This window comes from Streptomyces sp. NPDC006197 (assembly GCF_040613865.1).
Lineage (GTDB): Bacteria > Actinomycetota > Actinomycetes > Streptomycetales > Streptomycetaceae > Streptomyces.
The window spans coordinates 1-44,149 of the sequence record NZ_JBEXSZ010000063.1; the positions used below are offsets into that span (position 1 = coordinate 1).

Sequence of the window (44,149 nt, forward strand, 5' to 3'; positions counted from 1 at the left end):
CACCGCCCTCGGCGCGCTCGGCGTCCAGATCGCGGCCGCGACGTACACCACCTCAGGGCAGGACGTCTTCGTCAGCACCGTCGTGGCCCTCGCGCGCGCGTCCCGGCCCGGTTCCGCCGTCTCCCTCACGTGAGGCGGAGCCGGGAGCCGGCGGCACAGGAGGCAGCCGTGGCAGGGGAGGACGACGACGGTGGCCCCGCGCTCGCGCAGCAGCGTCGCGAGCCGGCGCACCAGCGAGGAGGTGCCCGCGGTGTCGGGTCCCGACACCGCGACGAGCAGGGGCGCTCGGGAGGCGGTCATGACGTCCGCCTCCGTCGCTTTCCGGCCGCCGCCGAGGGAGGCCGGTGAAGAAGCCGGGGGGCCCGTGGGGCCGCCTCGCGGGCCGCGCGCCGGGCCCCGCGGGGCCCGGGCACGCGGTGAGGGGCGCTCGGGGCGTGGACGGGTCCGCGGTCATGCTCGGCGATCGGGGCGTGGGTGGGTCCGAGGTCACGCGGGGGAGGGGCCGCGGGGGTGCGGGGCCGGGGCCTCGCGGTCGGCTCGGGCGGGCAGGCCGATGGACCTGAGCCGCTGCCGCGGCGAGCGGTGCGCGTGTGGGCCGTACGGGCGCGCCGCCGGCGCCCGGCGCCCCGCGGCCGGCACACCCGGTTCCGGGGCGGAGGGGCGACGGGGCCGATCCGGTCGGAGGCACGGCGGGCCGGGTGCGCGGTGGCGGTGCGAGGGGAGCGGCAGAGCGGGCGGCGCCGGGCATCGGCGAGGGGCCAGTCGGTCACACGTCGCAGCGGGTGCGGAACGGGTGCCACCGGCGTTCGGCTGAGGGGGCTGGAGGTCACGACGAGCCTCTTCCGTCAACCGACCCTGCCGAGGGTGTGCGCTCAAGGCCTGGTCTGTCCTGAAATGTTGCTTTCTTCAGCGATAGCACTGTTCGATATGGTTCGTCAACCGGAGTCGTCGGGGGAGCCGTGGGAACCGCGGAAAGGCCCGTGCGCCAAGCGCGACAGGGCGTTGTGCGGCCGCTCGGCGAGGAGGGCGCCGAGGATGCGGGCGCCGTCGCGGACCGTGCGGGGGTGCGACGGATCGTGACGGCGCTCGTGACGGCGCGGCAGTTCGAGGCTGGGCACCTCGGCGACGCGCAGCCCGTAGTGCAGCGCGTGCGTGACGAGTTCGGCCCCGAGCTCCACGCCGTCCTCGCGCAGGTCGAGGAGGTCGACGAAAGGGCGCCGGAACGCGCAGAATCCGTACCAGAGATCCGTGAGGTGCTGGCCGTACAGCCGACGGGCGATCCGCAGCAGCGCGCGGTGCCCGAGGCGCCGCGACAGCGGATAGTCGGCGTAGTCGCCGCCCGCGATGAAACGCGAGCCCTTCACGAAGTCGTAACCGCTTTCCAGATAGTGCAGGTAATGCGGGATCTCGTGCGGCGACATGGTGCCGTCGGCGTTCATCAGGACGACCAGGTCCCCGGTCGCCGCGAGCAGGGCCGCGTGCGGGATGTCGCCCCGGGCGAAGTCCCAGTCGCCGAGCCGGAGCACGCTGAGCCCCTCGCGCGGGGCGCCCTCCCTGGCGGGCCCGCCGACCAGGACGACCTCCCGCACGCTCGACGGCACCTGGTCGAGGAGCCGGTCGAGCGCCGCTCCCGAGCGCCCGCAGCCGGGGCGGACCGTGAGGACGAGGCTCACCGTCCGGGTGTCGGAACGGGGTGCCCGGTCGGTCGACCGGCGCAGGGGATGCGAATCGCTGCTCATCGGGAACCGCTACTCATCGGTATGCCCTGGCTCGTCGGTTCGGCCTTCCGGTGACCGGACCGCGTTTCTCAGAATCCTGCGCCCGGGGCGACGCCGTCAAGGAAAACGGAAGGATATACGGACCACCGCGAAGGAATGACCCGCCCTCTTGCGCGGTTTTCCCGTCCTGTCGCGCGGTCGTTTCTGCGCGCGTTTTCCGAGAGGAATACAATTCCGTCATGGCAGGGCGAATTGAGGACTACGCCCTCGTCGGTGACCTGGAGACCGCCGCGCTCATCGGGACCGACGGGTCCGTCGACTGGTGGTGCGCGCCCCGCTTCGACTCGCCCGCCTGCCTCGCCGGCCTCCTCGGCGATCCGGACCACGGCAGCTGGATCCTCGCCCCGGTCGGCAACAGCCGCTGCACGCGCAGGAGTTACCGGGGCGACACCCTGGTCCTCGACACCTTCTGGGAGACCCTCTCCGGCACCGTCCGGGTCACCGACTTCATGCCGCCGCGCGCGCAGGGCTTCCCGGCCGGCGGAGGGCCGAGGATCATCCGCGTCGTGGAGGGGATCGCCGGACGGGTCGCGATGCGGGGCGAGTTGAGGGTCCGGTTCCACCACGGCAGCATCGTGCCCTGGACCCGCTCGACGGGCCGGTACACCGTCGTCTCCGTCGCCGGACCCGACTCCGCCCACCTCTCCTGCGGGCCCGGCGTCGAATTCGACGTCGCCCGGGAGCGTACGAGCTGCGAATTCACCGTCACGGCCGGCCGGCGGGTCGCCTTCGTCCTCGGCTGGAGCCCCTCGCACGCCCCGGCGCCGCCGCCCGCCTCGCCCGCCGACGTGGCCGCCGCGCTCACCCGCACCCTCGACTTCTGGAACGACTGGGCCGCCGCCCTCCGCTACGAGGGCCCCGCGCGCGAGGCCGTGCTCCGCTCCCTGCTCACCCTCAAGGCCCTCACCTACGCCCCCACCGGCGGCATCGTCGCCGCCGCCACCGCCTCCCTCCCGGAGTCCATCGGCGACGGCCGGAACTGGGACTACCGCTTCTGCTGGCTGCGGGACTCCACCTTCACCCTCTCCTGTCTGCTCCGCAGCGGCTACCGCAGGGAGGCGCTGGCCTGGACCGAGTGGCTGCTGCGCGCCGTCGCGGGCGACCCCGCCGACATCCAGCCGCTGTACGGGGTCGAGGGCCAGCGACGGCTCCCCGAGACGCACGCCGACTGGCTGCCCGGTTACGAGAACTCACGACCCGTCAGATTCGGCAACGCGGCCGTCGGCCAGTTCCAGCTCGACATCTACGGCGAGGTGCTCAGCACCGTCTACTCGGCCGTCCGCGCGGGCGTCGTCCTCGAACCCGCGGCCTGGGCCCTCATAGCCTCGCTCCTGGAGTACCTCGGCCAACGCTGGCGGGAGCCCGACGAGGGCATCTGGGAAGTCCGGGGCCCGCGCCGCCACTTCGTCCACTCCAAGGTCATGGCCTGGGTCGCCGCCGACCGGGCCGTCCGCCTCGCCCGCGTCGCCGGACTGCGCGGCTCCCTCGCGCGCTGGCAGGCGCTCCGCGCCGAACTGCACGCGGAGATCTGCGCCCGTGGCTGGAGCGAGGAACAGCGCTCCTTCACCCAGTACTACGGGAGCCGGCAGGTCGACGCCACCGCCCTGCTGATCCCCCGGCTCGGCTTCCTGCCCGCCGGCGACCCCCGCGTCCTCGGCACCGTCCGGGCGATGGAGCGGCTCGACGACCACGGGTTCCTGCACCGGTACGGTGACGTCCGGGACGGCGGCACGCACGACCTCGACGGCCTCGGCTGCACCGAGGGGACCTTCGTGGCCTGCACGTTCTGGTACGCCGACGCGCTCGCCGTGACGGGCCGCGCCGACGAGGCCCGGGCCGTCTTCGAGCGGCTCCTCGACGTCCGCAACGACGTCGGACTCCTCGCCGAGGAATGGGACCCCGCGGCCGGCCGCCAGCTCGGCAACACACCCCAGGCGCTCAGTCACGTCGCCCTGGTGAACACGGCGTTCACCCTCTACGGCACCCGCCGCCACGACCGCGACCGTTCCGGGCGGCTCGCTGTGGCATGATGCGCCGACGCTCCGGGGCCGGACCGGGGGACCAGAGGGGGAGGCCATGGACTGGTACGTCGTGGTTCCGGGCGCGCTGGCGCTCCTGCTCGCGCTCTCCGGAGCGGCCGCGCTCCGCACCGGCTGGATGCCGACCTGGCAGCGACGGCGCGTCTCCCGGACGGCGCCGCACGGCTGGGGCCAACTGGCGATGGCCGCGGCGTTCGCGCTCCAGGCATGGGGGCAGCTCGCGGACGACTCCGCCCTGCGCTCCGGCCTGGGAGTGGCGACGCTTCTCGGTCTGCTCGGCGGCCTCGTCCTCCTGGTCCTGGCACAGGCCCCGCGCCGGGACCGCTGACGCCGCTCCCGGCTCCGGGACCGGACGCCGTCGCTCCGGACGGGCCCCGGGGCCGCGGCCCGGGGCCTCGTTCGGCGGGATCCCCCGAGGCTGCGGGCTCTCCCGGGCGACCGCGGGCCCCGCCCGGTGCCCGCGCGTCGGCGTGTCGTTCGGGTGCGTCCAGCGGGCGCCACGGGCGCGCGTGGGTTCGAATCGGGGCATGGCTTCCTACGACAGGCCCCGCGCCGGCGGCTCCCCGAGGCCGCTGAAGTCCGGCGACACCTGGTGGTACGCCGCCGTGGCCGGCGAGGCCGCCGGCTCGTTCCGCACACGGGCCCGCACCCGGACCCGGCGTGCCTGCCTCGGGGCCGTCCTCGTCCTCACGGTCGTCTACGCGGGACTCGTGCTCACCGCCACCGGCCGCCGCTGGGGCGACGCCGCCGTGACCGGCCGGCGCGCCGACTCCGCGGCCGTCACGGTGATCCGCGATCACCCCTCCCTCGCCGGGCTCACCACCGTCTCCCTCGTCCTCGGCTGCGTCCTCCTCCTCGCCGTCGGCCTCATACGCAAGCGGTACGCCCTCACCGGCGCCGCCGCCGGTGCGGTCGTCACCGCCCTCGCCGTCACCGGACTCCTCCAGCGGTACGCGCCCCGGCCCCGGCTCGTCGACACCGCCGGCGCCCTCGTCCCCAGCGGCTTCCCCAGCGCCCAGACCACGCTCGCCCTCGGTGTCGCCCTCGGCCTGGTCCTCGTCGTCCCCCACCGGCAGCGCGCCCTCGCCGTCGGCGTCGCCACGCTCTGGGCCGCCGCCGTCGGCACGTACACCATCGCGTCGGGGCAGCACCGGCCCGGCGACGTCATCGCCGCCGCCCTCGTCGTCCTCGCCGTGATCTCCGGCCTCCTCGCCGTCATCGCCCGCAAGGGCAAGGTCCGCCCCGCTCCGCGACACGGGACCGCCCTGCCCGGCCTCCTCGCCACCGTCCCGCTCGTCCTCCTCGCCGTGGCAGGCCTGGGCGCCGGAGCGTGGCTGCTCGGCGACACCCTCGCGCTGCCCGCCACCGCCCCGTACGACCCGGCGGAGCTCCGGCTCGCGCACCGCTGCGGCCAGGCCCTCGCCGCGGGTGTGGTCGCCGCCGCCGGCCTGATCCCGCTCCTCCTGCTCCGCCGCGTCGACGTGGACGGCGCCCCCGCCCCGTACCGGCTCGGCGGCCCCTTCGTCGAGGCCGCGGGCGTCCCGCACGACGGAGAGCTCGTGGGGCCCTTTACCGAGGACGGCGATCACGAGATATCTTGATGTCGAGCAATCTCGCATACGCAGACGTGGAGCGGAGCACCTGGTGACTGACTCGACCATCATCTACACCCACACTGACGAGGCGCCTGCCCTGGCGACGTACTCGTTCCTGCCCGTGATCCAGGCGTATGCCTCGCAGGCCGGCGTCACGGTCGAGACGCGTGACATCTCCCTCGCGGGCCGCATCATCGCCGTCTTCCCCGAGTTCCTGGAGGAGGGCCAGCGCATCCCCGACGCCCTCTCCGAGCTCGGCGACCTGGCCAAGACGCCCGGCGCCAACATCATCAAGCTGCCGAACGTCTCGGCGTCCATCCCGCAGCTCAAGGCCGCGATCGCCGAGCTCCAGGCGCAGGGCTACGCCCTCCCGGACTACCCGGACGACCCGCGGACGGACCAGGACAAGGACGTCCGCGCCCGTTACGACAAGATCAAGGGCTCGGCCGTCAACCCGGTCCTGCGCGAGGGCAATTCCGACCGCCGCGCGCCCGGCTCGGTCAAGAACTACGCCAAGACCCACCCGCACCGCATGGGCGCCTGGACCCCCGAGTCCAAGACGAACGTCGCCACGATGAGCGAGAACGACTTCGCCTCCACGGAGAAGTCCGTCGTCATCGCGAAGGACGACACCCTCCGCTTCGAGTTCACCGCCGCCGACGGCACCGTCAGCGAGCTCCGCGAGCCGCTGAAGGTCATCGCCGGCGAGGTCGTCGACGCCGCCGTCATGCGCGCCGCCGCCCTGCGCACCTTCCTCGGCGAGCAGGTCGCCCGCGCCAAGGCCGAGGGCGTGCTCTTCTCCGTGCACCTCAAGGCCACGATGATGAAGGTCTCCGACCCGATCGTCTTCGGCCACGTCGTGCGCGCCTTCTTCCCGAACACCTTCGCCAAGTACGGCGAGGTGCTCACCGCCGCCGGCCTGTCCCCGAACGACGGCCTCGGCACCGTCCTGGGCGGCCTGGACGCCATCCCGCACGGCCTCGGTGCCGAGATCAAGGCCTCCTTCGAGGCCGAGCTCGCCGAGGGCCCCGCCCTGGCGATGGTCGACTCCGACAAGGGCATCACCAACCTGCACGTGCCGTCCGACGTCATCGTCGACGCCTCGATGCCGGCCATGATCCGCACCTCCGGCCACATGTGGGGCCCGGACGGCCAGGAGGCCGACACCCTCGCGGTCCTCCCGGACCACAGCTACTCCGGTGTCTACCAGGCCGTCATCGAGGACTGCCGCGCCCACGGCGCCTTCGACCCGTCGACCATGGGCTCCGTCCCGAACGTCGGTCTCATGGCGCAGAAGGCCGAGGAGTACGGCTCCCACGACAAGACCTTCGAGATGGACCGGGCCGGCACCGTCCGCCTCGTCGACTCCGAGGGCAACGTCGTCCTGGAGCAGGAGGTCGCCGAGGGCGACATCTTCCGCGCCTGCCAGACCAAGGACCTGCCCATCCAGGACTGGGTCAAGCTGGCCGTCACCCGCGCCCGCGCCACCGGCGCCCCGGCCGTCTTCTGGCTGGACGAGAACCGCGCCCACGACGCGCAGCTCATCGCCAAGGTGAAGCAGTACCTGCCGGAGCACGACACCGAGGGCCTGGACATCAAGATCCTGTCCCCGGTCGAGGCCACGAAGTTCTCCCTGGAGCGCATCCGCCGCGGCGAGGACACCATCTCGGTCACCGGCAACGTCCTGCGCGACTACCTGACCGACCTCTTCCCGATCCTGGAGCTGGGCACCAGCGCCAAGATGCTGTCGGTCGTCCCGCTGATGGCGGGCGGCGGCCTCTTCGAGACCGGCGCCGGCGGCTCCGCCCCGAAGCACGTCCAGCAGCTCGTCAAGGAGAACTACCTCCGCTGGGACAGCCTCGGCGAGTTCTTCGCCCTGGCCGCCTCCTTCGAGCACCTCGCGACCACCACGGGCAACACCCGCGCCCAGGTCCTCGCCGACACCCTCGACCGCGCCACCGGCACCTTCCTCAACGAGGACAAGTCGCCGACCCGTCGCCTCGGTGGTATCGACAACCGCGGCAGCCACTTCTACCTGGCCCTCTACTGGGCCCAGGAGCTGGCCGCCCAGACCGAGGACGCGGAGCTGGCCAAGGTCTTCGCCCCGCTCGCCGAGACCCTCTCCTCGAACGAGCGGAAGATCGTCGACGAGCTGGTCGCCGTCCAGGGCTCCCCGGCCGAGATCGGCGGCTACTACCAGCCCGACCCGGCCAAGGCCGCGGCCGTGATGCGCCCGTCCGCCACGTTCAACGAGGCCGTCGCGTCCCTCGCCTGATCCGGCGCGGACCCGTCGCCCGCCCCGGCGCGCGACCCGCACCGCCCCGACCGGAACTCCTCCGGCCGGGGCGGTCCCGTCGGTGGCGCATCTCACCCCCCGGTGTGACCCTGGAGGGCATGAGCTGGGCATCTTGGACGACCGCCGGTGTCTACACCGGGCGAGGTGGGGTGCTGACCGAGGAGGTGGGCGTCGTCACGGGCGATCTGACCGTGCACACGACGTTCGCCGACCGCGAGGCACGCGTGGCCGTGCAGTACAGCGGCGCGTCCGACTGGTTCACCATGTCGGGCAGTCCCGTTCCGTGCGGATCGGAGGAGGAGAGCCGCGAGCTCCACGACGCCGTCGTGGCAGCCGTCCGGGAGGGGAACGGGGCCACGGTCCCGAGCCTGCCCGTACCCCCGAGATAGCCGCCGTCCCCACAGAAGTGTTATCCCTCCCGTACCCGCGGGTCTCCCAATGGCGGGGGACTCGGACCAGGGATGAGGGAGCACACCCATGCACAGCGACGAGCGACGCACCACCGCCCTCGTGGAGGCGGCCAGGGCGGGTGACGCGGACGCCAGGGACGCGCTGGTCCGCGCCCATCTGCCGCTCGTCCACGACATCGTCGGCCGGGCCCTCGACGGCCATGCCGACACGGACGACATCGTCCAGGAGACGATGGTCCGCGCCCTCGACGGCCTGTCCGGCCTCCGGGACCCGTCCCGCTTCCGGTCCTGGCTCGTCGCCATCGCCATGAACGGGATACGGCGCCGCTGGCACGAGCGCCGGCGGGCGCCCGTGCCCGGCCTCGACCGGGCCACGGACCTCGCCGACCCGGCCGGCGACTTCACCGAGCTCACCATCCTGCGCCTCGGCCTCTCCGGGCAGCGCCGCGACGTGGCCCGCGCGACCCGCTGGCTCGACGAGGACGACGCCGAGCTCCTCGCCCTGTGGTGGCTGGAAGCCGCCGGCGAACTCACCCGCGCCGAGCTCGCCGAAGGCCTCGGCATCACCCCGCAGCACGCCGCCGTCCGCGTCCAGCGGATGAAGGAACGCCTGGACACCGGCCGCGCCGTGGTCCGCGCCCTGGACGCGCTGCCGCCGTGCCCGGAGCTCACGGAGACCCTCACGGCCTGGGACGGCCGCCCCTCCCCGCTCTGGCGCAAGCGGATAGCCCGCCATCTGCGCACCTGCGCCGCCTGCACCTCCCGCGTGGCGGGCCGCAGCGGCCTCGCCCCCGTCGAGGGCCTCCTCGTCGGCATCGGCCTCGTCCCGCCCCTGACGGTCGCGGCCGCGCTCACGGACGGACCGGCGACGGAGCACACCGCCCACGCGACCGAGCTGCCCGACGCCACCGGCACCACCGGACGGTGGACCCCGCTGCGGCGCGCCTCCGCCGCCGGCGTCGCGGCCGTCGCCGTCCTCGGGGCGGTCGCCCTCCTCGTACCGCCGCGGCCGGAGGCACACGTCCGGCCCGACCGGCCCGTCGCCGCGCCCACGGCCACGGCCGCCCCGGTCACGGCCACCCCGAGCCCGCCGGTCACCGTCGCCGCCCCCGCACCCACGACCACCGCTCCCGCACCCCGCCGCACTCCGCGCCCGACGCCGGCTGCCGACCCGGGGGAGCGGGTCACCGCGCTCGTCAACCGGCTCCGGGCCTCGGCCGGTTGCGCCCCGCTGCGGACCGATCCCCGGTTGGTCGAGGCGGCCCGCGCCTCCGCCCGCGACATGGTGGCGCGCGGCTACTACGGGCACAGCAGCCCCGAGGGCGAGTTCGCGGACGCCCGGATCACCGCCGCCGGATACGACTGGAGCGCCTGGGCGGAGAACCTGGCCCGTGGCGCAGCCGATCCGGAGAGCGTCGTCGAGGACTGGCGGGACGGGGCCATGCACGAGGAGAACATGCTCGACTGCCGGTACCGGGACACCGGTGTGGCGACGGTACCCGGGCCCGGCGGCAGGATCTGGGTGCAGCAACTGGCCACGCCCCTGAAGTGAGCTCTTCAGCGTCTGGCGCCGAAGTCCTGCACCCACCAGGGGCCGTTGGCCGCGAGGGCCACCCCGACGCCGATGTCCTTGAAGGAGCAGTTGAGGATGTTCGCCCGGTGCCCGGGGCTGTCCATCCAGTCGTCCATGGCCCGGGCCGGGGTCTTCGGCCCGCGGTGGATGTTCTCCGCCCAGGTCGACCACTCGTATCCGGCGCGGCTCATCCGGTCGCCCGCGTCCCGGCCCTCCGGGCTGTGGTGCTCGTAGTAGCCGCGGGCGGCCATGTCGTCGGCGTGCCCCTGGGCCGCGCTGCGCAGATGCCCCTCCGAACGCAGCGGACCGCAACCGGCCTTCTCGCGCTCGGCGTTGACGAGGGCGACGACGTCCCGCACGAACCGCGCGGCCTTCCCGCCGGCGGCCTGGTCCGGGGCCGCCGCCTCGCGCGGAGCCGCGGCGGCCGGCGTGCCGGTGGCCGGGGCGGCCACGTACATCCCGGCCGCCACCGTGAGGGCCACCGCCGCGGAACCGGCGAGGGCGACGGCGGTACGGAACGACGGACGGCGCGGGCCGCGCCGCCGCGCCCTGCCGGCCCTGCGGTGCCGGCCCCCGGCGCGCCCCACCGGGACGGACGCCCGAGAGCCGACGGAGCCGCTGGAGTGTCCTCGGTCCCGGGAGCCTTCGGAGCCGTCGGGGTGTCCTGGGTCCCAGGGGTCTTCGGAGCCGTCGGGGTGGACCAGGTCCTGGAGATCATCGGAGCCGTCGGGGCGGGCCGGGGCCTGGGGGTCTTCGGAGTGGCCGGGACGGTCGTGGTGCCGCATGGAGCTCCGTTCTCTCGCCGAGGTCGCCGGACGGCCGGTGCCGGGAGGGCCACCGGGGCGACGGCGGTAAGACTTTCCGGCCCCCACGGCCCCGACACTCCTCGTCAACACGGCGCGTCAACCCGTGTCCGAGCCTCTCAGCCCTGCGGGATGACCGCCACCGGGCAGGGCGCGAGATGGAGCGCCGCGTGCGCGACGGAGCCGATCCGCGGCCCGACCGCCCCGCGCCGGGCCCGCCGGCCGACCACGAGCAGCTGGGCGCCGCCCGAGACGGAGAGCAGCACCTGCCCCGCGCTGCCCAGCTCGACGTGCTCGGAGACCTGCACGTCGGGGTACCGCTCGCGCCAGGGGGCGAGCGCCTCGCGCAGCGCCTTCTCCTCGTACGGGACGAGCCCGCCGGCCTCGTCCGCGAGCCGCATCGAGGCCGGGCTGTACGCGTACAGCGGCGGCAGGCTCCACGCGCGCACGGCCCGCACGGCCGCCCCGCGCGCGGCGGCGGTCTCGAAGGCGAAGCCGAGCGCGGCCGCGCTGTCCTCCGGGCTGCCGAGCTGACCGACGAGCACGTGTCCCGACGGCGGTTCGGCCTGTTCGCCGTCGCGGGACCGGACGGCGACGACCGGGCGGGCGGAGGCGGCGATGATCTGCTGCCCGTACGAGCCGAGCAGGAAGCCGGCGACGGCGCCGTGGCCGCGCGAGCCGATGACGAGCATCTCGGCCCGGTCCTCGGTGCCGAGCAGCGCGGGGACCGTGGCGTCGGGGAGCAGTTCGGCCGTGAGGGCGAGCCCCGGGTGGCGGGCGGCGATCGCGGCCTCGGCCTCGCGCAGGACGGCGTAGGCCGTGCGCTGCTGGGCGTCGGGGTCCTGGACGAGGGGCAGGTCGAGCGGTTCCCAGCGCCACGCGTGCGCGAGCCGTAGCGGGAGGCCCCGGTGCAGGGCCTCCCGGGCGGCCCAGTCGGCCGCGGTGAGGCTCTCGGGGGAGCCGTCCACTCCTGCGACGATCTCACGACTCATCAGGCTGCCTCCGTCGGTGCGGTGACGGGCCCGCCGGCCGGCCGGCCCTCCTCCCTCCAGCTTGGGCCCATCGGCGGCTCGACGAGAGGGGCGGACGTCCCGACATGCCGGTCCGTCCGCCCCTCCGTCCGTTCGCCCCCGTGCCTTTCCGTTCAGGCCAGCAGTGTGAGCCGGGCGTGGGTGCCGTGGAGGTAGTGGTCCCCGATGTCGCGCAGCCGGTGGGCCGCCTGGGTGGGGGCGGTGAGCGCGCGGGCGTTGCGCCAGAAGCGGTCGAAGCCCGGCCCGCCGCCGTGGGCGTCGGCTCCCGCCGTGCCGTCGACGAGTTCGAGGATGCGCGTGGTGATGTGGACGGCCGCCCGGCCGGTGACCGTCTCGGCCGCCGCCACGAGGACGGCGATGTCGGCGCGTTCCTCCGGGCCGAGCGCCCACCCGGTGAGCAGTCCTCCGGCGAGGGCGTCCGTCGCCCGCTCCACCACCGCGGCGGCGGCGTGCGCGGCCGTCGCCAGTTCCCCGTAGGCGAGCAGGAGGTACGGGTCGTCCCCGGCGCCGGCGGCGCCGTCCGTGCCCGTCGGGCCTCCCGCCCGGTCGGCGGGGACGGGGGCCGCCTGTCCGGCGCGGCTGATGTCCCGGGCCTCGGCGAGCGCCCCCTCGGCGATGCCGAGCCCGACCTGGACGAGGAGCAGCCGCAGGGCGAGCGGTGCGAGGGTGGTGAAGGGCGCGACGGCGTGCTCGTCGTGCGGGAGGGTCCCGAGGACGTGCCGGGCCTCCACCGGGACGCGGTCGAACGTGACGGTGCCGGCCCCGGCCAGGCGCTGGCCGACCCGGTCCGTGGCGGCCTCCGTGCGCACCCCCGCCCGGGCCGGGTCCACGAGGACGACGAGGAGGTCGCCGGTGCCGCCGGGCCGCGCGCCGACGACGAGCCGGTCGGCGACCGCGACGCCCGAGGCGAAGGCGCGGCGCCCGTCGAGGATCCAGCCGCCGCCGGGGCCGTCGGCGGGCGTGAGCGTGAGGCCGGGGGCGGGTTCGACGTGCGGCGGTTCGACGCCGCCGGCGAGCAGCCAGCGCTCCTCGGCCGTGCACACGTCGAGGGCGAGCGCGGGGGAGGGCGTGCCGCCGGAGTCGTGCGCGGGGCCGAAGAAGCGGCTGCTCCAGGACAGCGCGTAGTGGTGGGCGAGGAGTTCGCCCACCGAGCTGTCGGCGGCGGAGATCTCCCGTACGACCGCGCAGGCGGCCCGCCAGTCCGCGCCCCGCCGGGTCGGTCCCGGCGCGGTGAGGAGGCCGGGCAGTCCCGCCTCCTGGAGGCGGGCGACCTCGTCGAAGGGGGCCTTGCCGGCCCGGTCCCGGGCGAGGGCGTCGACGGCGAGGTCGTCGGCGAGCTCGCGGGTGACGCGGGGCCAGATCTCGTCGTCGCCCGGCCGGTCGACGGGCCGGCCGGGCGGTGCGGAGGCGGTCCGTATCGCTGGTCTCTTCGGCGATCTCCTCGGCGTACTCACGTCACCTCACCTGATCCCTAGTATCCCCACTGGAATAGTAGGGATACTGACAGAGGCGACCGCGCGGCCCCAAGGGGCGTCCACAAGCTGGACAAGGTCGTATCGAAACGTGAGACGCCGTCAGGTCGACGCAGGTGGGAGAGGTCGACCCCGGCCGCTCAGGGGTTGGTCCAGGCCTCCGGGTCGTCCGCGAGCGCCACGATCCCGGCCGGCAGCTTCGCCGCCGCGAGCTCCGCGAGGGACACCCCCAACACGCCCCGGACACTGGCCCGCAGCGCGATCCACAGCGTCAGCAGCGACTCGGCAGGTCCCGAGTACGACAGGTCCGGCGGCCGCTCTCCCCGTACGGAGACCAGCGGGCCGTCCACGCAGCGGATGACGTCCGCGACCGAGATCGTCTCGGCCGGACGGGCCAGCCAGTACCCGCCGTTGCCGCCGCGCTGGCTCTGCACCAGACCGCCCTTGCGCATGTCGCCGAGGATGCCCTCCAGGAACTTGTGCGAGATGTCCTGGTCCACCGCGATGGCCTCCGCCTTCAGCGGCCCCGCGTCCTGGGCTGCGGCGAGTTGGAGGGCGGCCCGCACCGCGTAGTCGGCCCTGGCTGAAATGCGCATGCGCGCATTATCCCGCACGGGTGCGGCCGGAGCCGTGCGCCCGCGCGGCGACTCGTACCGGCACATGAGACGGCCGTACCGCACCCTTGACGGCACCCGGGGCCCGCCGGACACTCATGGACGGGAAACCGAGCGAACAGGTAGGAAATCATGGGACGCGCCGGCCGGAGACACACCTCGCCCGCCTCGTCCCTCCCGCGCCCGCTGCCCCTGACCTCCCGCCGGCACATCGATCTGCTGCGGGTCTGCAGCGCGGCGAGTCGCCGTCCCCGCGCAGGCGTCCACCCCGTCCGCTGAGACGCCCGCCGCGGTCCGCCCGTCTCCTCTTCCCGTACCTCCGCCGCCCCGGGCCCCGCGCGACCGCTGCCGCGTCGCGCCGTCGCGCGCCGCCCGACCCGGCACCGAGCACCCCCGAGGGAGAACCATGTCCGTCGTCGTCCCGTCCCGGCTCCTGCCCGCCTCCGCCGCCGTGCCCGTCTTCCGGGGCCGGATCGGCCGCGACGCGAACAGCGGCCACTACGCCGTCCCGCACCGCTACCGCCTCCACGTCGACCCGTCCGACCCCCGATGTCTGAGCATCGCCCTCACCCACGGCCTGCTCGGACTCGACGCCACGCTCCCGCTCACCGTGCTCCCCGGCACCCCCGACACGCCCGACGGCGGGTACGCCGCGCTCCGCCCGCTGTACGAGGCGAGCGCCCACCTCTACACCGGCCCGGCCACCGCACCCGTCCTCAGCGACGGCTGGACCGGACGGATCGTCAGCACCCACGTCCCCGACATCCTCCGGGACCTCGCCCTGCGCTTCCGCGGCGACGGCCCCGACCTGCTGCCCGAAGCACACCGCGACGCCGTCGACGCGATCGCCGACCTGTGCGAGCGGAGCGTCAACCGGGCCGCCCAGCACGCCGGCGAACTCGGACTCGACGGCGAATCCGCCCACCACGACCCGCTCACCGTCCTCTTCGCCGCGCTCGGCTCCCTGGAACGCCGCCTCACCCGTCGGCCGTACCTCCTCGGCGACGCCCCGACCGCCGCCGACGTGCACGCCTGGGTCACCCTCGTCCAGCTCGACACCGTGCACCGCTGGCACCTCGACGCCGCCGCCATGGACCGCGTCGCCGCGCACCCCGCCCTGTGGGCCTACGCCCAGCGCCTCGCCGCCCGACCCGAGTTCGCCCGCCACCTCGACATCGACGCCCTCCTGCGCCGCCACCGCGCCCACTGCCGCGGCCGCGAGGCCGCCGGCGCGGCCATACGCCTCGTCGACTGGTCCGCCGGACGCTGACGGGGGCCGACGCGCCCGCCCCGGCCTCCGGCGTACGCCCCTGAGAGCGGCCGTCCCGGCCTCCGGCGGGTGCCCCTGGGAGCGAGCCGTCCCGGCCCTCGCCGGAAGCGACCCGGCCCGTCAGCCGATGCGGCGCCCCGCCAGCGGAGCCGTGTCGTCGCCCGTGCCCCCGCGGACCCCGCGCAGGAACGCCTCCAGGGCCTCCAGCGAGCTCGCCGCCGGCTCCCAGCCCAGCTCCCGCCGGGCCCGCTCGGTGGCGAGCAGCGGCAGGTGCCGCAGCGCGTCGAAGAGGCCCGGGGAGGCGGGGACCAGCCGCAACCGCCAGGCCGCCGACAGGGCGCCCCGTACCGCGCCGGCAGGCACCTTCACCGGCCGGGCGTGCAGCAGCTCGCCCAGCGTCGCCCCGTCGATCACCGGCTCCGCGGCGAGGTTGAACGGGCCCCGGACGTCCCGCAGCAACGCCCTGCGATAGGCGTCCGCCGCGTCCTCGGTGTGCAGGACCTGGAAACGGAGCCCTTCGAACTCCGGGAGCAGCGGCAGCAGTTCGGGCCGCATCAGCTGCCCGGGGAAGAACCGCCCCGCGAAGATCCGCCGCTGCTCGCTCGCCGACTCCTCCTTGAAGAGGAACGCCGGACGCATCCGGACCACCCGGGTCAGCGGATGGTCCCGCTCGAAGGTGTCGAGGACCCGCTCCAGATAGGCCTTCTCCCGGGTGTACGCGGCGCCCGGCCAACCGTGCGTCGGCCACGCCTCGGACACCGGGGAGCCGCCCTCGGGGCCGGGGGAGTACGCGCCCACCGAGGAGGCGTACACCAGGACCGGCACCCGGGCCGCCGCCACCGCGTCGAAGACGCGGACCGAGCCCAGGACGTTGGTCCGCCACGTCTCCACCGGGTCATGGGTCGGCCCGAACCGCCAGGCCAGGTGCACCACCGCGTCCGCGTCCGCCACGTACTGCGCGAGCCGGGGCTCGTCCCCGTCCCGGGAGAGGTCCAGCTCGGCCCACTCCACCCCGGGGAGGTCGAAGCCGGGCCGGCGGCGGGCGAGACCGAGGACGGAGCCGACGCCCGGTTCACGTGCCAGGATCCGGATGAGGCTCGTGCCGACGTTGCCGGTGGCGCCCGTGACGACGACGCGCGAAATCGTGCTCGGATTCATGTCTCCGACCCTCCGCCATGGGCGGCGGAAGCGCATTCCGGCAGCCTCCCCTGGCCCTCACCGTCACCCAGCGTGTCCGTATGGGTCGCGAACCCGGCCGACGGCCGGGAATATGAAGCGACTCAGGAGACAGGAGAACGGCCATGCTGCTGCCCGACAGGAACACCGTCGACCGGCTGCTCCGGCACTTCCGCGCCCAGGAGCGGACCGTGCAGGACAGGCCGTGCGACCTGTCGGCCCGCCGGCGCTTCGAGGACACGGCGTACACCCTGTGCGTCCTGATGGGAGTGCGCACCGCCCGCGAGGCCGTCCTCGCCGCGGAGCGCTACGTGACGACGTCGGAGATCAGGAATCGAGAAGCACGACCCCCGTGCCGCCACTAGCGTGGCCGCCATGAACACGATGAACAGAGCCCCGGGGGCGGACGGGCAGGCGTCCGCACTCCACGCCGCCGACCGGCACGACCTGATCCGCGTGCACGGCGCGCGGGAGAACAACCTCAAGGACGTGAGCATCGAGATACCGAAGCGCCGGCTCACGGTCTTCACCGGCGTCTCCGGCTCGGGCAAGAGCTCCCTCGTGTTCGACACGATCGCCGCCGAGTCGCAGCGGCTGATCAACGAGACGTACAGCGCCTTCGTCCAGGGCTTCATGCCGACGCTCGCCCGGCCCGAGGTCGACGTCCTCGAAGGCCTGACGACCGCGATCATCGTCGACCAGCAGCGCCTCGGCGCGGACCCCCGCTCCACCGTCGGCACCGCCACCGACGCCAACGCGATGCTGCGGATCCTCTTCAGCCGCCTCGGCGAGCCGCACATCGGCCCGCCCAGCGCCTACGCCTTCAACGTCCCCTCGGTCCGGGCCAGCGGCGCGATCACCGTCGAGCGCGGCAACAAGAAGACCGAACGGGCGACCTTCGAGCGCACCGGCGGCATGTGCCCGGGCTGCGAGGGCCGCGGCACGGTCTCCGACATCGACGTCACCCGGCTCTACGACGACTCCAAGTCGCTCGCCGAGGGCGCGCTCACCGTCCCCGGCTACACACCGGGCGGCTGGAACCACCGGCTCTACAGCGAGTCCGGACTCGTCGACCAGGACAAGCCGATCCGCGACTACACCGAGAAGGAACTGGCGGACTTCCTCCACCACGAGCCGGTCCGGATGAAGATCGCCGGGATCAACATGACCTACGAGGGTCTGATCCCGCGCATCCAGAAGTCCTTCCTGGCCAAGGACAAGGAGGGCATGCAGCCCCACATCCGGGCGTTCGTCGAGCGGGCCGTCACCTTCACCACCTGCCCCGACTGCGACGGCACCCGGCTCAGCGAGGGCGCCAGGGCGTCGAGGATCGGCCGGATCAGCATCGCCGACGCCTGCGCGATGCAGATCAGCGACCTCGCCGCCTGGGTCCGCGGCCTCGACGAGCCCTCGGTGGCGCCGCTGCTCACCGCGCTCCAGCTGACCCTGGACTCGTTCGTGGAGATCGGCCTCGGCTACCTCTCCCTCGACCGGCCGGCGGGCACACTGTCGGGCGGCGAGGCACAGCGCGTCAAGATGATCCGCCACCTCGGCTCCTCGCTCACCGACGTCACGTACGTCTTCGACGAGCCCACCATCGGCCTGCACCCGCACGACATCCGGCGGATGAACGACCTGCTGCTCCAACTGCGCGACAAGGGCAACACGGTGCTCGTCGTGGAGCACAAGCCGGAGGCCATCGCCATCGCCGACCACGTCGTCGACCTCGGCCCCGGCGCCGGCACGGCCGGCGGCACCGTCTGCTTCGAGGGCACCGTGGACGGGCTGCGGGCCTCCGGCACCGTCACCGGCCGCCACCTCGACGACCGGGCCGCCGTCAAGGAATCGGTCCGCAGGCCCACCGGGACCCTGGAGATCCGGGGCGCGTCGACGCACAACCTGCGCGACGTCGACGTCGACATCCCGCTCGGCGTGCTCACCGTCGTGACCGGCGTCGCCGGCTCCGGGAAGAGCTCGCTCGTGCACGGCTCGATCCCCGCCGGCGAGGAGGTGATCTCCGTCGACCAGAGCGCGATCCGCGGATCGCGGCGCAGCAACCCCGCCACGTACACCGGACTGCTCGACCCGATCCGCAAGGCCTTCGCCAAGGCCAACGGCGTGAAGCCGGCGCTGTTCAGCGCCAACTCCGAGGGCGCCTGCCCCACCTGCAACGGCGCGGGCGTCGTCTACACCGACCTGGGGATGATGGCCGGCACCTCCTCCACCTGCGAGGACTGCGAGGGCAAGCGGTTCCAGCCCTCGGTGCTCGAACACCTCCTCGGCGGCCGGGACATCAGCGAGGTGCTCGCGATGTCCGTGACCGAGGCCGAGGAGTTCTTCGGCTCCGGCGAGGCGCGCACCCCGGCCGCACAGCGGATCCTGGCCCGGCTCGCCGACGTCGGGCTCGGCTACCTGAGCCTCGGCCAGCCGCTCACCACGCTCTCCGGCGGCGAGCGGCAGCGCCTCAAGCTGGCCACGCACATGGGCGACAAGGGCGGCGTCTACGTCCTCGACGAGCCGACCACCGGCCTCCACCTCGCCGACGTCGAGCAGCTCCTCGGCCTGCTCGACCGGCTCGTGGACTCCGGCAAGTCGGTCATCGTCGTCGAGCACCACCAGGCCGTCATGGCGCACGCCGACTGGATCATCGACCTGGGCCCCGGCGCGGGCCACGACGGCGGGAGGATCGTCTTCGAGGGCACGCCCGCCGACCTCGTCGCGGCCCGCTCGACTCTCACCGGCGAGCACCTCGCGGAGTACGTCGGCGCCTGATCCGCCCGACGGCGGCGACCCGGGGGCTCCGGCCCCGCCGGGTCGCCGCTCAGCCGGACGCGCGGGGGAAGAGCGCCCGGGGCGTGTCCACGCAGGTGTCCCGCGAGACCGGTCCGCCGAACCGCAGCCGGTCGTACGCCGTGAACGCCGGCTCCAGGGCGTCCAGCTCGTCCACGCGCGCGTGGAGGGCGGCGCGCCACTCCGGCGAGGGGTCGTCCCCGGCCGCCGCGAGGCGCGCGGTGATCTCCGCCGTCAGCTCGTCCTTCCGGTGGATGTTCGCCGGGGTGACCGCGTGCAGGCAGACGTACCGGCCGCTCAGGTACGCCGCCCACTCCTCCTCGCCCCGGTCCGGGTCCTCCCAGTGCCCGGTGAACCACGCGCGCAGGCGGTCGGCGCCGCCCGCCGCGTCGGCGAGCGCGAACAGATCGCGCGGCACCATCTCGGCGCCGTCCGACCGCAGATAGCCGGGCAGCGGCAGCAGCCCCGCGAGCATCAGCGACCGGACCTCGTCGGGGTGCCGGCCGAGGGCGGCGCACAGCGTGTCCAGCGGGACGAACTGGGCGGTGACGTACGCGTCGTCGGCGGCGGTCATCGGATGGTCGCCGTTCACCTCACGGAACCGCTCGGCGATCCGCGCGGACGGCGACCGTTCCTCCGCCGGAGCCCTGTCCGTCGGAGTCCGGTCCTCCGCCGCCCCGTCCTCCAGTGCCCCGTCCTCCGCTGCCCCGCCCTCCAGCGTCCGGTCCTCCAGCGCCCGGCCCGTCGGCGTCCGGTCCGTCATCGCGTCACTCCTCGGGAAGGCCGTCCGGGCCGGTCCCGGACGGTGTTCCCGCAGGCTAGAAGCCGGACCGTGCGGCGCCCACCGAACCGTCGCCGGCACGACCCGGGTCCGGTGTCTCCAGCGGCGCCGCACGACCGGCGGTCCATGAGGGGGCGTCAGGCCCGGCGGGCCGTCCTGCGCCGCCACCCCCACAGGGCGAGCGCGGCGGCGCAGGCCGAGCCCACCAGGGTCAGCGGAAGGCTGGCCGACGGGCCCGAGGGCTCCGCCTCCCGAGCCTCCCTCACGGGCGCGGCCGCCGTCTCGGCCCCGGGCCGGGGCGCCGCCGCCTCCGCGCCGCGCCCCTTCCGGGCCACCGACACGGCCCGCGTGCCCGGGTCGGCCGCGGCCTTCGCCCGTACCGGCGCGAGCGAACCCACCGGCCGCACCCGGCCCGCGGCCTCGAAGCCCCAGTCGAGCAGCGCCCGGGCCTCCTCGTACACGGCGAACCCGCCGCCCCTCTGAGGGTTCATCACCGAGACCACGAGCGTCCGGTCACCGCGCCGGGCCGCCGAGATCAGGGTGTTGCCCGCGTTGCTCGTGTAGCCGTTCTTGATCCCGAGGAGCCCGGGATAGCGGTCCACCCCGTCCGCACCCGTCAGAAGCCGGTTGGTGTTGGCGATGCCGTACGACCAGGAGCCGGCCGGGAAGTCCGCGTACGCCGTCGAGCAGTACCGGGCGAAGTCGGGGTTCTGGAGCCCGGCCCGGCCGAACACCGCCAGGTCGTACGCGGAGGACACCTGCCCGGGGGCGTCGTACCCGTCGGGGGAGACCACGTGGGTGTCCTCGGCGCCCAGGGAGCGGGCCTTCTCCTGCATCTGCCGGGTCGTCGACTCCCAGCCGCCGTTCATCGCCGCCAGCACGTGCACGGCGTCGTTCCCCGAGCTGAGGAAGACGCCCTTCCACAGGTCCGAGACCTTGTACGTGTACCCCTCCTTCACCCCGACCAGGCTGCTGCCGGCCCCGATCCCGGTCAGCTCGGAATCGGCCACGGTGTGCCGCTCGGACGGCGCGTGGCGGGGGAGCGCGGTGAGCGCGAACAGCGCCTTGAGGGTGCTGGCCGGGGGCAGCTTCCGGTGCGCGTTCCGCGCGGCGAGCACCTCGCCCGAGGAGGCGTCCGCCACGACCCACGACAGCGCGGAGACCGACGGCACGGAAGGCGCTCCCGGCAGCCGCTGCACCTGCGTGCCCCGCCGGTCGAGGCGCGCCGGATCGACGTATTGGCGCGCGGGCGGCGTGGGCTCCCCGACGGAGGACGTGACGGAGGGGACGAGTGCGGCGGGAGAGGCGGCGGCCGCCGGAACGGGCAGCACGAACAGCAGCGCCGCGGAACCGGCGGCGGCATGACGGACAGCTGACGTGACGATCATTCAGCCACCGTAGGAAGGAGGTGCGGACCGCGCAGATCGGAGTGCGCCGACCGGCGTAGCGGGTGTGGCGTACGGCGGCGCGTCGTGCGTCTGCCCGGGTGGCGGCCGACCGCCCGGCCCGCTGTCGGTGGCGCAGGGCATCCTGGTGACGTGTCCTCACACCTGCACCAGAACAACCCCGTTCCGGGCCCCGCCGCCGGAGCGGTCCCCGCCGAACCGGCGGCCCGGTCCGTCCCCGGCCCCGCCCGGGCGCCCGGGACCCCCGCCGCCGGCCCCTTCGGCGCGCCCGCCCTCCGGGCCGAGTGGCAGGCCCGCACCGCCCCCGTCGGGCACATGATCGTGTGCGGCGACGACGCCCTCGCCCACCGCCTCGCGCGCGAACTCCACGAGGTGTACGGAGAACAGGTCACGCTCCTGGTGCCGGCGCTGCCCGACACGCCCCGGGCCCCCGCCGGCCGCACCGGCCGGGCGCTCGCCCTCTTCGGGCGGGTGACCGCCGCCGTCACCCGCACCACCGCGGCCGGAGCGACGGCCGCGACCCCCGCGGACGGCGCCGACCCCACCGGCGCCCTGCGGGTCGTCGAGGCGCCGGAGGCGGACGACCGGGCCCTGACGGACGCCGGGGCGGAGCGCGCCGCCGCACTCGCCCTCGTCCACGAGGACGACGAGACCAACATCCGGGCCGCGCTCACCGCCCGCCGTCTCAACCCCCGGCTGCGCCTGGTGATCCGGCTCTACAACCGCAAACTGGGTCAGCACCTCGAAACCCTCCTCGACCAGGCCGCCGCCGTCGCCGAACCAGGGCTCGACCCCGAGAAGCTCGACGCCGCCACCACGGTCCTCTCCGACGTCGACACCGCCGCCCCCGGCCTCGCCGCGGCCGCCGTCGCGGGCACCAGCAAGGTGGTCCAGGCCGGAGGGCTGCTGCTGCACGCCGTCGACCGGCCGCCCGTCGCCGGCCAGGCGCCCGACCCGGGGCTCTGCACGCTCGCCCTGCTCTCGGCCACCGCCGGCGACCCGGCCGGCTGCGAGGGCTCCGAGCGCAGCGGCGACGCCGGCCCCCGGCTCCTGCCCGACGACCGGACGGTCGCCGCGGCCACCGGACGGGCCGCCGTCACCCTCGAAGCGGTCACCCCGGCGGGCCCGGCCCTCCCGGCGGCCCGCCTCGCCGCCTCCGCGCTGCCCGTCGCCTCGCTCTTCTCCCGCCGCCTGCGCTGGTCCCTCGCCGGTGCCGTCGCCGCCGTCCTCGCGCTCGCCCTCGCCTCCACCTTCACCACCGGCGACCACCCCCTGCACGCCGCCTATCTGACGCTGCTCGACGTCTTCGCCATCGGCGACCCGGCGGTCGGCGAGCCGACCGGCCGCCAGGTCCTGCAGATCCTCGCCGGGTTCGTCGGTCTGCTCCTGCTGCCGGTGATCGTCGCGGCCCTCCTCGAAGGCCTCGGCACCTTCCGTACCGCGACCACCCTGCGCCGCCCGCCGCGCGGGCTCTCCGACCACGTCGTCCTCCTCGGGCTCGGCAAGGTCGGCACCCGCGTCCTCGCCCGGCTCCGAGGACTGAACATCCCGGTGGTGTGCGTCGAATCCGACCCCGAGGCCCGGGGCATCGCCGTCGCCCGCAGACTGCGCGTCCCCACCGTCATCGGCGACGTCACCGAGGAAGGCGTCCTGGAGGCGGCCCGCATCCACCGCGCGCACGCCCTCCTCGCCCTGACCAGCGTCGACATCACCAACCTGGAGGCCGCGCTGTCGGCCCGCGCCGTCACCCCCGACCTGCGGGTCGTGCTGAGGCTCTACGACGACGACTTCGCCACCGCCGTCTTCCGCACCCTGCGCACCGCCCACCCCGGGGCCCTCACCCGCAGCCGCAGCGTCTCCCACCTCGCCGCGCCCGCCTTCGCGGGCGCCATGATGGGCCGCCAGGTCCTCGGAGCCGTACCCGTCGAGCGCCGCGTCCTCCTCTTCGCCGCCGTGGACGTCGTGGACCACCCGCTCCTGGACGGCCGGACGGTCGCCCAGGCCTTCCACCCCGGCGCCTGGCGGGTCATCGCGCTCGACAGCGGCGGCCACGGCCCCTCCGGTCAGGGCTGGCGCCTCGCGCCCGAGCGGCTCCTCGGCCCGGGGGACCGGGTCATCGTGGCCGCCACCCGCCGAGGCCTGGCCGAACTCCTCGGCCGAGGCGCTCGGGGTGACCGGGGTGACCGGGGCGACCGGGGCGACCGGGGTGAGCGTGGCGGACGGACCGACGGAGACGAGCGGCGTGACCGGACCCGCCCCGGTGCCGCGGCCGGAGGGGAGAGCGCGCCGGACAACTCCGTACGAACAGAGCGGGGTTGACCGTAGGATCTGACCGCCCACGTGCCGAGACGGCCCGCATCCGCAGTCAGGAGTCCCTTCCTTGAACACACCGCACCCCGCCCCGGCCGCCGCCCGTCCGCCGTACCGCATGGACCCGGCGGGCGCCTGCCCCCACGCGGCGAACGCCCGGCTGCTCGCCGAGGGCGCCGTGACCCCCGTGGTGCTGCCCGGCGAGATCGAGGGCATGGCGGTGCTCGGCCACGACGCGCTGCGGGAGTTCCTCACCCATCCCGATGTCGCCAAGTCCCCCGGCCACTTCACCGCCCTCGCCGAGGGCCGCATACCCGAGGGCTGGCCGCTGCTGACCTTCGCGACCGTGCCCGGCATGACCACCGCCGACGGGGCCGACCACCGCCGTCTGCGCACCCTGGTCAGCAGTGCCTTCACCGCCCGCCGGGTCGAGGAACTCCGTCCGCGCGTCGAGGCGGTCGCCGCCGGACTCCTCGACGGCCTCGCCGAGGCCGCCCGCACCGGTGACGGCGTCGCCGACCTGCGCCGCCACTACGCCCTGCCGCTCCCGCTCGGCGTCATCTGCGAGCTCCTCGGCGTCGACCCGGCCCACCAGGACCGGCTGCACCACCTCTCCAGCCAGGTCGTCGCCACCGACACCGAGCCCGCGCAGGCGGTCGCCATCAACCGCGAACTCGTCGACCTCCTGGCCTCCGTCGCCGCCGCCAAGGCGACCGCCCCCGGCGACGACCTCATCAGCGCCCTGATCGCCACCCGCGACGAGGGCGGCGACCGGCTCAGCCAGCCCGAACTCCTCGGCACCCTGGTCCTGATGATCATCGCGGGCCACGAGACCACCCTGAACCTCGTCACCAACGCGGTCCGGGCGCTCTGCGCCCACCGCGAGCAGCTCGCCCTCGTCCTGGAGGGCCGCGCCGACTGGGCCGACGTGGTGGAGGAGACCCTCCGCTGGGACAGCCCGGTCAGCTACTTCCCGTTCCGCTACCCCACCCGTGACCTCACCGTGGACGGCACCCTCATCCCTCGGGGCACCCCCGTCCTCGCGGGATACTCGGCGGCGGGCCGCGACACGAAGGCGCACGGCCCGGACGCCGACCGCTTCGACATCACCCGCGCCGCGACGGTGAAGCACCTCTCGCTCGGCCACGGCCCCCACTACTGCCTGGGCGCCCCACTGGCCCGGATGGAGGCCGAGATCGCCCTGGAGGCGCTCTTCACCCGCTTCCCCGACCTGGACCTCGCGGTCCCGGAGGCCGAGCTGACCCGCCACTCCGGCTTCGTCGGCAACAGCGTCCGGGCCCTCCCCGTCCGCCCGGGCGCCTGACCGCGCGCCGCCCTCAGCCGGTCCGTCCCCAGGCGCCCGCGGGGGAAGCCCGCAGGGAGGAGACGAGGCGCAGCAACCGGTCCTCGTTCCCGGCGAGGCCCGCGGCACGGAGCGCCTCGTCGGCCTCGGCCATCGGGTGGGTGAGCATCACTCCCGCGTACGGGGCGAGCTGCGGGTCGGTCAGCACGGCCTGCGTGGACTCGAGCAGCCGCAGGTACGCCTGGGCGGCCGCGCGCTCGCTGGCGGTGATCGTGGTCATGTCGGGCTCCCTCTCGACAGTTCGGCGCCTACCACCTTCTCGTACGGGTCTGACATTGATACTCGTAGCGGGTTCCGGTGGTCGTGGCTCAGGGTCTGACTGACGTCCTGCTGGGCTGTCCTGCGGTTGTTCTGTCCGGCCGCCGGGACCCGTTCTCCACGGCTCCGGCCAGGTGGAACATGACCTGATAGGAGCTTGGCCACAGGCCCCCTCAATGTCCTGTCTGCCCCACCCGGCCGGCGTCACCTCCGGCCCGGAAGGCAGCTGACAGGATGACCGTGACGACCACACCCGCCGCCGAACCGGATGTGGTGTTCGGCGGAGGGGACTCCCACGCGGACACGATCCACGTCGCGGTCATCACCGACCGGGGCGGCCACGTCGCCGACGCCGAGTTCCCGACCACGGCGGCCGGATACGCCGCGGCGATCGCCTTCCTGAGCGCCCACGGCACGGTGACCGCCGTCGGCGTCGAGGGAACCTCCTCCTACGGTCTCGGGTTCACCCGTGCCGCCCGCCAAGCGGGCCTCACCGCGGTCGAGGTCAACCGGCCCGACAGGGCCGAGCGGCGCCGGATCGGCAAGTCCGATCCCATCGACGCCTACGCAGCCGCCCGCGCCGCGCTGTCCGGCCGGGCATCGGTCATGCCCAAGGACGACACCGTCAGCGGCTTACGCGCCCTCCACAACGCCGCCCGGTCTGCCGTCAAGGCCCGCACCGCCACGTTGAACCAGATCGCGCACATCCTCATCACCGCCCCGGACGACATTCGCGGCAAGTACGCCGCCCTGCGCGGCAAGGCACAGGTCGACGCGATCTCCCGGCTCCGTCCCACCGGCGACGGGCCGCGCGTCGCCCTCCTGACCGCGCTGAAGGCCCTCGCCCGCCGGGTCCAGGCTCTGACCGCGGAACACGACGCCCTCACCACCGTCGCCGAGCACTTCGGCGTCTGGCCGGCGGTGATCTCCTGCATCGAACGCGGCACACGCCGCGACGACGACCTCGCCGGCGCCTACCGCGACTGGCTCACCGCGGCCTGACCGTTCCGGACCCGGCGGACGTCGGTCGGGACCGCAGGACCCGTGACAGACCTCGTCAATGAGTCCCGCAGGCTGGGCCGGCCCCAGGTCAGCGGTGCCGGCCGCCCCTCTTGAAGGACCGGGGGCGGGAGCGACCTTGCGGCGGCAGCCTGCTGCGGCGATGAAAGTGGATCACCAGGTGCATGGCGACGGCGACCGGGACAAGGAAACCTGCGATCCATGACGAGCGCAGTGTGATGTCGGCCAAGGACGTTGCCGTCTTCCAGCCATGAGGAAGGCCGATGAGAACGGCCGAGACCAGGAGCGAGAGCACGGCCGACACCAGCACGGCGACAGCCACCCGGCCAGCGAGCCCTTCCCACCACGCCCTCGTGGCATCCCGATCCACGCTGCCTCCCCCGCCCGTCATGCGGGCATTGTCGCTCACGACCTACGGCACGCAACAGAACAGCGACACGCAACCAGCAGCACAGAAGGCAACCCTGCGCAGGAACCCCTTGACGATCGATAGGAGCATCAATCGGGCTCAGGACCGTCCGCCGAGGTGCGCCGTCAGCCGCTCCAGGAACACCCGCTGCCCGGAGACGAGCAGCGGAGCGGCGGCCTCCGGCGCGAACCAGCCGACCCGGTCGATCTCCGGGAACGCCTCCCGGACGCCCGATCGGGGCGGCCACTCCATGACGAAGGTCCCCGGCACCACCTCGGCCGGGTCGAGGTCGCCCTCGACGGCCCACACGGTGACGAGCTTCCCGTTCCGCTGGCGGGCCTCGCCGAGGGCGAACCACTCGCCGTCGGGGGCCGGGAGGCCCAGCTCCTCCAGGAACTCCCGGCGGGCCGCGGCCTCGGGAGCCTCGTCGGGCTCGTACTCCCCCTTGGGGATCGACCAGGCCGACTCCTCGCGGGCCGCCCAGAAGGGCCCGCCCATGTGACCGATGAGGACCTCGACGCCCCCGCCCGCCGTACGGCGGAAGACCAGAAGACCCGCGCTGCGCTTGTCCGGCATGCGCCCCAGTGTGGCCGAAGGGCCCGGCCGCCGCAGCCCCCCCGCGCGGCTTTCGTCCCTACTCCTCCGCGTCGACCGTCACGGGGCCGCCCGCGAGGTCCACACCGCTCGTCCACCGGGCCCCGAGCCGCACCGAACGCCACGGGACGAGCGTCCCGTCCAGCCGCTCCCGCCGCAGCGCGACACCGTCCTGGGCGACGGTCAGGACCGGGCGCGCGAGCCGCCGCTCCGGCCGCACGAGCAGGGGGGCGGCCTCCGGCCCCAGCAGGCCGGGCGTCACCCATCGCAGCGGGCCCGTTGCCGTCACGGGCACCCCGGCGGCGGGCCAGGGGCGGCCGCCGAGCCGTTCGAGCACCGCCCCGGCCACCGCGCGTCCCTCGGCGGCGGCCACGAGCGCCGGCTCCACCCCGCGCAGGAGGTTGCCGACGGCGAAGACACCGGGCTCGGCGGTGCGGAAGCCCCGGTCCGTCACGGGGCCCCGGGTGCCGGGCGCGAGCGGCAGCCCGCGGGCGCGGACGAGCTCGTGGTCCGGGATCCAGTCGCCGGTGAAGACCACCGTGTCGCACCGCAGCACGGCCGTCCGTCCGTCCCCGCCCCGCACCGCGACCCCCGTCAGCCGGCCGCGTCCGAGGAGCTCCGTCACGACCGCGCCGGCGAGGACCGGCGCTCTGGCGAACGCGACGGCGGGGGAGGGGAGTTCGGTGACGACGGCCGCCACGTCGACCCCGGCCGCGCGCAGCGTGCGCACCGCGCCCCGGGCCACCGGATCGCCGCCGACGACCACCGCCCTGCGCCCGATGTGCTCCCGTCGCGGCCCGAAGCGCAGGACCGTCCGCTGGAGTTCGCCCGTGGTCAGCACCCCCGCCGGCCGCGTGCCCGGGACGAGCCGGGCGCTGCGGGGCCGCTCACGGGCCCCGGTGGCGAGGACCACCGCGCCCGCCCGGACGCGTTCGAGTCCGGTCGGGGCGGTGACGTCCAGGGTGAGGGGCCCGGCCCAGCCGGTGGCCGAGACCCCGGTACGGACCGTCGCCCCCGCCCGCAACGCCTCCCGCACCGCGCGTCGCGCGTACGCCGGGCCGTCCAGGGCGCGCCCCCGGGCGTCCGCGCCGAACCCCGGCCGGGAGCAGTGGCGGGGCGCCCCGCCGGCCGCGGCCTCCCGCTCCAGGACCTCGACGCGGCCCGCGCCCGCCGCCGCGAGCCGCGCGGCCGCGGCGAGCCCGGCGGGTCCCGCGCCCACGACGAGGACGTCGACCGCACGGGTCACGACGCCCCCTCCCCGTACCGCATTGCCCGGCTCATCGTGCCCGTCCCCGTACGACACCGCTTGGTTCACCGTGCCCGTCCCCGTACTCCGCCGCTCGGCTCACCGCGCCCCCTCCCCATACCGCACCGCGCCGCCCTCTTCCTGCTGCGGCCGCTCCTCGAACAGTGCCCGCACCTCCGCGCCGCAGTGGTGGCCCTGGCAGCGGCCGCCCCGGGCGCGGGTCCTGCGCCGCAGCCCGTCGAGGCCGCCGGGCGGGATCGTCGAGGCGAGCGCGGCACGGATCTCGCCCCGGGTGACCCGCTCGCAGTGGCAGACGATCGTCCCGAACTCCGGGTCGCGGGCGATGAGTCCGGCGTCCCGGTACGGGCGGGGGAAGGCCTCGCCGAGGTTCGGCATCCGGACCGGGGCGAGCGGGCGGGCCGGCCCCGGGTCGAGGCCGCAGTCCGCGAGGAGGCCGAGCACGTGCTCGGCGATGGCCAGGGAGGCGGTGAGCCCGGTGGAACGGATCCCGCCCACCGTCACGTACCGCAGCCCGGGGTGGGCGGCGATCCGGTAGTCCTCCTGTCCGGTGGCGGCCCGCAGCCCCGCGTAGACGGCGGTGACCTCCTCGTCGAGGAGCGCGGGGAGGATCCGGCCGCCCTGCTCGCGCAGCCCGGCGAGGCCCTCCGCCGTCGTGCCCGTGGCGGTCTTGTCGTCCAGGTCCTCGGCGGTGGGCCCGAGCATGACGTTCCCGTACACCGTCGGCGAGACGAGCACGCCCTTGCCGAGTGGCCCGGGCACCGGCAGCAGGATGTGCCGGACCAGGTCGCGGGCGAACTTGTCGAAGACGAGCAGCTGGCCCCGGCGCGGGGTGACGGTGAAGTCCTCCCGGCCGACCAGCGCGTCGAACGCGTCGGCGTGGAGACCGCAGGCGTTCACGAGGAGACGGGTCCGCAGCACTCCGCGCCGGGTGACGAGCCGGTGGTACGGATCGCCCGGACGCACCTTCTCCACCCGGCAGTTCAGATGCAGGTCCGCCCCGGAGCGGACGGCCTGCGTGGCGTACGCGAGGGTGGTCGTCCACGGGCAGGTCACGGACTCGCCCGGCACCTCGAGGGCGCCCAGGGCGCCAGGGCCCAAGTGGGGCTCACGCGCCGCGAGTTCCTCGGCGGTGAGCAGCCGCGTGGTGCGGTGGCCGTTGCGCTCCGCCTTCTCCGCGAGCCGGGGGAGCGCCGCCCGCTGCTGCTCGTCCCAGGCGACGAGCAGCGCCCCCAGCGGCTCCACCGGGATGCCCGCCTCTCGCGCGTACGCGTTGAGCAGGCGGTGTCCCTCGCGCACCAGGCGGGCTTCCAGAGTGCCGGGCACCGCGTCGAAACCGGTGTGCAGGATCGCGGTGTTGGCCTTCGAGGTGCCGTCGCCGACGTCGTTCGCGGCCTCCACGAGCGCGATCCGCAGCGGATGGCGGGCCAGGGCCCGGGCGATCGCGGAACCGACGACGCCCGCGCCGACGACCACGACGTCGTACTCCGCGGCCCCGCCGGTGGGCAGCGGCCCGGTCCGCGTCACGCTCATACGACCCTGCCGTCGAAGCCGTCGAAGCCGTCGAAGCCGTCGCCCGCCCCGGTCGCCCCGCCGCCGAAGCCGTCGCCCACGCCGGTCGCCCCGCCGCCGGCGCCGTCGCCCGCACCGGCCGCCCCGCCGGCGCCGTCACCCGTACCGGCCCCGCCCGTCGACCGCTCCACCAGCGCCGACACCTCCGCGCGGAAGCGCGCGAGGCGTGCCGCCGCCTCGTCGCCCGAGATCCGGGGCTCGTACACGGCCGAGGGCTTCCATTCCGGTACGGCCTCGCGGAGCGTGAGCCCCGGCTGGTGTCCGAGCCGGGCGACCGCGCCGACCCCGAGCGCCGTGGCGTCGGGCAGCGAGGAGACCTCGACGGGGAGTTGCAGCAGATCGGCCTGGGTCTGCATGAGCAGCGCCGACCGGGTCAGACCGCCGTCGGCGCGCAGCGAGGTCAGCGGCGCTCCCCGGTCCGAGGCGGCGGCCGCGGCGAGCTCCACGACCTGGGCGGCGATGCCCTCGCACAGGGCGCGCACCAGATGGCCCGGCCCGGTGTCCAGGCCGAGGCCGGTGAGCGAGCCGCGCACGTCCCCCCGCCACCAGGGCGCGGCGAGCCCCGCGAACGCCGGGACGAAGGTGACGCCCCCGGTGTCGGGGACGCCGCCGCCGACCGCGTCGAGCTCTCCGGCGCCGGAGATCACGCCCAGGTCGGTGAGCCAGCGCACGGCCGAGGCGACCGTGTACACCTGTCCGTCGAGGCAGTGGGTGACGCGCCCGCCGAGCCGCCAGGCCACGCAGCTCACCAGGCCGGAGGCGGTGCGCCGGGGTTCGGGGCCGGTCTGCGCGAGGAGGAAGGCGCCGGTGCCGTAGGTGCACTTGGCGGCGGCGGGGTCGTCCGCGCTCTGGGTGAGCAGCGCCGCCTGCTGGTCCACCAGAAGGCCGGTGAGTGGCAGCGCGGGGCCGAACGCGGTCGTGGTGCCGACCGGGGTGTCGCAGTCCACGACCCGGGGGAGCGCCTCGCCGCCGAGTCCGTACAGGTCGAGGGCGGTCTTCGACCAGGCGACCGTGTCGAGGTCGAGGAGACCGGTCCGTCCGGCGGTCGCCGCGTCCGTGACGAACGCGCCCGTGAGCCGGTGGACGAGCCAGGCGTCGCTGGTGGTGACCACGCCGGCGCCGGTGGCGTGGCGGCGGATCCAGGCCATCTTGGGCGCGGCGAAGTAGGGGTCGACCGGAAGGCCGGTGAGGCGGCGCAGCTCCTCGGCGTGGGCGTCGAGACCGGCGCAGACCGCGGCGGCCCTGCGGTCCTGCCAGACGAGGGCGTCGGTGAGCGGTTCCCCGGTGGCGGGGTCCCAGGCGAGCACGGTCTCGCCCTGGTTGGCGAGGCCCACGGCGGCGACCGGCACGTCCGCCTCGGCGAGCGCCGCCCGTCCGGCGGCGACCACGGAGTCGTACAGCTCACGCGGGTCGACCTCGACCAGGCCGCCGGGGAGGTGGCGGGGTCGGACGGGCGCCGTCCCGGTGCCGACGACACCGCGCTCGGGGCAGAGGACGAGGGCCTTCGTGCCCGACGTGCCCTGGTCGACGGCGAGTACCGCTCCGCCCGTCATCCCGCTGCTCCCTCGCTCGAACCGCCGGTGATCATCCGGTCACCGAAAAGGGCCAGGGTGCCGCCGCCGGAGGTCTTCGTCAAGGCTCGGCGGCCGAGCACGTCAGGTCTCCCGGAATACCTGACAGTAAGTCAAATTTGGTCGTTGTCTTAATAGTTACTGTCGCAAAAGAAAGTGGACCGGTCGCGTCCAGAGCCCTCTATAGTGATCGCCGATCAACGGCCGGGACGCCCGCCGAGGGGGCTGACCACCCCCTCCATCCACCGAGGACCCATGTCACCCACATCACCCCCCGCCCCCTGATGGCCGGACACGGATTCCGGCCCGTCTACCACCCCGCCGGCCATGACCACGCCCTGCGCAACGCCGTCCAGGACCTGCGCACGGGCCGCTGGGTGTCCATGGCCCGTCTCCTCGACGAGACCTCCGACTGGGAGGCCTGGACCCGGCGCACCCAGGTCCTCGCCGCCGTCGCCGCGGGCAGCGACGTCGTCCCCGTCTGGCGCGCCGAGCAGCCCGAGAGCCCCGCCGCCGCCGTGATGCACAGCCGGGTCGCCGTCGAGCGCGCCGTCCGCGCCCACCGGGCCGGCCACACCCGGACCCGGGAGCTCTGGCAGGAGGCCCTGTCCGCCTGCCGCGAAGCCTCCGACCGGTCGCCCGCCGACCCCGTGCCCTGGATCGGCCTGATCGCCCTCGCCGTCCTCGACGGCCGCCAGCGCATGGCGGAGCACCGGCTCACCCCGCCGGCGCCCATGCTGCCGCCCGGCCCCTGGGGCCTGCTCGCCGAGGTGGAGAAGAGGGACCCGCACAACCGCGAGGCCCACCACCGCATGCTGCAGTTCGTCTACGCCCGGCAGTCCGGTCCCCTCTCCGAGGCCGTCAACTACTCGTACTGGGCCGCCGGTTCGGCCCCCGTCGGCTCCGCCCTGCGCGCCCTCCCGCTCTACGTCCGCGTCGAGCGCTACCGGCGCGAGCGCGGCCACGAGCGCGCCCTCGACCTCCACTGGGTCGCCGAGGACGCCGTCCGCGACGCCCAGCGCGCCCTCGACACCTGGTTCCTCTTCTGCGCCACCGACGAGGCCTCGCTGCTCGACCTCAACCACCTGGCGCACGCCCTCTTCGGCGCCCTCCGCTTCGCCGACGCGGCCCGGGTCTTCCAGGCCCTCGGCCCGTACTACACGACCCTCCCGTGGGCCTACCGCACCGCTCACCCGGACGACCGGGCCCTCGCCGAGGAGGTCTTCCTGCGCGCCCGCGCCCGCTGCCTCGGCGGCTGACGCGCCGCCGCGCCCCTTGCTTGCACCCCCTGCCCCCGCTTCCCCCGTCCCCCGGAGGTCCCATGTCCCGCACCGCCCCCGCCGACGCGATACGCAAGCCACCGCCGGCCCAGGACGAGGAGGCGAGACTCAGAGAGCTCGGCTACCAGCCCGTCCTCGCCCGCCGCATGGACGGCTTCGGCAACTTCGCGATCAGCTTCTCCGTCATCTCCGTCCTCTCCGGCTGCATGACCCTCTACGGCTTCGGCCTGGGCACCGGCGGACCCTCCGTCATGCTGTGGGGCTGGGTCGGCGTCGGCCTCTTCGTCCTGTGCGTGGGCCTCGCCCTCGCCGAGGTCACCAGCGCCTACCCCACCTCCGGCGCCCTCTACTACATGGCCGACCGGCTCGGCGGACGCCGCTGGGGCTGGTACACCGGCTGGCTGAACCTGCTCGGTCTGCTCGGCGCCATCGCCGGCATCGACTACGGCGCCGCCCTCTTCACCGGCGCCTTCCTCAACCTCCAGTGGGGCTTCGTGCCCACCCCGGGCTCCACTTTCCTCGTCTTCCTCGCCATCCTGCTGCTCCACGCCGGACTCAACCTCTTCGGCGTCCGCCTCGTCAGCGTCCTCAACTCGGTCAGCGTCTGGTGGCACCTGATCGGCGTCGCGGTCATCGTCGGCGCGCTCGCCTTCGTCCCCGACCGGCACCAGTCCGTCGAGTTCGTCTTCACCGAGTTCGTCAACGACACCGGCTGGGCCAACCCGTTCTACGTCGCCGCGATCGGCCTGCTCCTCGCCCAGTACACCTTCTCCGGCTACGACGCCTCGGCCCACCTGTCCGAGGAGACGTCCAACGCCTCCGTCACCGCCGCCAAGGGCATCGTCCGGGCCATCTGGGTCTCCTGGCTCGCCGGCTTCGCGCTCCTCGCCGGCCTCACCTTCGCGATCCAGGACTACGCGGCCACGCAGAACAGCGCCACCGGCGTCCCGCCCGCCCAGATCTTCCTGGACGCGCTCGGCTCCCGCGGCGCCGCCGTCCTGCTGCTCGTCGTGATCGTCGCCCAGCTCTTCTGCGGCAACGCCGAGGTGGCCGCCGCCAGCCGCATGGTCTTCGCCTTCAGCCGCGACAACGCCCTTCCCGGCTCGGCACTCTGGCGCAAGGTCAGCGGCAGCACCCAGACCCCCGTCCCCGCCGTCTGGCTCGCGGTCGTCGTGGCCGCGCTGCTCGCCGTCCCCTCGCTGTACTCGGCCACGGCCTACGGCGCCGTCACCGCGATCAACGTCATCGGCATCACCCCCGCGTACGCCATCCCCGTCTACCTGCGGCTGCGCGCCGGGAACCGCTTCGTCCCCGGCCCGTGGAGCCTCGGCCGCTGGAGCAGGCCCATCGGCTGGATCGCCGTCGTCTGGGTGGCGTTCGTGACCGTCCTCTTCTGCCTGCCGCAGAAGTCCCCGGTGAACGTCGACACCATGAACTACGCCGCGATCGCGCTCGTCGTCGTCCTCGTCCTCGCCAGCGTCTGGTGGTACGTCGCCCGCCGCTCGTACGGCACGCCGACCGCGTACGGAACCGCCCGCGAAGAGGCCGAGATCGCCGAGGGCATCGTCTGACGACGGAGCCCGGCCCCGGGGGCGCGTCCGATCCGATCGGACACGCCCCGTCCGCGCACCGCGGACCGGACAGGGCGGGGGTCAGGCGCTGAACTCGTAGGTCCAGGGGGCCGACCGGGCCGAGAAGTCGATGTCCGTGATCTCCAGGGCGTGCCCGTGCTGGTCGCTGACGACCCGGTGGACGACCAGCCGCGCCACGCCGCCGGCCGTCGTGAGCGGACCGGGCGGGACGCCGACAGACTCGCGGTGGGTGATCCGCAGTCCCGCCTGGTGCATCCAGTGGTAGAGGAGCCGCAGGTCGGGCTGTCGGTGGCAGTCCATGCCCCGGCGGTACCGGGAGAGCTGGGGGATCTCGGCGAGGGCCGGCCGGGAGAACCACGACACCGCCCGCTGGAGCGCCGCCCCGTGCGGTCCGAGGACCGTGTGCCGGTGGACGAGGGTCGGCTCTCCCGGGGTGAGCAGGAGCCGTGAGGCCAGGGCGGCGGGCGGCGGCTCCCAGGTGAGCGAGGCCCGGACGAGCGCCTCGGCCGCCCGCGGTCCGCCGGGGAACGTCGGCCGGCGGGCCGCGAGGACGGGGTCGGCCGGCTCGGGCCCGGTCCTCTCGACGGCGGCGAAGGTGCCGCGCCGGTCGGTGACCACGAGCCTTTCCTCCCTGAGGAGTTGAAGCGCGCTGCGGACGGTCTGCCGGTTGACGTGGTAGCGCTGGGACAGCGTGCGTTCCGACGGGAGCCGGCTGCCGGGGGAGATGCGCCGCTGGGCGAGGTCCTCGCGCAGGGCGGCGGCGACCCGGAGATAGAGCGGCGTTTCCGCCACAGCCTCGGAATCGGGCTCGACCATGATCAACCCTCTCTTTGCTCAGCGTGACGGCGTGGGCCGTGTGGGTGATCAATTCCTATCATTGGTCTAAACCATTTAGCCAGGGTGCTCCGGCAGAGTGGCCGAAACGAGCGAGGCGCCTTGTAATGAGGTTCCAGGTGACAGGCCGGTCACGTGGCGGCGGCAGAAGGCGGGTGAGGCCGGATGACAACACCGTCGGAGCGCGCCGCTCGGGGCAAGGCGGCCCGCAAGCACGTCCCCCGCACCTCCCACGGCCGTTGGATACCCAGCTCACAGCGCCCCGACCCGCTCGACGTCCTGGAGCGCCAGTCCCTGGACCGGCTCCCCGACCTCGTCCCCCTCCGCTACGGCAGGATGGCGGCCTCCCCCTTCGCCTTCCTGCGCGGCGCCGCCGCCGTCATGGCCGCCGACCTCGGCGCCGACCGCCACACCGGGCTCACCGTCCAGCTGTGCGGCGACGCCCACCTGCTCAACTTCGGGGTGTACGCCTCACCCGAACGGACGCTCCTCTTCGACGTGAACGACTTCGACGAGACCCTCCCCGGGCCCTTCGAGTGGGACGTGAAGAGGCTCGCCGCCAGCATCACCGTCGCCGCCCTCCAGAACGGCAGCGCCAAGCCCAAGGCCCACCGTGCCGCGCTCGTCGCCGTCGAGTCGTACCGCACGGCCATGCGCCGCCTCGCCGGACTCGGAGAACTCGCCGTCTGGTACGAGCGGATCTCCGCCGACGACATCCTCCACGTGGTGCGCGGCGAGGATCGCGCCCGCCTCACGAAACGGCTCGCCGGCGCCCGCCGGCGCACCAGCCTCCAGGCCCTCGAAAAGCTCACCGGGACGGACTCCGAGGGCAACCGGCACATCGTCGACGACCCGCCGCTCCTCGAACGCGCCACGGACGTCGACCGGATCACGCTGGGGAAGATCTTCAGCGACTACCGCAGCTCCCTCGCCGAGGAGCGCCGCGTCCTCCTCGACCGCTACCGCTTCGTCGACGCCGCCCGCAAGGTCGTCGGAGTCGGCAGCGTCGGCACCCGCTGCTTCGTCCTCCTCCTCGAAGGACGCGACGACACCGACCCCCTCATCCTCCAGGTCAAGGAGGCCGGACGCTCCGTCCTGGAGCCGTACCTGGCGCCGACCGCCTACCCCCACCAGGGCCGCCGCGTCGTCTGCGGCCAGCGGCTGACCCAGGCGGCGAGCGACATCTTCCTCGGCTGGATGACCGGGCCCGAGCAACGCCACTTCTACTGGCGGCAGCTGCGCGACATGAAGGGCTCCGTCGAGGTGGAGACCATGTCCCCGGCCGCCCTGCGGGACTACGCGCGGCTCTGCGGCCGGGCCCTGGCCCGCGCCCACGCCCGCTCGGGCGACCGCATCGCCATCGCCGCCTACCTCGGCGGCTCGGACGTCTTCGACCGCGCCGTGGCCGACTTCGCGCTCTCCTACGCCGGACAGAACGCCGACGACTACGCGGCCCTCGGCGCGGCCATCGCCGCGGGCATGGTGACGGCGGCCCCGGGCGCCTGAACTGCTCCGAGTGGAGTCCACGAGTGGTGGGGTCCCCCGCCACGACCGCAGGCTGATCAGCACAGTGCCCGCCCGGACCACGCCGTGGCGGGCCGAGTCGCGCGGTGTCGTCCCGGTCGGGACGCCCGTGGTCCACAGAGAGACCCGATCACATGACGGAACACGACACCGTACGAGCGCGCGCCCGGCGCCCGTACGGCCGACGACGCTCCCGAGGCGCGCGCACCGGGCTCGCGCTCGCGGCGGCCGGACTCACCCTTCTGGGCGCGGCCGGTCCGACCGCGGCAAGCCCCCCGGCGGCGGGCAGCACTTCGACACCGGGCGACGCGGTGTCACCACCCGCTCGCGGGCCCCACCCGGGAGGCCCGGCACGGTTCGTGCCCGCCCCCTGCCCGCGGACGCCCGACCCGGTCCCCGGCCGGTGCGGCTTCCTGGAAGTGCCCGAGAACCGCTCCCACCACGGCCGAGGCCGGACCATCCGGCTGGCCGTCGCGATCATCCCGGCCGTCTCGGCCCGGCCGGCCCACGAGCCGGTGGTGTTCATGGAGGGGGGACCCGGCGGCGACGCCTTCGACAACATCCCCTTCCTCATCGGCTCCGGGGTGAACCGGAACAACGACCTGATCGTCATGGCCCAGCGCGGCGCGCTCCACTCGCAGCCGAACCTCGCCTGCCCGGAGATCGACCGCTTCAACGTGAAGGCCGTGGGGCTGCGTTACGACGCCCCCTCGACCGGGCGGCAACTGGTACGCGCGGCCAAGGAGTGCCGGCAGCGGCTGACGGCCGCCGGAGCCGACCTGAGCGCCTACAACACCACCGAGAACGCCGCGGACTTCGCCGACCTGCGCAAGGCGCTCGGCATCCACCGGTGGAACGTCTACGGGTACTCGTACGGCACGAACCTGGCCCTCACCTACATGCGGCGCCACCCCCAGGGGATCCGCTCGGTGGCAATCGACTCGCTCGCACCCCCCAGGGTCGTGAACCTGCCGTGGACCTGGGACAGCGCCGCCGAGGGGATCGGCGAGATCTTCGCGGCGTGCGAGGCCCGGCCCCGGTGCAAGACCCGCTACCCGCACCTCCGGCGCACGCTCGACGAGCAGGTCCGCCGCCTCGAAGCGCACCCCCTCACGCTCATGGCCGAGCCGCCGGGGGGTGGGGCCCCGGTCAGGGTCGACATCGACGGGGGCGCGCTGATCAACATCCTCGTCGCCAACACCGTCAAGGCCGTCGACGTCCCCGCCGCGCTCGACGAACTCGCCCACGGCAACCCCGAGCGCTTCGCGCGGGCGCGGGCCGTCGACGTGGGGACCGTCATCGGCGCGTTCGCCCACGGCCTGACGCAGTCGGTCGCCTGCGCCGAATGGGTCCCCGGCTACTCGGAGCACGACGTGCTGAAGGCAGGCCGCCGCAACTTCCCCGGGTGGCCGGACTCGGTTCTGGCGCAGCCTCCGCAGCTGCCCTTCGAGCACGACGTGTGCCGGGCCTGGAACGTCCCCGATCGCACCGCGATCCAGCGGGTGGCCACCTTCAGCAGGATCCCGACGCTCCTCCTCTCCGGAACCTTCGACCTGAAGACCGGCGCGAGCTGGGCCCACGTCGCGGCCCGCACGCTGCCCGGCTCGACCTCCGTACGGATCCCCGGCATCGGCCACTGGGTCGTTCCCCAGTCGCCCTGCGCGGCGAGCGTCCTCGCCTCCTTCCTCGCCCGTCCGACCGCGCCCGACACGGGCTGCGTGACGGGACTTCAGCCCCCACCCTTCACCCTCACCCCCTGACACGGAGACCACATGATGTCCCTTCGACCACCCCACCGCCGGCGCACCGCGCGACGGCTCCCGGCCGCGCTGGCCGGGGCGACCGCCGGTGTCCTCGCGGTCGGCCTCGTCGCGGCACCCGCCCATGCCGAGTCCGGCCCCGCGGCGCCGCTCGGCACGGTCGCCCGGACGGCGGGTCACGCCCGCTTCGTGCCGGGGCCCTGCCCGAGGACCGCGGACCCGATTCCCGCCCTGGAGGACGCCCACTGCGGGACGCTCACCGTCCCCGAGAAGCGGCGCCACGGGCACGACAAGGGCCGGGGACGCAGGATCACCCTCGCCGTGGCGATCGTCCCGGCGGCCACGAAGAGGCACGCGGGCGACCCGATCGTGTGGCTCGCCGGCGGACCCGGCGACGACGCGGTGTCGGAGATCCCGATGGCGCTGGGCGGCGGCCTGAACCGCGACCGGGACCTGATCTTCATGTCCCAGCGGGGCACCTACTCGGCCGAGCCGGAGCTCACCTGCCTCAACGTCGACCAGTTCAACGCGCGCGCCCTCGGCCTCGTCTCCAACGCCCCGTCCACCGGCCGCCTCCACGTCCGGGCGACGCGGGAGTGCCGCGACCGGGTGGTGGCGCGCGGGGCCGATCCCAGCGCCTACAACGACACGGAGAGCGCCGCCGACCTCGCGGACCTGCGCAAGGCGCTCGGCATCCGGCAGTGGAACGTGTTCGGCATCTCCTACGGCACCGAACTGGCGCTGCAGTACATGCGGCTGCACCCGGAGGGCATCCGGTCGGTCGGCATCGACGGCGTCCTGCCGCCGTCCCTGGCCGGCGGGGCCGTGACCTGGAAGGCCGCGCGAGAGGGCTTCGACGGCATCTTCAAGGCCTGCGCGGACCAGCCCGCCTGCAACACCCGCTATCCGCATCTGAAGGCCACCTTCGAGCGCCTCGTCGTCGACCTCGAAGCCCGGCCGGCCACCACCACCGTCACGGTGCCCGGGCAGCCCGCGCCGGTGAAGGTCGTGATCGACGGCGGGACCCTGGTGACCTGGCTGACCTTCGCCTCCCACCTGGCGGAGGGAGTGCCCCGCTCCATCGACGAACTGGCCCACGGCAACCCGCAGCGGATCGCCGAGCAGCTGGCGGGCGGCAAGTACAGCCCGGCGGCCCTGGGGCGGGTCTCCCACGGTCTCGTCTACGGCATCTTCTGCAGCCAGTGGACCCCGTACGAGAGTCAGGAGGACATCATCCGGGGAGGGCGGCGCGCGTTCCCGTCGTTCCCCCGCTCGCTCCTCGCCAACGCCCCGCAGCTCGCCTGGCTCCACGACGACTGCCGAGCCTGGGACGTCCCCCCGGCGGACCCCTCGATCCGCAGCAGGACCTACAGCGACATCCCGACCCTCGTCCTGTCCGGCGGCTTCGACTCCCAGACCGCGCCGAGCAACGGCGCCTACGTCGGACGCACGCTGAGCCGGTCCACCGTCGTCACGGTGCCCTACGTCGCCCATGTGGTCTTCGCGGACTCGAAGTGCGCGCAGACGATGACCGTCTCCTTCTTCGACCGCCCGACCGCGCCGGACACCGGCTGTCTCGCGGGCCTCGAACCGCCCACGTTCGAGATCGGCACATGAGCTGACGCGAGGGGCGGCGGTGCGGATCCACCGCCGCCCCTCGCCCCGCTAGCCGTCCGTACGGCGCAGCGGCGGCTCGGCCGGGGTCGCGTGGACCGGGCCGAAGAGCACCGCCCGTGCCACGGCGGGGGCGAACAGGACCGTCATCGGGGCGGTCAGGGTGATCGCCTTGCGGAAGGCCGCCCCGACGACCGGGTCGCCGGCCGCCCGCTCCTGCACCCGGCCCATGTACCAGCCGACCGCCTTGTCCAGCGCGCCGGGGGCGTCCGCGCCGCCGACGGCGCCGGGCATCTTCTTGTCGGCGCCCGTCGAGACGTCCCACGCCTGCCGGGAGGCGTCGAGGAGGGCGCGCTGCACCCGCCGGGTGGTCGGGGTGCGCTTCGGGTCGGCGAGTGCCCGGCGCAGGGCGACGGCGGAGATCGCCGCCACCGCCATGCCCTGTCCGTAGACCGGGTTGAAGGCGCAGAGCGCGTCGCCGGTGGCGAGGAAACCGGCCGGACGGCGGCCCGGACGGTCGTACCGGCGCCGGATGTTGGCGGTCTTGCGGAAGCCGTACACCGGCGACACCGGCTCCGACCGCGCCAGCCACTCGCTGATCAGCGGGTGCGGCATCCGCTTCGTGAACTCCTCGAACGCCCCCTCCTCCGTGGGCGGTTCGCTGCCCCGGAGCCCCGAGAGGGTCACGAGGTGCGTCCCGTCGCCGACGGGCAGCACGACGGCCCCGTACTCCTGCTCGGGGTTGGGCACGATGAAGTAGCCCATGGCGTCGCTGTCCAGCACTCCGGCCGGGGCGCGGTAGACCCGGGTGCTGTACGCGAGACCGGTGTCGATGGTCTCCTCGTGCGGGGCCTCGGCGCCGATCGCCGCCAGCCAGTCCGCCGCCTTCGTCGACCTGCCGGAGGCGTCGACGACCAGATCGGCCTCCAGGACACGGGTCTCCTTCTCGGCTCCCGCGCCGCGCTCGCGCAGCCGGACGCCGCGGACGCGCGAGGAGTCGCCGGTCAGGCCCACCGTCTCGTGGCCCTCGACCACTTCGATCCGAGGATCGGCGAGCACCCGCTGCCGCACCAGCCACTCCAGCTGCGGGCGCGCGCCCGAGTAGAAGTGGACGGTGGCGGGCAGCCGGTGCATCCACTTGCCGTTCTGCCACTGCACCATGTCCTCGGGCACGCCCACCTTGGGCGCGCCGAGCTCGCGCAGCTCCTCCATGAACCCCGGGAGCAGCTCGTCGAACGCCTCCTGCCCGCCCGCGATGAGCACGTGCAGGTGCCGGCCCTGCGGGACGCCCGGTCGGGCGTCGGGCCCCTCCGGGTAGCGGTCGCGCTCGACGACCGTCACCTTCTCGGCGTGCTCGGCGAGCACCCGAGCGGCAAGCAGTCCAGCGAGACTTCCTCCGATGACCACCGCGTGACGTGTCGCGCGGCGCCCCAAGTCGTCGGCCATACCCGCCCCTTCGTGTCGTGGAACTACTACCGATCAGTATCCACGTCGGTGGGGGCGCCGTCGCGTGCTCCGAGCCGCAGGTGCTCGATGTGGTAGACGGCCTCGTCGAGGAGCTGGGCGACGTGGTTGTCGTAGAGGCTGTACTCGATCCGGCGGCCCTGACGGACGCCGGTGACCAGGCCGAGCGCGCGGAGCAGCCGGAGCTGGTGGGAGACGGCGGACTGCTCCATCTCGACGGCGGCGGCGAGTTCGGTGACGCCGCACGGGCCCTGGCGGAGCGTGGTGAGGATCATCAGCCGGGACGGGGTGGCGAGGGCCTGGAGGGTGGCGGCGATGGTGGCCGCGGACTCGGCGTCCAGGTGGGGTGCGGGGGTGGTCCTGCCGTTCGCTCCGTGTCCCATGCGCTCATCGTAGCGGCGCTCGTATGTCAATAAGTGAAGACCTCTTCATGTGTTCGGGTATGGTGGTCCTCCGCCACCGCCGCGTGGCCGTCCCCTCCCCGCCTCCCTCGAAAGAGGTGTCCTCCCCATGGCCCTCCCGGAGCTCGACACCCCGCAGGCCCCCGCCCCGTCACGCCCGCCCGCGCCGCCGCGCCGCACCCCGGCCACGGCCCTGCCCGAGGTGCGGTGGGCCGCACTCGCCGTCCTGGCCTTCCTCGCCGCCCTCCCGCTCGACCTGGCCGGCGCCCCGGCCTGGTCCTGGGGCCCGCTCTACGCGATCTGCTACGCCGCCGGAGGCTGGGAACCCGCCCGGGCCGGACTCCAGGCGCTGAAGGAGCGCTCCCTCGACGTCGACCTGCTCATGGTGGTCGCCGCGCTCGGGGCCGCGGCCATCGGCCAGTACCTCGACGGCGGGCTCCTCATCGTCATTTTTGCCGTCTCCGGCGCGCTGGAGGCCCTCGCCACCCGCCGCACCGCCGACTCCGTCCGCGGCCTGCTCGACCTCGCCCCCGCCACCGCCGTCCGGCTCGCGGCCGGGAGCTCCGACCACGAGGAGACCGTCGCGGCGGCCGCCCTCGTGATCGGCGACACCGTCCTCGTACGGCCCGGGGAACGGCTCCCCGCCGACGGCACCGTCCTGCGCGGCACGAGCGACGTCGACCAGGCGGGCATCACCGGCGAACCGCTCCCCGTCCCCAAGGCGGCGGGCGACACGGTCTTCGCCGGCACCCTCAACGGCTCCGGGGCGCTCCGCGTCCGCGTCGACAAGGACGCGGCCGACTCCGTCATCGCCCGGATCGTCGCCCTCGTCGAGGAGGCGAGCGCGACCAAGGCGCCCACCCAGCTCTTCGTGGAGAAGATCGAACAGCGCTACTCGGTCGGCGTCGTCGTCGCCACCCTGGCCCTCTTCGGCCTGCCCGTCGCCCTCGGCGCCGACGTCACCGAAGCCCTGCTCCGGGCGATGACCTTCATGATCGTCGCCTCGCCCTGCGCGGTGGTCCTCGCCACCATGCCACCGCTGCTCTCCGCGATCGCCACAGCCGGACGCCACGGCGTCCTCGTCAAGTCGGCGGTCGTCATGGAGCGGCTCGGCGCGGTGGACCGGGTCGCCCTCGACAAGACCGGCACCCTCACCGAGGGGACGCCGAAGGTGACCGCCGTCCACGGCGACGCGTCCGCCCTCGCCCTCGCCGCGGCCGCCGAACTGCCCAGCGAGCACCCGCTGGCCCGCGCCGTGGTGGCCGAGGCCCGCGCCCGAGGCCTGGACATCCCCGAGGCGAGCGACTTCACCGCCGAGCCGGGGCAGGGCGTACGGGCGGTGGCCGGCGGCCACGAGGTGCGGGTCCGCCGGGCGGCGGGCAGCCACTCCGACACCGCCGTCGAGGTCCTCGTCGACGGCGCCCCCGCCGCCGTCCTCCACCTCTCCGACCGGCTCCGCGACGGTGCCCCCGAGGCCGTCGCCGCCCTCGCCCGGCTCACCGGGACCGCCCCGGCGCTGCTGACGGGCGACAACGCGGGCGCGGCCGCCCGGATCGCCGCCGAGGCCGGACTCACCGACGTCCGCGCCGGACTTCTCCCGCACGAGAAGGCCGAGGCCGTACGGGAGTGGGAGCGGGCGGGCGCCAAGGTGCTGCTCGTCGGCGACGGCGTCAACGACGCCCCGGCCCTCGCGGCCGCCCACGCCGGCATCGCGATGGGCCGGGCCGGTTCCGACCTCGCCCTGGAGACCGCCGACGCGGTCGTGGTCCGCGACGAACTCCGCGCCATCCCGGCCGTGGTGGCCCTCTCCCGCCGGGCCCGGCGCCTGGTCGTCCAGAACCTGGTGATCGCGGGCACGTGCATCGGCGCCCTCGTCGCCTGGGACCTCGCGGGCCACCTCCCCCTCCCCCTGGGCGTTGCCGGCCACGAGGGCTCCACGGTCCTGGTGGGCCTGAACGGCCTGCGCCTGCTCCGGGAGTCGGCGTGGCGGAGGGCATCGGCGGGGGAGCCATAGGGCCGAGCCGCCACGGGCCCCCCGGCCACCCCCGTTGTAGGCAGTCGCTCCGCCGGGGCGGTGCCCACCCACCCCCGCTGTGGGCAGTCGCTCCGCCGGGCCGGTGCCCACCCACTCCCGTTGTGGGCAATCGTTCCGCTGGGGCGGAACGGGTGGGCACAACGGAACGGCGCCCCTAGCCGGCGCCAGAGGCTCCCGCGCCCTGACCCGCACCCCGTTGCGCGCCGCACTGTCGGTGCGGGTCAAGGCGCGGAAGGCGGAGCGCGCCCGC

The 44,149-nt window shown here is 74.6% G+C and carries 36 protein-coding genes; 18 read left to right on the plus strand and 18 right to left on the minus strand.

Annotated elements, in window-relative coordinates; genetic code table 11:
* Both ABZ318_RS20555 and ABZ318_RS20560 read right to left on the minus strand, forming a co-directional pair.
* A partial coding sequence (locus ABZ318_RS20555; protein ID WP_356903897.1) for a hypothetical protein occupies positions 1-300 on the minus strand: 300 nt, incomplete at its 3' end.
* Between the two features lie 635 nt (positions 301-935).
* On the minus strand, positions 936-1,739 hold the full coding sequence (locus ABZ318_RS20560) for a glycosyltransferase family 2 protein (RefSeq protein ID WP_356903898.1): 804 nt from the start codon (positions 1,737-1,739) through the stop codon (positions 936-938).
* A 218-nt stretch (positions 1,740-1,957) separates the two neighbouring features.
* Here ABZ318_RS20560 and ABZ318_RS20565 point away from each other — a divergent pair, with 218 nt between their 5' ends.
* The 6 genes from ABZ318_RS20565 (at position 1,958) to ABZ318_RS20590 (ending at position 9,670) form a co-directional block, all read left to right on the plus strand.
* Positions 1,958-3,808 carry a glycoside hydrolase family 15 protein gene (locus ABZ318_RS20565; RefSeq protein WP_356903899.1) on the plus strand — a complete coding sequence of 617 codons (1,851 nt, stop codon included), beginning with the start codon at positions 1,958-1,960 and terminating at the stop codon, positions 3,806-3,808.
* 46 nt (positions 3,809-3,854) lie between these two features.
* Positions 3,855-4,145: a hypothetical protein gene (locus ABZ318_RS20570; RefSeq protein WP_356903900.1), complete on the plus strand. Its 291-nt coding sequence runs from the start codon at positions 3,855-3,857 to the stop codon at positions 4,143-4,145.
* A 199-nt stretch (positions 4,146-4,344) separates the two neighbouring features.
* Positions 4,345-5,418 (plus strand): phosphatase PAP2 family protein, encoded by a 1,074-nt coding sequence (locus tag ABZ318_RS20575; RefSeq protein WP_356903901.1) that lies wholly within the window; start codon positions 4,345-4,347, stop codon positions 5,416-5,418.
* A 43-nt stretch (positions 5,419-5,461) separates the two neighbouring features.
* Positions 5,462-7,687: an NADP-dependent isocitrate dehydrogenase gene (locus ABZ318_RS20580; protein WP_356903902.1), complete on the plus strand. Its 2,226-nt coding sequence runs from the start codon at positions 5,462-5,464 to the stop codon at positions 7,685-7,687.
* A 119-nt stretch (positions 7,688-7,806) separates the two neighbouring features.
* The gene (locus tag ABZ318_RS20585) at positions 7,807-8,097 is read left to right on the plus strand and encodes a hypothetical protein (RefSeq protein ID WP_093877461.1); all 291 of its coding nucleotides are present in this window, start codon (positions 7,807-7,809) and stop codon (positions 8,095-8,097) included.
* An 88-nt stretch (positions 8,098-8,185) separates the two neighbouring features.
* Entirely contained in the window at positions 8,186-9,670 is a 1,485-nt protein-coding gene (locus tag ABZ318_RS20590) for a sigma-70 family RNA polymerase sigma factor (protein WP_356903903.1), read from the plus strand.
* 5 nt (positions 9,671-9,675) lie between these two features.
* Here ABZ318_RS20590 and ABZ318_RS20595 read toward each other — a convergent pair whose 3' ends face one another.
* From ABZ318_RS20595 to ABZ318_RS20610, 4 genes are all read right to left on the minus strand, one after another.
* Positions 9,676-10,476, minus strand: coding sequence for a CAP domain-containing protein (locus ABZ318_RS20595; protein WP_356903904.1), 801 nt, complete (start codon positions 10,474-10,476; stop codon positions 9,676-9,678).
* A 137-nt stretch (positions 10,477-10,613) separates the two neighbouring features.
* Positions 10,614-11,486 carry a universal stress protein gene (locus ABZ318_RS20600; RefSeq protein WP_356903905.1) on the minus strand — a complete coding sequence of 291 codons (873 nt, stop codon included), beginning with the start codon at positions 11,484-11,486 and terminating at the stop codon, positions 10,614-10,616.
* A 152-nt stretch (positions 11,487-11,638) separates the two neighbouring features.
* The gene (locus tag ABZ318_RS20605) at positions 11,639-12,979 is read right to left on the minus strand and encodes an acyl-CoA dehydrogenase family protein (RefSeq protein ID WP_356903906.1); all 1,341 of its coding nucleotides are present in this window, start codon (positions 12,977-12,979) and stop codon (positions 11,639-11,641) included.
* Positions 12,980-13,137: 158 nt separating this feature from the next.
* On the minus strand, positions 13,138-13,593 hold the full coding sequence (locus ABZ318_RS20610) for an Rrf2 family transcriptional regulator (RefSeq protein WP_190157945.1): 456 nt from the start codon (positions 13,591-13,593) through the stop codon (positions 13,138-13,140).
* Between the two features lie 424 nt (positions 13,594-14,017).
* Between ABZ318_RS20610 and ABZ318_RS20615 the strand changes: the two genes are divergently transcribed.
* Positions 14,018-14,881 carry a glutathione S-transferase C-terminal domain-containing protein gene (locus ABZ318_RS20615; protein ID WP_356903907.1) on the plus strand — a complete coding sequence of 288 codons (864 nt, stop codon included), beginning with the start codon at positions 14,018-14,020 and terminating at the stop codon, positions 14,879-14,881.
* Between the two features lie 120 nt (positions 14,882-15,001).
* Here ABZ318_RS20615 and ABZ318_RS20620 read toward each other — a convergent pair whose 3' ends face one another.
* A complete protein-coding gene (locus ABZ318_RS20620; protein WP_356903908.1) occupies positions 15,002-16,039 on the minus strand; it encodes an NAD-dependent epimerase/dehydratase family protein in 1,038 nt (345 codons plus the stop codon).
* 143 nt (positions 16,040-16,182) lie between these two features.
* Between ABZ318_RS20620 and ABZ318_RS20625 the strand changes: the two genes are divergently transcribed.
* Positions 16,183-16,422 (plus strand): DUF5133 domain-containing protein, encoded by a 240-nt coding sequence (locus ABZ318_RS20625; protein WP_356903909.1) that lies wholly within the window; start codon positions 16,183-16,185, stop codon positions 16,420-16,422.
* Positions 16,423-16,441: 19 nt separating this feature from the next.
* Positions 16,442-18,829 (plus strand): excinuclease ABC subunit UvrA, encoded by a 2,388-nt coding sequence (locus ABZ318_RS20630; RefSeq protein WP_356903928.1) that lies wholly within the window; start codon positions 16,442-16,444, stop codon positions 18,827-18,829.
* A gap of 49 nt (positions 18,830-18,878) precedes the next feature.
* Here the strand turns inward: ABZ318_RS20630 and ABZ318_RS20635 are convergent, their stop codons facing one another.
* Positions 18,879-19,610 carry a DUF6058 family natural product biosynthesis protein gene (locus ABZ318_RS20635; protein WP_356903910.1) on the minus strand — a complete coding sequence of 244 codons (732 nt, stop codon included), beginning with the start codon at positions 19,608-19,610 and terminating at the stop codon, positions 18,879-18,881.
* Between the two features lie 155 nt (positions 19,611-19,765).
* On the minus strand, positions 19,766-21,016 hold the full coding sequence (locus ABZ318_RS20640) for a serine hydrolase (protein WP_356903911.1): 1,251 nt from the start codon (positions 21,014-21,016) through the stop codon (positions 19,766-19,768).
* Positions 21,017-21,349: 333 nt separating this feature from the next.
* Here ABZ318_RS20640 and ABZ318_RS20645 point away from each other — a divergent pair, with 333 nt between their 5' ends.
* Both ABZ318_RS20645 and ABZ318_RS20650 read left to right on the plus strand, forming a co-directional pair.
* On the plus strand, positions 21,350-23,353 hold the full coding sequence (locus ABZ318_RS20645) for an NAD-binding protein (protein WP_356903929.1): 2,004 nt from the start codon (positions 21,350-21,352) through the stop codon (positions 23,351-23,353).
* A gap of 109 nt (positions 23,354-23,462) precedes the next feature.
* Positions 23,463-24,668 (plus strand): cytochrome P450, encoded by a 1,206-nt coding sequence (locus ABZ318_RS20650; protein ID WP_356903930.1) that lies wholly within the window; start codon positions 23,463-23,465, stop codon positions 24,666-24,668.
* A gap of 13 nt (positions 24,669-24,681) precedes the next feature.
* On the opposite strand, the gene ABZ318_RS20655 is transcribed toward ABZ318_RS20650, so the two are convergent.
* On the minus strand, positions 24,682-24,927 hold the full coding sequence (locus tag ABZ318_RS20655) for a hypothetical protein (RefSeq protein WP_356903912.1): 246 nt from the start codon (positions 24,925-24,927) through the stop codon (positions 24,682-24,684).
* Positions 24,928-25,205: 278 nt separating this feature from the next.
* Here ABZ318_RS20655 and ABZ318_RS20660 point away from each other — a divergent pair, with 278 nt between their 5' ends.
* A complete protein-coding gene (locus ABZ318_RS20660) occupies positions 25,206-25,967 on the plus strand; it encodes a transposase (RefSeq protein ID WP_356903913.1) in 762 nt (253 codons plus the stop codon).
* A gap of 88 nt (positions 25,968-26,055) precedes the next feature.
* Here the strand turns inward: ABZ318_RS20660 and ABZ318_RS20665 are convergent, their stop codons facing one another.
* The 5 genes from ABZ318_RS20665 to ABZ318_RS20685 form a co-directional block, all read right to left on the minus strand.
* Positions 26,056-26,307 (minus strand): hypothetical protein, encoded by a 252-nt coding sequence (locus ABZ318_RS20665; RefSeq protein WP_356903914.1) that lies wholly within the window; start codon positions 26,305-26,307, stop codon positions 26,056-26,058.
* Positions 26,308-26,493: 186 nt separating this feature from the next.
* Positions 26,494-26,970 carry an NUDIX domain-containing protein gene (locus tag ABZ318_RS20670; protein WP_356903915.1) on the minus strand — a complete coding sequence of 159 codons (477 nt, stop codon included), beginning with the start codon at positions 26,968-26,970 and terminating at the stop codon, positions 26,494-26,496.
* Between the two features lie 58 nt (positions 26,971-27,028).
* Positions 27,029-28,234: an FAD-dependent oxidoreductase gene (locus ABZ318_RS20675; protein ID WP_356903916.1), complete on the minus strand. Its 1,206-nt coding sequence runs from the start codon at positions 28,232-28,234 to the stop codon at positions 27,029-27,031.
* Between the two features lie 99 nt (positions 28,235-28,333).
* Positions 28,334-29,785 (minus strand): FAD-dependent oxidoreductase, encoded by a 1,452-nt coding sequence (locus ABZ318_RS20680; RefSeq protein ID WP_356903917.1) that lies wholly within the window; start codon positions 29,783-29,785, stop codon positions 28,334-28,336.
* Entirely contained in the window at positions 29,782-31,377 is a 1,596-nt protein-coding gene (locus ABZ318_RS20685; RefSeq protein ID WP_356903918.1) for an FGGY family carbohydrate kinase, read from the minus strand. The genes ABZ318_RS20680 and ABZ318_RS20685 overlap by 4 nt, the downstream gene beginning before the upstream one ends.
* A gap of 302 nt (positions 31,378-31,679) precedes the next feature.
* Between ABZ318_RS20685 and ABZ318_RS20690 the strand changes: the two genes are divergently transcribed.
* Together ABZ318_RS20690 and ABZ318_RS20695 are read left to right on the plus strand one after the other, a co-directional pair.
* Positions 31,680-32,654, plus strand: coding sequence for a hypothetical protein (locus ABZ318_RS20690; RefSeq protein WP_356903919.1), 975 nt, complete (start codon positions 31,680-31,682; stop codon positions 32,652-32,654).
* A gap of 62 nt (positions 32,655-32,716) precedes the next feature.
* Positions 32,717-34,246, plus strand: a complete 1,530-nt coding sequence (locus tag ABZ318_RS20695) for an amino acid permease (RefSeq protein ID WP_356903920.1) — start codon at positions 32,717-32,719, stop codon at positions 34,244-34,246.
* An 81-nt stretch (positions 34,247-34,327) separates the two neighbouring features.
* Here ABZ318_RS20695 and ABZ318_RS20700 read toward each other — a convergent pair whose 3' ends face one another.
* Positions 34,328-35,083: a GntR family transcriptional regulator gene (locus tag ABZ318_RS20700; protein ID WP_356903921.1), complete on the minus strand. Its 756-nt coding sequence runs from the start codon at positions 35,081-35,083 to the stop codon at positions 34,328-34,330.
* Positions 35,084-35,266: 183 nt separating this feature from the next.
* Here ABZ318_RS20700 and ABZ318_RS20705 point away from each other — a divergent pair, with 183 nt between their 5' ends.
* The 3 genes from ABZ318_RS20705 (at position 35,267) to ABZ318_RS20715 (ending at position 40,002) form a co-directional block, all read left to right on the plus strand.
* Complete coding sequence (locus ABZ318_RS20705) at positions 35,267-36,607, plus strand: DUF2252 domain-containing protein (RefSeq protein WP_356903922.1); 1,341 nt, start codon at positions 35,267-35,269, stop codon at positions 36,605-36,607.
* Positions 36,608-36,984: 377 nt separating this feature from the next.
* Positions 36,985-38,385 (plus strand): alpha/beta fold hydrolase, encoded by a 1,401-nt coding sequence (locus ABZ318_RS20710; protein WP_356903923.1) that lies wholly within the window; start codon positions 36,985-36,987, stop codon positions 38,383-38,385.
* 12 nt (positions 38,386-38,397) lie between these two features.
* Positions 38,398-40,002 (plus strand): alpha/beta fold hydrolase, encoded by a 1,605-nt coding sequence (locus tag ABZ318_RS20715; RefSeq protein ID WP_356903924.1) that lies wholly within the window; start codon positions 38,398-38,400, stop codon positions 40,000-40,002.
* 48 nt (positions 40,003-40,050) lie between these two features.
* On the opposite strand, the gene ABZ318_RS20720 is transcribed toward ABZ318_RS20715, so the two are convergent.
* Both ABZ318_RS20720 and ABZ318_RS20725 read right to left on the minus strand, forming a co-directional pair.
* Positions 40,051-41,445 carry an FAD-dependent monooxygenase gene (locus tag ABZ318_RS20720; RefSeq protein WP_356903925.1) on the minus strand — a complete coding sequence of 465 codons (1,395 nt, stop codon included), beginning with the start codon at positions 41,443-41,445 and terminating at the stop codon, positions 40,051-40,053.
* Between the two features lie 26 nt (positions 41,446-41,471).
* Positions 41,472-41,846 (minus strand): metalloregulator ArsR/SmtB family transcription factor, encoded by a 375-nt coding sequence (locus ABZ318_RS20725; RefSeq protein WP_356903926.1) that lies wholly within the window; start codon positions 41,844-41,846, stop codon positions 41,472-41,474.
* A 127-nt stretch (positions 41,847-41,973) separates the two neighbouring features.
* On the opposite strand from ABZ318_RS20725, the gene ABZ318_RS20730 reads away from it, so the two are divergent.
* On the plus strand, positions 41,974-43,878 hold the full coding sequence (locus tag ABZ318_RS20730) for a heavy metal translocating P-type ATPase (RefSeq protein ID WP_356903927.1): 1,905 nt from the start codon (positions 41,974-41,976) through the stop codon (positions 43,876-43,878).
* Positions 43,879-44,149: the final 271 nt, after the last annotated feature.

Excerpts from the sequence above, each read along its gene's own strand:
- ABZ318_RS20560 (WP_356903898.1), bottom strand. The coding sequence starts at position 1,739 with ATGAGCAGCGATTCGCATCCCCTGCGCCGGTCGACCGACCGGGCACCC.
- ABZ318_RS20565 (WP_356903899.1), top strand. The coding sequence starts at position 1,958 with ATGGCAGGGCGAATTGAGGACTACGCCCTCGTCGGTGACCTGGAGACC.
- ABZ318_RS20570 (WP_356903900.1), top strand. The coding sequence starts at position 3,855 with ATGGACTGGTACGTCGTGGTTCCGGGCGCGCTGGCGCTCCTGCTCGCG.
- ABZ318_RS20575 (WP_356903901.1), top strand. The coding sequence starts at position 4,345 with ATGGCTTCCTACGACAGGCCCCGCGCCGGCGGCTCCCCGAGGCCGCTG.
- ABZ318_RS20585 (WP_093877461.1), top strand. The coding sequence starts at position 7,807 with ATGAGCTGGGCATCTTGGACGACCGCCGGTGTCTACACCGGGCGAGGT.
- ABZ318_RS20590 (WP_356903903.1), top strand. The coding sequence starts at position 8,186 with ATGCACAGCGACGAGCGACGCACCACCGCCCTCGTGGAGGCGGCCAGG.
- ABZ318_RS20595 (WP_356903904.1), bottom strand. The coding sequence starts at position 10,476 with ATGCGGCACCACGACCGTCCCGGCCACTCCGAAGACCCCCAGGCCCCG.
- ABZ318_RS20600 (WP_356903905.1), bottom strand. The coding sequence starts at position 11,486 with ATGAGTCGTGAGATCGTCGCAGGAGTGGACGGCTCCCCCGAGAGCCTC.
- ABZ318_RS20610 (WP_190157945.1), bottom strand. The coding sequence starts at position 13,593 with ATGCGCATTTCAGCCAGGGCCGACTACGCGGTGCGGGCCGCCCTCCAA.
- ABZ318_RS20615 (WP_356903907.1), top strand. The coding sequence starts at position 14,018 with ATGTCCGTCGTCGTCCCGTCCCGGCTCCTGCCCGCCTCCGCCGCCGTG.
- ABZ318_RS20620 (WP_356903908.1), bottom strand. The coding sequence starts at position 16,039 with ATGAATCCGAGCACGATTTCGCGCGTCGTCGTCACGGGCGCCACCGGC.
- ABZ318_RS20625 (WP_356903909.1), top strand. The coding sequence starts at position 16,183 with ATGCTGCTGCCCGACAGGAACACCGTCGACCGGCTGCTCCGGCACTTC.
- ABZ318_RS20630 (WP_356903928.1), top strand. The coding sequence starts at position 16,442 with ATGAACAGAGCCCCGGGGGCGGACGGGCAGGCGTCCGCACTCCACGCC.
- ABZ318_RS20635 (WP_356903910.1), bottom strand. The coding sequence starts at position 19,610 with ATGACGGACCGGACGCCGACGGGCCGGGCGCTGGAGGACCGGACGCTG.
- ABZ318_RS20640 (WP_356903911.1), bottom strand. The coding sequence starts at position 21,016 with ATGATCGTCACGTCAGCTGTCCGTCATGCCGCCGCCGGTTCCGCGGCG.
- ABZ318_RS20645 (WP_356903929.1), top strand. The coding sequence starts at position 21,350 with ATGATCGTGTGCGGCGACGACGCCCTCGCCCACCGCCTCGCGCGCGAA.
- ABZ318_RS20650 (WP_356903930.1), top strand. The coding sequence starts at position 23,463 with ATGGACCCGGCGGGCGCCTGCCCCCACGCGGCGAACGCCCGGCTGCTC.
- ABZ318_RS20655 (WP_356903912.1), bottom strand. The coding sequence starts at position 24,927 with ATGACCACGATCACCGCCAGCGAGCGCGCGGCCGCCCAGGCGTACCTG.
- ABZ318_RS20670 (WP_356903915.1), bottom strand. The coding sequence starts at position 26,970 with ATGCCGGACAAGCGCAGCGCGGGTCTTCTGGTCTTCCGCCGTACGGCG.
- ABZ318_RS20680 (WP_356903917.1), bottom strand. The coding sequence starts at position 29,785 with ATGAGCGTGACGCGGACCGGGCCGCTGCCCACCGGCGGGGCCGCGGAG.
- ABZ318_RS20685 (WP_356903918.1), bottom strand. The coding sequence starts at position 31,377 with ATGACGGGCGGAGCGGTACTCGCCGTCGACCAGGGCACGTCGGGCACG.
- ABZ318_RS20690 (WP_356903919.1), top strand. The coding sequence starts at position 31,680 with ATGGCCGGACACGGATTCCGGCCCGTCTACCACCCCGCCGGCCATGAC.
- ABZ318_RS20695 (WP_356903920.1), top strand. The coding sequence starts at position 32,717 with ATGTCCCGCACCGCCCCCGCCGACGCGATACGCAAGCCACCGCCGGCC.
- ABZ318_RS20700 (WP_356903921.1), bottom strand. The coding sequence starts at position 35,083 with ATGGTCGAGCCCGATTCCGAGGCTGTGGCGGAAACGCCGCTCTATCTC.
- ABZ318_RS20705 (WP_356903922.1), top strand. The coding sequence starts at position 35,267 with ATGACAACACCGTCGGAGCGCGCCGCTCGGGGCAAGGCGGCCCGCAAG.
- ABZ318_RS20715 (WP_356903924.1), top strand. The coding sequence starts at position 38,398 with ATGATGTCCCTTCGACCACCCCACCGCCGGCGCACCGCGCGACGGCTC.
- ABZ318_RS20720 (WP_356903925.1), bottom strand. The coding sequence starts at position 41,445 with ATGGCCGACGACTTGGGGCGCCGCGCGACACGTCACGCGGTGGTCATC.
- ABZ318_RS20725 (WP_356903926.1), bottom strand. The coding sequence starts at position 41,846 with ATGGGACACGGAGCGAACGGCAGGACCACCCCCGCACCCCACCTGGAC.
- ABZ318_RS20730 (WP_356903927.1), top strand. The coding sequence starts at position 41,974 with ATGGCCCTCCCGGAGCTCGACACCCCGCAGGCCCCCGCCCCGTCACGC.